Origin of the sequence: Desulfosporosinus sp. HMP52, assembly GCF_000765145.1 — a bacterium.
Lineage (GTDB): Bacteria > Bacillota > Desulfitobacteriia > Desulfitobacteriales > Desulfitobacteriaceae > Desulfosporosinus.
Window position 1 is genome coordinate 1 of the sequence record NZ_JMGA01000016.1, and the last position, 57,671, is coordinate 57,671.

Below are 57,671 nucleotides of genomic sequence, written 5' to 3' on the forward strand. Positions count from 1 at the left end.
CCTGTTGCTCCTGCTGTTCCTGTTGCTCCTGTTGCTCCTGTTGCTCCTGTTGCTCCTGTTGCTCCTGCTGTTCCTGTGGCTCCTGTGGCTCCTGTGGCTCCTGCTGTTCCTGTGGCTCCTGTGGCTCCTGTGGCTCCTGTGGCTCCTGTGATTCCACTCGGGCCTATCAGATCAAGTTCTGCAGCTACCAAGCGATGAGCCGTGACCAAATTTCCTTCTGCATCTTTTCCCCAGCCAGAGATCTCTACTGCATCAGAGCTGGTCACAAACTGAAATTCAAATTCATCAAATTGGGCAAAATAAACTCTTTCTGCTACCTCACCGGGATCCATAATGAACAACTCCAAGACATACAGTGTCTTCGCAATCCCCGTCACGTAAAAACCTTCAATAAAGACTGTAGCAGCAACTGTATCATCATTCGTAATCTTTACTGTGAACGTTGAAGTAGGTCTTACTTCATTGACCGGTGTATTCTCTATCAATCCAGTCGTTAATTCAGCCATTTTCTCGTCTCCTTCTTTAACATTGTTAGAATGGGTCAACCTCTTGGGCAACTACTCGATGAGCTGTAGTTAGATTACCAGCCGCATCTTTTCCCCAAACTGTAACTTCAACAGCTTCTGAACTTGCAACAAATTGAAATTCAAAGGCATCGAAATCTGCGAAATAATTTCTCAAGGCGACACCCCCTGGAGCAAGTACAAGCAACTCCAGTACATACAGCACCTTCGTTGTTCCACTTTGGAAAAATCCTTGAATTAGAACATCTTGAGAAGTTGTATCATCATTCGTGATATTCACAGAAACCATCGTGCTCGGCCTGACTCCCGCGACAGGAGTGTTTTCAAACAAACCCGTTGTTAAATTAGGCATATATTTCTAACCTCCAAATTTTGGTTTTATATATTGTATTTCACTTGTCCCTTTTTGGTTACCCAACAAGCTTTGATTCAATTTATCCCTAAAGGGACAGAAATAAGATTTCCATCTGAGTCTTTGCACCATACAGAAATTTCCACAGATTGAGAACTGGCAAAGAATTTAAACTCAAATGTATTAAATGGAATGAAATAATTCTTTAAAACTACTGCACCGGATGCTAAAGTAAAAAACTCTTCCACGTACTGGATTTTAGTACTATCAGTTTGAGAAAATCCCTCAATTTGAATTGCAACAGTTGAACTATCATCATTGGTGATATTTACTGAAAGAGTCGGACTTGCCCAAATGCCCTCAACCAAAGGATTTTTCAGCAAACCCGTAGATAAATATGGCATATTTTTCTCCACCTCCTAAATTATGGATTTACTTATTCTATTGTTCATGTCCTATTTTTGTTACCATAAAATCTTACTTTGTAATAGCATTTATAACGGTACTAATTCTTTAGTTCAACATATCCTAGCTATATAAGAGGATTAGCTCTCAATAAAGTCTGACCATATGTTTTCATATAAGAAAGGAAGGGAACAGATTGTCTTATCAAAAAAATTGCCCTCATGAATGGAAGCAATCAGCGCCTTTTATCCCTAATTGGGTGCGAGAAACCCCCAAACCAAAGGTGTGTCCTCAACCAATTCCACCGGTTACACCTAATCCTGTTTTTCCAAATACTGCAGCACTCCAGATGTGCAATCCTTTACAAATTGAAAAAATAGATTTTTGCTCAGTATTGATTACTATTTCAGTTCCTGCTGAATCTATTATTCACCTACCCACAAAAGCACTAGAGGTAAAAACGATTAAAAAAGATTTTAAACTAACCCAAAATCATTTCTTTAATAGCGTTTCTACACCACCCGGAATATCAAGCGATACTCCTAAGTTATTTATTGGCGGTCTGGTGCGCAAGGATATTCAATATTCGGAAGCCGTTCACCAAACACCAACCACTGTGGCAGGCATAATAAAAGATTTTGTAGTGGATATTCCAATTTCTTGTGTCATTGACCTTGGCAGACACTGGCAATTTTCACCAATTCATTATGATCAGCAGCGAGAATATGGGTTTACTGTATCTTCAACTAAGGATCCTCTCCAATCAAAGACAGAATTCAACCTTTTGAGTGAACAGTTTTACAACCGCATGCCGACCTGCCAACTTGTTTTCTGCCAAATTAACGAGACGGACAATGCCCTTGACTGTATCCCTTTGTATGGTGGCCCACCTGAAGAATATACTTTTACCACCTTGCAGGAAAAAATGGTTATTTTGATCCAGCTTCGACTGACCTTCCCAACCCCAATCGATTATAAAAATCCTCATTGTAACCCAGATAATGAGTCTGAAAGAGAAAATAATTATTGCTATGACAAGGATTCAAAACACAATAGAAAAAATATAAGTACAAATTCAAATGCACTTTTTAGTAAAATAAATACCCTATTAACAAAACTAACTTGCATAATAAAAGGGCCACATCTGGTGGCTCTTTTATTATGCAAGTTAGCTACTCGTTTTTTATAGTTTTCCCCACTCTTTTCCTTCATTCCTCCGAATTTTTCCATGTCTAGACAAGTAGAGATTTTTATTATAATCCCATTCAGGCGGGCCTCCGCCCTGATAATACCCCTCTGCTCTCGGATGATACAAATGTGCCGTTACGGCTTCGGTTCGGCAGTACTGACAACCATATGCCAGTATTCGATCAATGAAATCTCGATCATCATAAGCTATTCCCGTAAAATCTTCATCATACCCCCCTATCTCCAAAAACTGACTACGATGCAATGCCATCAGAAATGGCATTCTAGTATCTAAATCTATACAATTATTGAAGATTTCTTGCTCAAAACTACCTTTATTCTTCTCCACTGACTCTAATAACAACCCCGTTCGGTCGTCTTTTCCAAACGGAATACCCAGTAGCTTTGGATTATCCAAGATAGGCATGGTAATCTTTTCTATAGTCTGGTTTATATGAAGCATTTCGGCACAACACATTACCAAAATGTCTCCGGATGCTTGCTTTACACCAATATTAATTGCAAAACCAGGCACCCTCCAGATGGGTTCTCTCTGCAAATTTCTTTGCCCCGTGAAAATATATTTCAAATTCAACTTCTCTTTAAATTCGCTGCAGATCTCTTCTGTTTGATCTTGTATTCCATCATTGACAACGATTGTTTCGAACTCGAAGGGAATCGTCTGGCGAGCTAAAGAATAGAGTCCCCATCTTAATAGATGTGTCCTCTGATACGTTGTAATTATTATAGACACCTTAGGCCGTTTTACATTTTGCTTGGTGTTAGACTTCTCTATCATTAGACCTTTGAAAACGCTCTTTATTAAGCCTTCCCATTTCTGAGTAGAATCTGGTACAGATATGCTCTTTTTTAACAGAACATTCCTAGGATTAAAGGATCGTTTGAATAATTCTTGAACAGCCCCCTCAATGTCTTCGCCAAAGACTCCACACTGATCTCGCTCTTGAGGACTCATATCCTTGAAAATTCCTATCTTTCTCATAATCACTGGCACATCGCATAAGCAAGCTTCGATAGTTCCCTGATTCTGAATCTCTAATGGCGAACCATTGATAAGGAAATCAGCGCAGTTAAGAAGTTTAACCAACAGATTCCGAGGCACTTGATAAAAGAGCCTTACGTTATCTGCGATAAAGGGTTCAACATTTTTTGTAACTATAATCCATGTTATTTCTGGATGAGCTGTAATAGAGGCTCGAACTTTGCTCCAGCCGTGTACCTCGTTAAAGTCTCCAATGTAGATTCCTATTCGTTCCGAACCAAAGCAAAACTCCTGACGTACCTCCTCTTTGTTCATTTTCTTGAAAAGCTGTAGACCCAAGCCACCAGGAATAATCTCAAAATCAAACTCCGGATATGCCAGAGCAGTTTGGCCCGAATTCGCAACCAGTTTATGAGCCTGTCGTAAATTTTCCTCTTGCTGGGCATTAGGAATGCCCATGGACCTTAGATTTTCCTGCAAAACTGCTATCGTGTAACGAGATTGATCCACGATATTTATAAATGTCGCGTTTTGCAAAATTACTTCTACCTTCGGATAATTATGCTGAATGTATTTTCGAGCATTGGCCGCATAATCCCCTATATCTCCTACCATATCCCTTCCTATACTTACTGATGCAGGCAAGGATTCTTCCAAAGAACTCCAAAACAATCTCTCTCCTATTGACCCAGCTATAGAATCGCAGCAAATTGCAACTTTAATGTCATTTTGTCCACAACTCAAGGTTTCTGAACTATCTAGTTCCCCCCACTGAAAGTGATAAGCCAGACTATCGAAGGCTGTCTGATGCCTTATTCCTATGGTTTTTAACTTAAGAATTAAGACAGTATCCCCAGATATACAAGCCTCGCCCCTCTTAGCAATAACCGGATTGTTAAAATCGCTCCCTAAGAGAACCTGCCCTTCCGGATAGCCCCCGACACGTTCAAAATGCTCTTTACGAATCAAGAGTGGCATAAAGAGTCCGCCGTCTGACAATTTTGGCTCAGAGATTTCACGGGCATACTGTTGAAATTCCATCTCTCGATACGCAGAATAATCCCGACCAAAGTCTTTTTCCACGCCATATTGACCACTGCGCAGTTTTCCCGACTCTACTAAGCGGGAAGCAACACAGTTCTCTCCATCATAAGCTTTCCATAGATTATCAAACCATCCTGGTGTAAAGGCCATATCCGAATTAATGAATACGACAAAGTCCCCTTGAGCTTTGCTGGCGGCAAAATTGTAGGCCCGATAAACATTATTGACATACCATTCCTGCTGTTGTTCAGGAGTGTTTGTAAAAACATAATTTGGTATATAGTTATCCCTTAAATAATTAAGAACTGAAGGCGTCGCATCATTAGCAACAAAGAAAAACTCTTTATCTGTCATATCCGTATATCTATAAACCTGCTCATAGACAAACTTCAACCATTCCACACTTTTATAAACCAGACAAACAATGGAGAATCTAGGCTTAAATACTTCCTCCCGATATTCTTCGACATACGCCAAGGACTCTGCAAAGGTTAGTGGTATCGGTTCGTCATCATCAGACCAAAGCCCTTCGGGGAAAAAATCCGGAGGAACTTTCGATACAACCAGCTTTTCTTCGCTGATTAAACGATCCAGCATATCATAACCTCGCTGTCCGTGAGACCTGTATACTAGATATTTATGGGCTAAACGTTGCTTCGAAGAAAAGCCATAGTGTAATACTTGAAGGTCAAGTGTCCACATTACGTTTCGAATCGTGGACGGAAAAAGTGGCTGATGAAGTCCGGGCTTTGTATCATGAAAACAGATCCCCGGCACAACCCGCCACAGACGGCAAAACCAGCCCTTGTCATATAAACTGTCCAGCCGCTGCCAAGTATTGCTTCGCCAAAGATTGATTTCATGCATATTCACGGCATCATAATTGTTACTCTCACATTGAGCACACAATTCCTGAAGTTTTTCGCCAGCATTAGCAGTTAACACCTCGTCAGCATCTAACCATAGGATAAAATCCGGATTAAGCTTTAAAGCCTCCTGCAGCAGAAGCTGCTTATGACTCCGTTCATTGACAAAGTCATTTTTTGTTCCTCTAAGGACATAGGGTGTTTGTTTAAGCATATACTCATAGCTGCCATCTGTACTACCGTCATCATAGACGACCAGATCATCTACTGCAGGTAAAACATACTTAACAAACCGTTCTAGATTGTCTTTACAAAGCTCATTATAGATTTGACAAATACACGCAATCTTATATTTCTTCTTCATCTCAAGAATTCCCCTGCTTCTCTATTTTCTTGACCTATCATTAGCTTATGCTTCTGCAATAGAGCTACTGTTTCTTCAAAGGTCATCAGAGAATCCCCCGAACTATACTCTTTAGATAAGACCTGCAAGTTCAGATCTTCTTTTAGCAACTCCGGCAACATGGGCTTAATAGCATAATAATCCCCTCGATCATAAGTCCGCCATGCCTCTTCCTCGGAAATCATTATTTCATGAACCTTTTCCCCCGGACGAATTCCCGTATATTTTAAAGCGATCTTTTGTTCCCCCATTAAGGCTTTTGCTACATCCTCAATTAAAGCTGCCGGAATTTTGGGAATAAATATTTCTCCGGGTTTAGCATCTTTTAAAACAGCAAAAATAGTATCTACTGCACTCTCTAAAGGCAACAAAAATCTCGTCATTTCCTTTGTCGTGATAGTAACCGGCCCGCCATGCTTTATTTGTTCATGAAATAAGGGAATCACAGACCCCCTCGAAGCTAAAACATTGCCATAACGGACGCATATAAACCTTGTCTTAGGGAGGGTCACATTTGCAGCTATAAAGATCCTCTCTTGCAAAGCCTTAGAAATACCCATAGCGTTCACTGGTTTACAGGCTTTGTCAGTCGAAACACCAACCACCGTTTCAACCTTAAGATTATTTTCTCGAATTGCACGTATGATATTTTCTGCACCAACTATATTAGTCAGCACCGCTTCGAATGGAAAGTATTCACATGAAGGAACCTGCTTAAGGGCAGCAGCGTTGATGACGATATCTGCTTCCCGTAATACTGAACAAACGGAATGATAATCACGGATATCGCCTATTCTAAACTCGATTAAGCGAGCAAAATTGTCATAGATCACTTCATCAGTAACGTTTTGTTTATTTTGATATTCAATTCTCATAGCGTGCTGTTTTGCTTCATCCCGGGAAAAGATTATAATTTTCTTTGGTGAACCAAGCTCTTTTTTCAAGAGTCTGCGAGTTAATACTTTACCTAGCGAACCTGTACCACCAGTAATTACGATTACTTTATTATTTAGAATTTCCATTTTTATCCCCCTTGGCCTTGCCATAATGATAGGGGCCCTGTAAATAATCCAGATACATTTCGTGTACTAAGTCTTTCCACGAAGGTGGATTATAGCCCGTTAGAGAACGGAAACGCGTTGAATCTAAAGATCGATCAATCTGAACCTTATTGTCCGATTCGACCTCTACATTTTTGTTATACTGAGCTTTAATGAGTTTTAACAATTCGTATTTGGAAATGGGATTTGCCGAAACATGATAAAGTCCAGTCATTTCTATATCTGGAATCACATGATCACGGATAATCCGTGCAAATTCAATAGTCGGCAATCCTGAGTAAATAGCCTTACAGAACCCTGAAACCTTTTCCTTTTGACCTAAAAACCATTCTACAAGTCCATAGTATCCTTGTAGTTCATGCCCGATTATCGACGTACGAAGTGTGACACAATGGGAATAATCTACCTCACCAAGAAGTTTTGTTCTGCCATATAGATCAAGGGCATCCGCCACATCGCTCTCCAAATAGCCCCCTTTTTCTCCTGTAAAGACACAATCTGTACTAATATGAATGAATCGTGAACCGGCTGCACTACAGAGCTTAGCAATTGTATGGGGTAAAAGTGCATTAGTCCATATAGTCGTAAGTGGATCTTGGGCCTTGGGTACCTGCTTAATCACTCCGATACAGTTCACTACAATATCTGGAGACACATCCGAGAAAATTTTTGTCAGGCTATCTGCATTAAAAACATCAACATCTGCGTATACTTTTTTCATCCAATCTGCCGGAAGCCAATGGGACAGTACGTTTGTAGAACGAACTGTTGTATAAACATCAAATCTTGCGTCTTTAGACAGATAGCGAAACAAAGTATGACCTAACATCCCCGATCCTCCCAGGATCAATACCTTTGTCATTCCCCTATTCACACCTTTCGGGGTATTTACTAAAAGTTATTAGTTAATCCTGCTTACATTTGCTTTTAGGACAGTTTTAGCTCCCTAAAGACCTCTTTTGCTTTTTCCAGATCTGCAGGTGTTCCAATATCAAACCAAAGGTCTTCACTTTCATAACTCACAACCGGGGCATGATTTGAAAGTAGAGCTTTAACTAGATCAGGCATGTCAAAGCGTTCATTTTCAGGAATTAATGAAATAACTCGCTTATTAATAACGTAGATGCCCATACTCGCCCAATAGTTAATGGTAGGTTTTTCTGAATAAGCTGTCACCTGTCCATCTTTAATTTCTAGGACTCCGAAGGCCGAGTGGACGGCTTTCTTATGCACAGCAACGGTCATATCTGCTTGCATCGCAATATGGTGTCCATAAAGCGCGCCAAAATCCAACGTCGTTAATTCATCGCCGTTGACAACTAAAAAATCATCCTCTAAATCTGCCACAAGTTTTAGCGGGCCAGCAGTACCCAATGGTGCTGTTTCAATAGAATAACGAATGTCAAGACCAAAATGACTGCCATCTTGAAAATAAAGCTTAATAAAGTCTGCAAGATATCCTAGGCACATAATTATTTCCTCGACTCCAGAAGATTTTAATTGTTGGACTAGAATATCGGCTATTGGTTTATCTCCAATGGGGATAAGCGGCTTGGGCAAAATTCTGGTATAGGGATCTAGGCGTATCCCTCTGCCTCCAGCTAAAATAATAGTTTGCATAATATCCCCCTTTACCTTCTAAATCTGGTATTTTCCGATCTGAAAACGATTCATATGGCTGGCAATCCAGGCCACTGTTCTTTTGATCCCTTCTTCTAGCGTAACCTGCGGTTCCCATCCTATGGTCTCTTTAGCTAAACGATTATCAGCTAAAAGACGGCTAACCTCACTGCGGCTCGGGCGAATTCGCGCCTCATCAACTTTGATTTTCGCCGTACTTTGAACAGTTTTCAAAACAATTTTGGCCAATTCCCCAATCGAGATTTCACTCCCTGAACCAATATTAATAACTTTTCCAAACCCATCTTTACTCTGAGCTGCTTTAATAAAACCATCCGCAGTATCCGTTACAAAGGTAAAGTCTCGCAAGGTCTCCGTGTTACCAAGACGTATTTCCTCACAGGCTAAAGCCTGAGTAATTAGTGTTGGAATCACAGCCCGAGCAGACTGACGCGGTCCATAACAGTTAAAGGGTCTTACTGTCACGACGGGTAGATCAAAGGAAGCATAGAAACTCTCTGCTAGTTTATCTGCACCAATTTTGCTTGCTGAATATGGCGACTGACCTTGAAGGGGATGAGACTCATCAATTGGGACGTAGAGTGCCGATCCATAGACTTCACTTGTCGAAGTGTGTACAATCCGCTCTACCCCATGATCCCGGGCTGCTGTCAAAATATTAAACGTTCCTAAAATGTTGGTTTCTACAACTTCTCGAGGATTTTTATAAGAATACGGAATTCCTACCAAAGCCCCAAGATGAAAAACTGCATTACACCCTTTAACTGAGCGTTCGATTACATCTGCATCACGTAAATCCCCGGCAATGATTTCAATTTGTTCAAGTAACCCCGGTTCTAAATCTTCTAAGTTTCCGCGGCCATCCCTAGAATTATATCGAATAAAGACACGAACTTTAGCCCCTGCTTTTACCAAGGCCTCTGTCAAGTGACTACCGATGAATCCTCCTGCTCCAGTAATCAAGACCTGCTTATGCTCCCACATTACGTTCATCCCTTCTGTTACAATAACTGATATATCTTATGTCAGTTTTTGTCTATCTGACACCGTAGTTACCATTTCAGCGGACGATCCTTTCCCCAATAAGGCGGGAACAAATTACATTAACCCGTTAAAAGGACTATCCCGTTAACAGGGTGTTCAAGAGGGTATAATATTTCGATGCTAACTGAGACCACTCGAACTTCACTGCATTTTGATGCCCTTTAATGGAGAGTGATTTTTGTAAAGAGGGATTATCTAAGACACCTGTTATAGCCGCAGATAACTTTAAAACGTTTCCTGCTTCGAAAGTCGATGCACAAGAGTTTGGAACAACTTCTGCCAAACCCCCAGCGTTTGAGGAGATTACCGGTGTTCCAATCGCCATTCCTTCTAAGGCAACTAAGCCATAGGCTTCTCGCCGACTAGGAACAACAAGTGCAGTTGTACTTGCCATTTTCTGTCTGACCTCCTGACTTGAGATTCGACCGAGAAAATGAATATAGGCTCCCAGATTTAGCGCTTGGACAAGATGCTTTAAATAACCTTCATATAACTCTGTCCCTTTACCTACAATATTTACTTGAACTTGAAGACCACCTCTAAATCTAATTGACACAGCCTTAATTAGATCTTCAATTCCTTTATAATCCAATAACCTTCCGACATATAACAATTGGTTCCTTATCCCTTGTTGCCAGCGTTCTGAAGGAATATTAATACCGAGGGGCAAGACTTGAGTCTTAAAAAGATATTGTGGAAAATGATCAGCTAAATATTGTCTCTCACTCTGGCTAATAAGATGAATGCATTGACAACGCATTAGCAATTCTTCCTGTATTTTAAATTGTGCTTGTAATTCTGGATCAGGCAAGTCTCCCAATTCTTTACGCAAAAAGGAGTAAACTGAATACAAAATTGGAATATTTCCTTGAGATAGGGTATAGGACAAAGGTGTAAAATTAATGGCATGGCTATGAATCAAATCCCATCCCTGACAGATCTGTGGAAATTCCTTACATACAACATCCGCCTTGATCATCCCAAGATAGCCAAAATATCTGCTGTCCCGCGGCAGCCATAGAACCTTAATTTGTTGCCCCAGTCCTGTCCAGACTGGGATATTACAGTTACTGCTTGGTACTATAACGGTCTGTCGCACACCCATACGATCAAGCATATGCACCATACCTGTGACTGCTGTTCCTGCGCCGCCAAAGCTTTCTTCTTCAAATTCATTGCTTAAGGATAAGATTTTCAGAAAATCTCCCCCTTTACTAAGGTCATGGTTCTAAGTTTTACTTCTTTAATACTCTATGCACAAGCCTTCTATCTTGCTAGACCTAAATTCCTATTAATAGACTTTAATGAGACTTCGTCCATACCGATCACATTCATTTCCACTTAGCAAAAACTTTCTAAACAGCATTGCTTAGCTGAGGGCTTAACTAAAAATTAAAAGAAACGAAGTCTACCTATTACAATGGCAGACTTCGTTTTCTTTTTGATTTCCTGCAATACTTTTTTCTTTCATATTAATCAATGGCTCCAAAGAACATTTACAACGGCAGCAAATGCTCCCGCCAAGGCAATACCAAAGCCCGACCACCAGCGTCGGCTATTTTCCGTTCCCTTTTTATAATCGTCAAAATCTTGTTTTGTAATATAGTTACCCGCGAGAAGTACACGCATATCGTTAACAACTGTTGAGACTTCTTTAACAGCCTCCTTAATCTCTGCAATATCTTTCTTAATTGTCTGGACTTCTTCTTCCATTGTCTGCCCCCCATAACTTCTACGGACAACCCTTTTACATTATCCTATGATTCCATTTATGAAAATGGTACTTGCTTTTTATTCCCCCCTTAACTCTCTTGAACATATCATGATACTAAGTACATTATTTTTTGGTAACGGCTATGAGGAGGTTACTAATGCCAACGATAATCTACCCTCCTTCAATTCCTTGGAATTGGATGTTTCAGCGCCCACAACAGTTACTCGGACGGTTCTCGGCTTCTGGCCAAACAGTCCTTTATGAAGACCTGGGTAATTTCTCAACTTCAAAAAACAATCTGCTGTCTCCTTCATTTCTCATCTGCCAAGGTTCGTCAGCCATGTCTGTTCCCCACCCAAGACCACGCATCCTATGGCTGACTGTTCCATCCCACATTAATCTAATTAAAAACTATGACCCTGATCTGGTTATTTACGATGCTGTGGATGAACCTAAGGATGAGTTCGCTAGTTGGGCTCCCTATTATCCTTCAATACTCGAAAAAGCAGATCTGATTTTTTGTAGCAGCAACAGTATTTACGAATATTTTCTTAACCGACATCCTCATGTCTATTTGATCCCCAACGGTGTAGACTACGTTCATTTTTCCCCCGCCCCTACTCACCGCCCTATCGACCTTCCATCAGGAAAACCCATTGTCGGATATAGTGGAGCTATTGCTCCATGGGTGGATTGGGATTTGCTTAAATTAGTAATCCAAGAAAACCCTGAGATAAACTTTGTCTTTTTAGGAGCCCTCTTTCAGCTTAATAAATTTCCATTGAAATTAAAAAACGTCTACTACCTAGGATTAAAGTCATATCAGGAGCTTCCTGCATATCTCCATTATTTTGATGTTGGATTGATACCCTTTCGTCAAACAGAAATGACTAAAGGGTGCAACCCAATCAAACTTTATGAATATTACGCAGCAGGAATAAGAGTTCTAGGTACACCTCTTCCTGAACTTCTCACTATTCCTAAGATCAATCTTGAAGCCAGCCCTCACCTATTCTCACTGCGTCTCAAACATTTATTAAACGAAGCTGACTCCAATAAAGCAGAAAGAATGGCCTACGCGCAAGCTAATGATTGGAGCGAACGGGTCGGCCGAATGCTGCAGTATATTTTTGAAAAGGCTAATACAAATCAGAAATAGCGTGTAACACCCTAATCTACGAGCGAATAGTATACGTTGAAAGCTACTAAGTCTAACTCGTTTCTTAATCAAAAAAGGGGGGAATACACACATGCTATTTGAAACCCACGCTTGGGTAACACTCGACAATGCGGTCGCTATATATAACGTTTATAGCGATGTGCTAGTCGCTACCATCCCCGTGGGGATTGCACCAGCTTTCCCAAAACGCACTCCGGATGGTACAAAAGTATTGGTTCCTAATTTCGGTAGTAACACTGTCTCTGTTATTTGTACAGCCGGTAACCTTGTCTTGGCTACCATTCCAGTAGGTCTTGCTCCTACCTCTGTCGCAATTGACCCTACTAGTACTACAGCATATGTGACAAACTCTGGAAGTGGAACTGTTTCCGTAATTAGTATTCCAACTCATACGGTAGTAAGCACTATAACGGTTGGTACAGGTCCGGTCGATGTTGCAATTGCCCGTGATGGCAGCCGTGTCTACGTAAGCAACGGCGACAGTAATACAGTCTCAGTTATCAACCCAGTAACCAATACTGTCATTGCAACAATCCCAGTAGGTACTTCGCCTAATGGTCTAGCTCTAAGCCTAGACAATACCAGACTCTTTGTCGTTAACAGTGGCAGCAATAATGTTAGTGTAATTAACACCGCTACAAATGCTTTACTAAGCCTCATTCCCGTTGGATCAAACCCTCAAAAAATTGCTGCTAACCCAGTAAACCCTGTCTTCATGTACGTCAGCAACTTCGGATCGAATAGTGTTAGTGTAATCTCGACAACAGGACTTAACGTTATAACCACAATTCCTGTCGGAGTAAATCCCCTTGGGCTAGATGTTACAGGAGATGGCACTCAATTATGGGTCGCAAACGAAGGCGACAGCTCAATTAGCATTATTAACACTCTGACAAATACCATTGCAGCTGCATTGCCAACATCATTCCCACCCCGGGGTGTAACAGTAGGTAGAGTGGGTTCTGCTTTATCTCCTAGTGACCCCATTGACTTGACAGACCCTTATCAGCTTGAGGAAATTACTGAATCGGTGTGCATTATCGTCGAAAAAGTTTATGCCAGCTGTCTACAGCGGGAATGCTTCCCCGCCTTCATCATCACTTTACCCGCAGGGGGAGTTCCACCTTTCACCTTTGTTAGCATGACTTTCTCAACAGGCGTAATTGTTCCGGGAAGTGTCGTCATTACACCTATTCCTGCACGGCCAAACTTCTCCAGAGTACAATTCACAATTCAGATTCCTTACACCTTGACATTAAGGGATTCAACTGGCGCTTTATTCACTGTAACCGGCACCCTCCCGGATATAAACAAAGACATTGTAATGTACTTCCCACCGACGCGTCCGGAATTTGACTTTAACTTGCGTGTTGAAACAAGAACAGAAGTATTAACCAGCCCACTATTTACAACAACAACAATTCAAATTGCCATCGGAAGTTTTGTCATTACAAAAGTTACAGGTCTCGTTCAGCTACTCGTTCCAGCCTTCGGATTCTGCCCTGAACCTCCAATGTGCGAGGAATTCCCTGATATTCCAGAAAATCCGTGCATTAATTTCTTTGATGCCACCCTTACCCCATTCCCAAGTGATTTCTTCCCGCCACAGCAAGATACTTGCCAATAATCATTTCTTATGTGTTATTCACCCTCTTCTTATAAATCTTTGCACTAAGGATAAAGAAAGGGTCGTCCATAAACGACCCTTTCTTCTACGGCCCCATGGCACGAAAGCACTTATTGTGAGTGCTCAAAGTTGGAACCTATTACGATATTTGTCAATCCCGCTCTGGTCTAAAAATATAAAGAAAGGAAGTGATTGTATTGGCTTTTCTTACACGAAACACTGTTAGTCCGCTGCTCCTAACCTATGAAAGTGAATCTTCGTACTTACATATCGACTCACAAGGCTGTGCTTTATTTAATGCAAATAGTCATGAACCAGCTTACCGGATTCAAGAACCTCTTCTCTTAGCCCATGGTATTATGACAGATTCTAAAACAATTCATATAGTTGTACTCAAATCCAGTGGAGATCTTTGCTACACTCTTATTTCCGGGGCAGGCACTCCACAGACAACCCTAATAGCTAAACTGGACGTACGCGGCACAAGATATCGTAAGCTTTTTCTGTTCCCTCAAGGGAAAGTAATACATATTTTTTACGCCTCTACACACCAATCCATTCCCGAACTTTGGCGTATTGAACACCGGTTCTGGAACGGTAATTCCTGGCGCAGTAATCATATGGGTGAGGTTGTTCATCCTCGAGAACCTCTCTATAGTGTCAGCTTAGATAGTCAAGGCAATCTTCATCTTTGCAGTATTACTTTCCAAGGCAGGCATTCTCTTCTTTTCACAAACCGATTTAATGGAACATTTCATTTATGGGGATCTCCAACTGAAACCATGAGAATACCCGGCGAGGTCATGGATATGGCTGCACTAATGACAACGGACAATGTTCATCATCTCTTTTGGGTAGTTAAAACCCCAACGGGGCAATTCGAACTCCGTACAACCCAGCAATTGGATGCCCAAGAATTGTCAAGTGGCTGGAGCCCGTCTCTTGCTCCAATAAAAACATTTAACTCTCCATGTAAAAATATTGGGGCTTTAGAAATTGGCGGCGTATTATGGCTCCTAGCAATTACTGGCGAAGAGATGCTAATGCAAAACGACGGCAAAGGGTGGCGATTGATTGCCACACACACGCCATATAATCAAATCATTCAGTGGGTTCATAAAGGTCGAAAGTATTTCCATCAGACATACTGGTTAGAAGATCGAATGTTACGACGCACTCCAGCATATCATCGAGAATTAGGATTTGCCGTCGATAGGCAAACTTCATCGCCTTCGCCCTACTGTTCTATACCTAAACAACCAATCCCTCCAAACCCTTCTCTTGCTACACCCGCTCCTCCTGTTCCAGCCTTCTATCCGAACAAAATCAGCCCTCATAATGATCCTCTTCCTAATATCCAGGCAGGGATTAATTTGCGAGAATTTAATACACCAAACCCTCCAGATATAGTTTCTGTACCTGACGCAATAAAACTGCCTTTAATTTCTAAAACAGCAACAGAAATTACCGAAGTTCCAAAAATACCTGAAATCACTAGTCCTATCGCAGACCAAGAAGTTCAAAAAATAGAAGTTATCAAAACTACAGAAACATCTGAAATGTTTGAAATACCTCAGATGCCTGAACAAGCTGAGAATCTTGATGTTTTTGAAGAAACTCCAATCTCAGTAAAATGTGACGAGGAGGTCCTTCCTTCGATGCCTAGTGAAAATCCAGACCAACTAGATTCTCTGATCAAAACCGTCGCCCATCTTGAACAAGAAAATGCTCTTTTAAGTACTGCTGTCCAAAGCATGCTAACCAAATTTAATGAAATAATGGAAGCAATAACTGAAACTACTGTTAAGCCAAAACAAGAAGACCCACCTCCCTTTGACGAACTAGAGCCCGTCAAAGAAGCTATGTCGAATTTAGAAAAAGAAACCCAAAGTCTATCACAAGTTCTCCGGGTCATGCTTGTCAAGCAAGAAGAAAGTGACTCTTCTCTTGAAAAACTCGAAACACAAATTTCTCAACTTCAATCGGAAAAAGATGATACTAAAAATAAAGGAGGGTTTTGGAACAAATGGATCACATAGATTTAAACACTAACATTGCGGATATTCTGTGTAAATATCCACAAACTGCGAAAGCATTTCGTAAATTTGGAATTCTCACATCTGGTTGAGGGGCAAAAAGCTTACTCACTATGAGTATTGAGCAGGCTGCTCAACGATATCGTCTTAATTCCGCAACTTTAATTAAAACCTTAGAAGTTACCATCGAGCAATCCAAACATCAATGGAGATAAACTAATGAATATTCTCTTTTTGAATGATTCCTCTTTGTTAAATATAGGGCTAGTCTCGGGCTTTTCTCCAATGGATGATATACGTTTAGTTCCGGTTCATCAACCGGGCTGGGAGGATCGTTTAAATAATTTATTAAGGACCTGGAAACCCAAATTTGCTCTAGCCGAAGGTGTATCAATCTCCACAGTGGCCCAAAAACTCTTTCCGCTTTTACGCCGTTATTCAATCCCTTTAGTCTATTGGGCCATTGATGATCCTCCAGACTGGCGCCGTATGTCTCGTCCTTTGGGACGGGGAGCTAGTCTGGTTCTTACCCCTGCCAAAGAATGTCTATCCCTTTATCAGCGCGAGAGAATACGGGCCCTCTATTTTCACTTTGCCTGTAATCCTAGTTTTCATCAGCCGACTGAGCCTTCATATAAGTATTCTTGCGATTTACTTCTTGTTGCCAATTACTATACTTCATATCCACAACGCAAAATCGGCATAGAGACAGTCCTATCCCCCTTGAAATCGGAACCTTATGATCTTAAAGTCTTTGGAAACGAGCATTGGCTGACAAATACAGATCATTATACGTTGGCACCAAAAGTGTATCAAGGCTATTTGCCATATGATCAATTACCTTGCGCATATTCTTCCGCTAAAATTGTCTTAGGCCTAAATTCTGTAATTGACTCTCCAACAATGATGAGCATGCGCACTTTCGAAGCCTTAGGTTGTCGAGCCTTTTATCTGACTCATTGGACACCGGCGGTAGAGAATCTTTTTAAAAACCACGTTCACCTTGTCTGGAGCCGCCATCCAGACGAGACATTAGAGCTCGTTCGATTTTACTTAAACCGAGCAGACCTGCGAGAAAAAATCGCTCGCCAAGGACAAGAAGAAGTGTACCACAAACATACTTATCAGCACCGCGTGCAATCTGTTTATAAGCACCTACAAAAACTCTGAGTTTCTCTGACTTGGGAGGATTGTTTATGAAAATACTTTTCCAAGCCCGTCCGGACTTTATGAAAAACCCTGCCGGAGATACTGTACAAATTGTTTCAACTGGGCAAGCTTTAAAAGCCCTTGGAATTGAAGCACATTTCTCATCTGATCCGAACATTGATCTTTCCCCCTATGACCTTGTACATATTTTCAATATCACTCGTATAAAAGAAAGTTACATGTTTTTTCTCAATGCTCAAAAGCAAGGAAAAAAGATCATTATCTCTCCAATTTATTGGCCTCCCAATGCCTATCTTAAGCGTGAAGGGGCAAGTTCAAACGCTCTTGCAGCTTGGAAACATACCCAGCCTATGAGAGCCCGACTCTTGCGGGAATGTGATCTCTTACTTCCCAACAGCCAAATTGAAATGGATGTTCTACATCAAGACTTCCTCAAAATTGCTGATTACCATGTAGCACCTAATGGGTTTCCCGACTCATTCATCGGCGCAACTCCTAAGCTCTTCCGGGAACAGTTTCCAAATATACCTGAGGAATTTGTTCTCTCTGCAGCACGCATATCCCCGCGCAAAAACCAACTATGGCTAGCAAAAACTTGTCATGAGCTTGGTCTAGCTCTCGTCCTTTTAGGCCCGGTTAATGATCCAAATTATTATAAAAGCGTCTTGGATTTTTCCAATGTTACTCATATCGGTACTCTCCAAGGGCAACTGCTAGCTTCGGCTTATGCGGCGGCTAAAGTCCATGCTTTACCTAGCTGGTTTGAAACCCCAGGACTATCCAGCTTAGAAGCTAGTGCCTGCGGCACTGTTGTCATCTCTACAGATCAAGGAAGTCCAAAAGAATATTTTCAGGATATGGCCCTTTATGTAAACCCACTTGATAACACCAGTCTACATACCGCCCTTGAACAATCTTACAATGCTTCACCTCTGCCTTTGATGCAGCATATCCATAAATATTACCCTTGGTCGAGAGTCGCAGAGATAACTTTAGATGCCTATAATAAAGTCCTTGGCTAATACCCCTAGTATTAAGCTGGATTAGGAGAAATGAAATTTATAATAATTAAACGAGGAAGAGGGCGTCCCCTCTTCCCTTACTATACTCTTAACTATCTTTGATTTGAGTCAATATCTTTTCGGCTAAAATTCTTAAATCATTTTTCATACGCTCCGCTTTAACACTAACATTTAAAAAATCTAAAACCCCAACTACGGATCCACAACTTTTGCACTGTACGAAGAGAACAGATCGAGTGGTTCCTTCTAGATTATTGGCATGAACAACTTCAAACTGAGTACTACTACATTTGATACAACTTGACTGGGCCATATTTTCTCCCCCTTTACACGGATATAAAAAAACATTCTCCTAACCCAGTTGTTACTTTATCTTTCCCCTTTCACTGAATTAAAGAATTTTTGCTTATTTGGTACCATAATATTCACTAGCTTATCGAATGGCTTTAAACCTCCTTCAATTTTCTTAAAAGTGAAATAAACTTCCTTACCTCGCCCTATTTGGCTACTACCATTTAGTAACAGTACTAGGTTTCAAAATTATTAATCAAACATGTAATAAGCTTCCTTCAATTTTATATACTAATTTATAGCTTTATAATTACATCCACACCCATCATATACCGGGGGTGATCCAAGATTAATAATATAATCCAAAATGTTAAAGCAAGTAAACTATTATCAACTATCTTTGGAATAGATGAGAATTTTATTGCAAAGCCGTTCATTATAGATTCAAGTGGAAAATTGATTTTATCTCCTTTACTGCTGATTAATATAGAAACAACTGATTTAGATCTAAGGAATTTTAATCAAGTGAGGGATAATGTAACACTCTCCGCTTCCAGTTTAGATATAAGGAATTTTGATGGGGCGCGAGATTCGTTCCAAATTAATAGAAAGTTCCCTGTAGAGGATTCTGATTCGGGAACTATTATTGCACTTGGAACTCGTACTTTCCTTACAAAAGACATTAGCAATTATAGAAATAACTATTACTTAGTAATAAACACAGGAGGAGTTGCTGTTACTGCAACACTCCAAATTTCACCAGTTGATATTGATACCTATTATGTGAATAGCGGAAGTCAATTTAATATCCTTGCTGGCGATAAAATAATATTTTCACCAAACCATCTAATGAAATATGCACGGGTCAGTGTATCAGCCTTGTTATTGGGAAGCGTAATTATAAACTACTTTGGTCAATCATAATTTGACAAAAACATAAAGGAATTAAGGACTATGCCAAATTATTTAGTGTTTAATTGCGATGCAAGTAAATTAAAAACCATGATTTATGGTGTAGATGGAAATCAATTTCGACCCATAGCAGTTGATTCTAGTGGGATGTTTTTGTTTTCCCCATTGAGTATTGTTACTGTTACAGCCACAAATCTTGATATTAGAAGCTTGAGCTCTGACCAAGACTCAGTATTTGTGGTCGCCTCAAATTTAGATATAAGAAATCTTAGTGGAACTCAAGATTCTGTACAAGTAAGTAGCCAAGGATTTGTAGAGGACACAATAACTACAACGGTAGCTTCTGGAACTACGTATTTATTAACTAAAAATATTAGCCAATATAGCCAAAATAGCTTTTTTATTAGAAATAACGGCTCTTCAACTATTAATGTCACCCTTCAAGTCGCGCCTGTTGATATTGAAACTTATTATGTAGATAATTCAAGTACTCAAAGTGTATCAGCATCTAGTAATAATATTACTTCAACAACTGTTGCTATGAAATTTGCTCGATTGAAGGTTGTGGCCTCCACTAATACAAATGTTGTTGCCTTTTATAATGGTAGAGCATAAAAAGAGCCCTTGCCTGGGCTCTTTCTTATTTATTAATACCTAAGTTTGAATTCTACAACTCTCCCTGGAAGAAAACATTCAGCGTAACGGCACTTGCTGCATTAACAGCACTGTAATATACTCTAGCGTATTTTAAAAATATTGACGATACTAACGTCGTCAATGAGTTTTGATTAATAGTAACCGGACCCGCTTCATCTAACCAGTTTATTCCATCCGGGCTTATTTGCATCGTTACAAGCGCTTGAGCGTTTGCTTCCAGCGAAGCATTCACCACTCCAAAAGTCCAAGTTTCAACCCCTAAGACATTATAAGTTTCATCCCCACTTCCTGCTGTATCGGTGATATTAGCAAGTGTCGCAGAAACATCGGTGGTTGCCCCGATAATCGCTAAACCAGGGGATGTGATCAGAATACCATTAGTTGGCGGGGTAATTGCTAAACCACCTGTCGGAGGCGTTATTGATAGACCTTCGGCTGCTGCCGTTACTGTTAAGCCATTTGTCGGGGACGTAATCGCCAAACCTGTGGAGGTAATGGCTAATCCATCCGTTGGAGGTGTAATCGCCAAACCACCTGTCGGAGGCGTAATCGCCAAACCACCTGTCGGAGGCGTTATTGATAGACCTTCTGCCGCTGCCGTTACTGTTAAGCCATTTGTCGGGGACGTAATCGCCAGTCCAGTGGAAGTGATAGCCAAGCCGTCCAACGGGGAAGTAATGGCCAATCCTGTGGAGGTGATCGTCAAATTACCAGAGGAATCCGTGTTTAGGGCTGTGTTATTCCCACCGTATATTTTTACCTTTGCCTGATCTGGATTGTCTTGAAAAATTTTAAAGTTTGCCATGTTCTTGTTTTCCCATCCTTTCTTTAGCAATCTCGAAATAATCTTTACATATTTATCCAGATTGCATATTACATGTTATTCTCATTCTCGACGGAAAGTTTCAGTTTTTGTACGCATATATTATTTAAACGAGAAAGAGATGAGAGGCAAAACGAGCTATGGCAGAAAAAATAAGTTTGTGCATGATTGTCAAAAATGAAGAACAAAACCTACCGCGGTGTCTAAATAGTGTATCAGGAATTGTTGATGAGATTATTATCATTGATACAGGATCAACTGATTCCACGTGTCAAATTGCTCAACAATATGGTGCTACCCTGAATCATTTCCTTTGGAATAATAGCTTCAGTGCTGCACGTAACGCCTCTTTGGAAATCGCCCAGGGAGATTGGATCTTATTTCTAGATGCTGATGAGGAGTTAGCACCAGATAGCCAGCAGATTTTAAAACGCTTGGTAAAAGATGAAGCTGTTGAAGGATACTTTGTTAAAATTATTAATTACCTTGGTAAAGAAGGTTGGATAGAAGCCGTACCCGACCTTGTATTTCGACTTTTTCGTAATAAAAAGGAGTATCGTTTCCGTGGTTCGATACATGAACAAATCGCAGATGTCATTTTAGAGAATAACTCAAGGGCCCGTTATCAGCTGGCTGAAGATCTTACAATTATTCATTATGGGTATCTAGACACTGTGATTCAGGATAAGGATAAGAAGAATCGAAATCTTGCCTTAATTGAACAGGAACTGAAATTATACCCCAACAATAGATTGCTTCAATACCATTATGGTGTGGAACTGTTTCGAGCTGAACGATATTCTGAGGCTGCTGCTGTTTTAATCCAGTCAGCAACTGATATTGATCCAAATACAATCTTTTTGCCAAAGCTTATACGCTATATTGTAATAGCTCAGCAATCTTCAGGACAGCTTCAAGCAGCACTCGATACGGCAATATTGGGCCTTAAACTCTTCCCCAATTATGCTGACCTTTACTTTTATCGGGGCCTAATTTTATTTGAGATGAAACAATTTGCTCAAGCACAAAAGGTCTTTACCCAGGCTCTCTCTATGCCTGAACAACCTCCCCAATATGCCTCCTTTGGGGGAGTTAGAGGATTTAGAGCCTATTATTATCTTGCCCAAATTGCGGAGTCCTTTTTGGATTATGAAGAAGCCCTAAAATACTATCTATATAGCCTTCGCGACAATCCCCACTTTACCCACGCCTTAGAACATCTGGTTCTCATTTTAAGACCCACCATAGAACCACTTTACACAAAGGAATGTTTAGAAAAAGTCTGCGATTTCTGTACTCCGGCTGCTAATCGACTCATGGCCGATATCTATTTTAGACATGGAGCCTACGGTTTAGCATTGCACTATTTTGACCAAGTAGAGGAGGGGTTTCCAACCTCGTCTGATATTAAACTTAGAAAAGCCATCTGTCTCATACAAGAACGACGTTTCTTCGAAGCACTGAGATTACTTGATGACTTCTCAGAAGATAGTCCTGAATATCCAATCGCCGCTGTCAATAAGTTGTTTTGTGTTTGGATACAGGAAAAACCTCAGAAAGTTCGTACCCTTTGGCGAGACCTACATGCTCTTGGTTTAGAGATAGATACAGAAAATGTCATTTCCCTCTTCCCGGCATTTTTAGAAAGAACCAAACCATCCTCTCAATTTCTTCTTGGCTCAGATGGCCTGCTGCTTTTGCTGGACATTGTCCAGCGTTTAGTTGCAATGGGCGAGATTGACCGAGCGTTTTATTTTTTAAATTCTCTTCATCCAGAATGCCTAATCGAAAACTCCGATAAGATTGCCAAGATCTTTTTAAATTATGGAGAGGATATTAAGGCTATTCCTTTTTTTATAACAGCGATTGAAAGAGACTCTCTACCGGATGCCCATTTCCAGCTGGCTGAGATATACGCTCACCTGGGGAAAGTTTCTGAAGCAGAACAGCATTATAAACAGGCGCTTCAACAAAATCCAGAAGATCCCCGCTGCTACGTTCGCCTTATTGGTCTTTATTCTGCTTGGCGGCAGGCAATTCTAAAGGAAGCATTGGAAAGATTCCCCGAAAACGAACTATTGAAAAAGTTAGTAGAGGAGGTTCCATCCAGCTATGAAGCAGCGGATTAGCCTCACTATGATTGTCAAAAATGAAGCCGCCCATTTAGTCAACTGTCTGGAAAGTGTTAAAAATGTGGTCGATGAAATCATTATTGTCGATACGGGATCTGACGATGACACCGTAACCATCGCCCGGAATTATACCCCAAATATCTACTTCTTCCCCTGGATCAACGACTTCAGTGCTGCTCGAAACTTCGCGATAAACCAGGCCTCGGGAGATTGGATTTTAGCGTTGGATGCTGACGAAGAGCTAGAGTTTAAAGAGCTAGACAGTCTTTATACCTTAGTTAATTATGAAAACGATAAGGAAGCTTTCTTGCTTCCTCTTCTTAACCCCCTATCACCTTCCACCTTAGAATACAATACTTTCTCAGTGCTTAGATTGTTTAAGAACCATAAAGATTATCGTTATATTGGCACGATTCATGAACAAGTTACTTTGCCAAATCAGAAAAAGGTCGGTCTTGCTAAGGACCCTATTATAAAGCATACACTTCCTCCTCCTAAAAAACAGCATGAAAAAAGAAGCCGCAACCTTAAATTATTAAAAAGGGGGCTTCGAAACGATCCTCATAACCCTTTCCTAAACTATTACATGGGAGTTGAGTGGCTTATGCTGGGTAAGCCGTACAGGGCTCTGCCTTTCATAGAGAAGGCCTATTATAACCTCAATGATGATCAGCTTTTATTTCGAACCCCAGCTCTAAAATATCTTCTTTTGTCTTTAAAAGAGTTAGGCCGGCTTGATGAAGCCCTAGTCCTTTGTCTGGAGGTAAGCCTGAAGTATCCTGACTATACAGACATTTTTTACCTGAGCGGACTACTTCTTGAAGAAAAGAAGGAATATCCTATTGCGTTAAAGTGGTTTAATCATGCCATCTTATGTGGCACGCCTCCGGTGATGTTTAGCCATTTAACGGGCTCAGGTAGTTTTTTAGCCTATTATCACCTAGGTTTTTGTTATGAACAATTAGGGAAATCCCTCGAAGCTAGAGCCGCTTTTGAAAATGCCCTGAAACTTAACCCCAAGTACCACTACCCACTGTATTCTCTTTTTGCTAACTTGCTTAAAGAAAAGGGCTCCACTCTCTGCTATGAGCATCTTAAGAACCACGAACTCCTAGAAGATCCTACGCTCTGTCTAACCTCCGCCGATTTATTCTTCCAATCAGATCATGCAGAACAAGCTTATTACTGTTTAGAAACTCATCAAGAGATCTTTTTTAATGATGAACGCTTTTTCTTTTACTATGGGAAATATTGTATTTATACAGGCCGATTAGAGACTGGATTAAAAGCCTTATCTCAACTTGCTCAGCAAAGTACTCATTATGACTCTGCCCAATTGCTTTCACTGACAGCACTGCTCCTTTTGGGTGATTTTGTGCAGGCAAGATCCCTAGCTCTTATCCTTTGGAAAGGTTATCCTACCCGAGCAAATGCCTACCTTTTTCTTTGGTTGCTTCGATTTATTCAAAAGCATACACTTCCAACAATCCCTCTGACTGTTCGAGATAGGGAGCTTTTAGAAATTACTATTGAACTCTTCGTTGCTTTCAAACATTTTAAGGCTTATGACTTTAACCATAGCCCCTATGCCGACAGTTATAACCAGGGCCTTAAAACCCTTATGAAAAGTACTGAAAAAGGAATTCAGTGGCTTCTTAGTGATTATACTCAAAGCTTGATGGATCTAAAAAATCGCTTTACCACTAAATATGGAACTAAGCAGTTGAGGATTGACTATGATGACTAAAGATACCGTTAGCTTATGTATGATTGTCAAAGATGAAGAAGACTCAGTACTAGCCGCTATAGAGAGTGTACGAGACTTGATTGATGAGCTCATTGTTGTTGATACAGGAAGTAAAGATAAGACTCCACTAGTAGCCCTTGAGGCCGGGGCAAAGATATTCACCTTTAATTGGACAATGAATTTTTCTGCAGCCAGAAATTTTGCCCTCCAACAAGCCTCTTCAAATTGGGTACTTGTTCTTGATGCCGATGAAGTTCTTGAACCGATAAACTCCGAGACATTCATGACTCTCTTATCCGATAATCAGGTTGAAGGCTATTATTTTCGTATAAAAAGCGTTCTTGATTCAATGGCAAATGAGTCCTTTGATCAAGTAGTTCGTCTGTTTCGAAACAAGCAAGATTATCAATTTGAAGGGGCGATCCACGAGCAAATTGCCCCTTCAATTCTTAAAGCTAACAATGGTTGTGGTTTAGCTTCAGTACCGTTCACAATTCTTCATTACGGTTACCAAAAAGATCGCTTAGAGATCAAGGAGAAATTTAATCGAAACAGCCAAATTATACTCCAAGAACTCAAAAGCACTCCAGACAATCCCTTCCTGCTTTATTGCCTGGGACTGGAATACTACCAACAAAATTCTATCCTTAAAGGACTGAATTATCTCACTGAATCTTTAACACTACTGACAGGTAATGAAGGTTATTTTGAAGATGTTCTTCTGAACATTGCTCTTGGCTACCTCCGCCTAGAAAAAACACTCGAACTCAATGATTTTACGAATAAGGTTCTAAGTATGTTTCCTAATCAAGCGGATTTCCTTTATCTACGTGGGCTTGCTTACCTTCAAAATGAGAACTTTCTTCACGCGTCGGCGGACTTTGAACAATCATTATGCTTGGAGACCAATACCCTTGCGACCCTTTACCAAGTTAGTTGCCTACTAGGAGATGCTTATCAATCTTCTGGTAAATTCCCTCTTGCCCAAGATGCTTACAATCGGGCTCTCGGGTTTAAACCGTGTTCATCTTATCCCCTGCAACAATTGATCGGCCTGATTCGGAAAGGCTACCCTGTCACTTCCTTACTGAATCGTTCTTTAGTTTTTAAGAACTGGCCTAACTTCAAATCCTGGCACATCGGGCTCAATAGTCTTATAAATATTGGCATAGAGCCTCACCTTTTGATGCTCTTCTTAACTCTACACCGCACGATAAATACAGTCTCCTATTCTCCAGATGAGTTATCACCATTTATCAAATATATCTTGAAGATCACCCCGGGCCAAAAGAGTTATTCCTCTCTTGATACGATACAGAACGTCTCTTCTTTAGCCTTAAGACTAGTCCTTAATGAGATCCTGATTAATTGTATGGCTCTCATGAAAAACATGGAACATGATAATTTCAAGTTAATAACTAAAATGAATAAAACTATAGAACAAGCAATTTCTATTCTTTGTTTCCGAAGCATCTAATTTGATAATAAAACTAAATTTCACCGGAAAGAGGCTGCGAAATAGATGAACCAACGTGTTCTCCTGGCCAGTCCTGTCAAACAACAGGTAAAAATTCTCTCAGAATTTTTGAATTCACTTCTTGGTTTAGAAAAGACAAACATTGCGCTTGACTTCATCTTTATTGATGATCACAATGACCATGATCTACTCACCCGCTTCGCCCTCGAAGCGTTTAATGTTCGCATACTTCCTGGCAACTCAAATGCTTCATACCTTTGTGATGAGTCCACTCACTACTGGAGAGAGGATCTAATTTGGAAAGTCGCTGGCTATAAGGACCATTTTATCAAGATAGCACTCGAGGAAAAGTATGATTACCTCTTTATCGTCGATTCCGATCTCTATCTAAACCCCAAGACACTGACTCATTTGATTTCTCTAAAAAAAGATATAGTTTCCGAGGTCTTTTGGACGAAATGGAAACCTGAGCTTATTCCACTGCCTCAAGTTTGGATGGAGGATCAATATACTCTTTATGAATCTAGAAGAGAACAGCTCACTGAAGTCGAAATATCCAAAAGAACTCAAACATTTCTTCATATGCTCTCTCAGCCGGGCACTTATAAGGTAGGGGGTTTGGGAGCCTGTACCCTTATAAGTCAACAAGCCCTTGAACGGGGAGTATCTTTCAGTGAAATATATAATCTAGGTTTAACCGGAGAAGACCGCCACTTCTGTGTTAGAGCTGTGGCCCTCGGTCTAGAGCTTTATGCGGATACTCATTGCCCGCCTTTTCATATCTATCGAGGATCCGAACTTGAAAAGTTACAGGAGTTTAAAGAACAACTATCTTTAAGCAAGTCGCAGGTGCCAGCAGAGCAATTAATTCTATCTCCATATAATCGATCTTTGACAGGCTCTATCCAGCGTGCCAATTCGAGGAGAAGTACTTTGACTCTTGCGATGTTAGTCTGCAACGAATCCACTCGACATTTAGAAAGGGTCTTAAAACAGGCTGCAACTTACATTGATTACGCTGTTATCTTGGATGATGCAAGTATAGACGATACAGTAGAGCTATGCCAAAAAACCTTGAAAGGGATCCCCTTAAAACTCCAATCCAACAAGGAACCCCAGTTCCACAACGAAATAATCCTTAGAAAGCAGCTCTGGGAAATGGCATTAAAGACTCCTTCGGATTGGATTATGATATTGGACGCCGATGAGATGTTAGAAGATGATGGGCCTCAGGAACTAAGCGAGCTACTAAATCAATCTTCGAATATTGATTACCTTAGTTTTCGTCTCTTCGATCTATGGACGGAAACCCACTATCGGGATGATCCATTATGGCAGGCCCATAAATGGTATCGACCATTTATCCTGCGGAATATTTCAAGCTTTCAAGCCAAATGGCAAGAAACCCCCCAACATTGCGGAAGGTTTCCAAAGAATATAGCAGACTTACGAGGAGGCACTAGCCTACTAAGAGTTAAACACCTGGGCTGGATCAGACCCCAAGACCGGTTAGAAAAATATTATCGATATAAAAGGCTAGATCCTAACGGTAACTATGGGAGTTTGGAACAATATCTCTCGATTTTAGATCCTAATCCAAATCTAGTTAAATGGGAAACTAGGTAAATCTTCGGGGGACATAAGTCCCCCATTATTTCTCTATCGACTTCTTGTTTTTACCATAAGAATGAAAGAAATCATGGGCAAAATTTGCCCCCTTACCTATAACAAGTCCTGTAATTACCATTCCCACCCTAGGGTTTGAAATCTCCACATCTAAAAGTTCGAAAGCATTAATTTTGCTTTGAAAAGCTAAAATGACCCCACAGGCTAAACTCAATAGTTCTAAAGTAAGGGGTCTAAATTTATCTGGAAAAAAGGGTACAGTATAAACAATATCTTTAAAAATCTCTACGACCTTCTCTACAAGAACCGCTAAGAAAAAAACTAAAGCCAGCCCGTCCATACCAATCTCTCCTCTGAAAATCAGCTTCTCCTATTTCCATTATATTCCTCTAGGAAATTAGTGTTCTTCTATCTGTTACAGTTTGGATAGTGATGGTACTAGACGTTTAACACTGGGCTTGAAACCAAACAATTAGATCCGCTGGCAAGGCAGATGTATAAATAAGACGAACATAGCGAAGAAACCGATTAGGAGTTATAACTGCAAGTGTTCCGGGGAGTATCTGTGATTCTATATCATCTGCCGTCCAGATTGCTCCATCTGGGCTTATTTGCAACTGAACTGTCACTTCCGTGTTCCCCATATTTTGGACTGCATACGAAAACACACTGAGCTCGGACACATCTTTGGGGATAGTGGCCATATGAATTTCAGTAGAAGTTATCTGCTCCACAGATTGTATATACACTCTTCCCGATACTTTAACTTGTACTGAACCTTCTATCGTAGACTCTATAGGATTGCCATTGCTACCGTATATTCTTATCCCATCAGATGAAGGGGTTAATTCTCGCAAATCTGCTTTAATAGGTTTTATTACATCAACAGGCAAAGGAAGTGGACTCACAAGTCTAGACGACATTGGGGCTTGAATCTTCCCAATCGATTCAATATGCCGAATATATATCTGCCCCTTTTCATCGAGGCGCAACGCTTCCTTCGGATAGAGCCTCCTGCCTTGGATTTCATGTATAGTAATAACACCTTCGCCTAGCACCCCTACTTCAACCCTAAGCACATTTACACCTGGGGGAGTGCTGAAAACTCGAGAATATTTCTCATTCCCTAGACCGGAACAAAAGGTAAACATATATTGGCTCACAGCACCAAGATATATTCGGATATAACACGAAACCTCTGCCGGCTCCGTTTGTATGACTACGCCAACTTCCCAACGTTGCCCTTCGCCTGCAGGAACCATAACATTATTTTCAAGAATAATTCCTGCTCTTGGCCCTTGAGGGTGTGATATTTTAACAGCTCGCTGCCCCTCTGACGAGCCGACCCATTCCCATTTTGTTGTTCTATCTCCACCTATTCGAGCCCATCCGTCAGGAAAATTAGGGTTGCCTTCATGCTCAAACAGGAAATGACTATTATAAACTTGGTTTTCATCAGTCATTTCCGTCCCACCTTTTAAGAGTTTTTATTTTTTATCCTAGTAAACGATAGTATAATTTATGTAAACATATCAATTCTGAGCCTGAACCCAAATTCTTAACATCGTTAAATTCTCAGCCTTGTAGGAAATTCTAATAAATCGCAAAAAGTTCTTAGGAGAAACAAGCACAAGCTTTCCAGGTAATACTTCCTGTAAACAATCTTCAGTCAGCCAATGAATTCCGTCGGGACTTAGCTCTATCTGTATAAATGCTGGCTCGCTTCCGAAATTGAGTACCGAGAAGGAACAACGATGAAGTGCTGAAATATCTCTAGTTATGGTTGTGGACATTTTTTCGGTTGCAGTAACATTTTCGAGACTTTCATAAAACTCATGACTGCTAATTTCTACTTGGACACGCCCAGATACTGAAGTAGCTATAGGAACTTGGTTATTTCCATAAACCTGTACTTTGTCTCGACTCGGTGTTAAATTACGTACATCTGCACTAACAGTTGCGTGGACATTGACTGGAACTTGAATGGGTATTGGAGAGGCCAGTCGAATGGGTTTCTTTATTTCTTCAATTGTTTTAATAGACTCAATTTTGTGGGTCCATGCTTTATTGTTATTGACCACACGCCTTTTCATAGTGCTCGGTGAAAGAGAATAGGCAATGACCTTGTATATATCAAGAGACCCCTGTCCCATAATTCCTATTTCTAGACGAAAAAAGTCTACATTATAATCAGCACTAATCACCTGTGAAATCTGTTCCTTTTTTAAGCCTATTATGAAGTAATACTTTATAGGCTTTGATACATTCCCTTGTGATGAGATGGGATAAATCCATATATATACCTGGGTATCCGGCCTTCCCCCCTTAAGAATTATTTTAAAGAGCCATTCTTTATCCTTTCCAATGCTTAGCGATGCTTCCTGAGTTTGAATGATTCCCGATCGAATGGCGGTCGAATTATTAATCTCCAGAGTGGAGTTAACCTTTGATTCCGAGATGAATCTCCAAGTAGATTCATTATTGCCACCGATTTGAAGCCAAGAATCGGGGAAATCATCTTGAGCTTTACTCCTTCTTAGAAAGTTTCCATTTGATACTCTATTGAATGTCCCTGTCATATTTCTTCTCATCGTTAACCTCCCACAATTGGACGTTAAATAAAGTACTTTTCAATATCCTATCAGCCAACGGGCAAAATTATCACTAATACTTCAAAACAGACAAAGACTCTATTAATTATTGCTAGGCCCTCAGGGCAGAAGAATTACCTGTTTGCAAGGATTTCACAATAAACGGTGTTCTGGAATTATCACCAAAACTAAGAGGGATTTGGCTCTTCAGCTAATCCCTCTTAACATCCAAATTTATATATCTTGTTTATACGGCATACCTAGTTGTTTTTGGGTCTGAGCAAGGACTTGTTTTAAAACTGCTAAATCCGAACTTTTAAGATAGGGATCTTTTCCCTCCTGAATTTTTCGTATAGCGTCTTCAACTGAGACAACTCGAAATTGACGGCGCTTATTCTCAAAGTAACTATGAGAATAGGTAGGCGTATAAGAAACTTCTTTCAGAAGGGTTTCTCCCTTTGTATGATCTTTTTGAAAGGTAATGTTTAATATCACTCCGCTATTTCGTTCAACCCCGCGCTGATCCCCGATAAAGTTACCCATCGAATAAACAACAAGTTTATCTTGATTATTAATATTCATAACTTCCATTGGCTGAATCACATGAGGATGACTGCCCAGGATGACATCTGCTCCCTTCTCGAGAAATAATCGAGCTAGCTCTCGCTGCTCTTCAGTGGGCTGTAAACTGTATTCAACTCCCCAGTGCAAGACAAGAACTAGGACATCCACCTTAGGGCTTAATTGAGCAATATCCTTTAAGATTATTTCTTTATTTAGGAAGTTGAAGAAATAGGGTTGTTCCTTTGGTACAGGAATCCCATTGGTTCCATAAGAGTAAGCCAAATATCCCACTCGAACCCCATCTAAATCTTTAATGAAATAGGTGTCCCTTTCCTCTTGGCTTTGATAGGTTCCAACGATATCTAAACCAGCATTTCGTAAGACCCTCATGGTTCGTATGGCTCCTGAATACCCTCTATCTAAAATATGGTTATTTGAGGTAACAATAAGGTCATATCCTGCACTTTTCAGAGTGGTTGCGACCTCATCCGGGCTATTAAACCTAGGATAACCCGTATACCCAGCTTCACCTCCAGCCATAGCTGCTTCAAAATTCGCGGAGGTATAATCTCCGTATTCTAATAAGGGTTTGACCGAAGAAAAAAAATGATCAAAATTGTAAGATCCATTGGCTTGTTGTCCAGACCAAATTTGTGTATTATGCATTAAAATATCCCCTGTTGCCACTAACGTAACTGATTTCCGTACAGAGGTCTTTGGTTTAACTGAATGGGAAAATTTTGGTATCTCATCGGCACTTTGTTTTGGAGTTTGATTTGAAACAGGCCCAACCACTGATTGAGCACCGCAGCCCAATAAAACTAAACATAAGAAAACTATTATTGAAAGTCTTATAGCCTTGGTAATCTTCAGTTTGTATCACCTCTTTATAATTATTTCTCTATCTATCGTATTTCTCCTCTATAAATATCCAAAAATCTATCCAAGTTCTGCTAGTTAAATCAAATTTGATGTTGAATCAACAAATTTACTACTTTTTATAGAAACTCCTAAAAACTGGGCATTGATTCCTCCCTCAATTCGTGCTAAATTTGTGTTGTACCAGTTATATAAAAGAAATTTAAGACATTAGCGCAAAAACTTTAAACCTCCCGACGGGGAGGTTTCTTTCTTTTCCTTAAAAATAAAATAAAGCTTAGCATAAAGCTAAACCCTTCTTCTTAAGCACAAAAACAACAACAAATCAGGATTCTAACAAATTGTGCCTTCAGATAGTTGCTGTAACTATCCGAAGGCACTGTAATATTTTAATCTTTAAATAATGTTCAAGCATTAACTGGCAAAAGCTTTATACTACCCCATGCCGCTAAGCGATCATCTTTAATTAGAAGGATACCTGTAACCCCATTTATACTCGAAGCAAATTCTAGAGCTTTTTCGAGATCATCCGTTGTTTGTATATAATTTCCAGTAGCAGTAGCTACTGCATCTGCTAAAGGGACAGAAGGGGACAGGACTACGACAGCATCGGCTTTGCCAAAGCTTAAAGAATGGCCTACCTTGCCAGAAGACGTACATATTCCTAACGGTGTCTGACTAGGTCTCACCTCAATAGCTATCTTATTAGAAAGAGGAGAATCCCCGGCAAAAACTCCTACTTTGCGAATCCGGCTAGTTCGCATGAAAATATCTCCACCGTTTTCCACGATTACGTCCCTGGACCGTTTAGCAATTGCTTTGCCTACCCCTTCTGCTACAGCACCGGCAACTGCAGCCATCGGACCAACCCCTGCAAGGCGTCCAGCCTCTGCCATAGTTTGAACTATAGGGGGGGCATCAGGCAAAATTGTATAAGGCGTTAGTGCCCTTACAAAATCTATATCTTTTTGAATGTATTCTTCAAGGGGTTTTCGACAAGCTCGAATGGTTTCTTCGACCCATTTAACTAAGTCAGGGGAAAAGCGTTCTTTTCTTATACCAATATCAAGATCAGTCTCATTAATACCGAGTTGAAAATGAACTAGATCCTCCTGGCGGTGCTGCTGCCGATAACTTCGTTCCGTATAATTCAATTACAGACGGACCTCCATAGCCCACATTGGGCATACTTTTACACAAAGTTGGCAAAAAACACATTGATCTCCATCAAAGCGAACTTCCATAGACGGACGTTCCATATATAAGGCTCCCGTCGGGCAAATTCCTGTGCATGCTCCACACATCACACATTTTTCTTCATTTCTTATGATTTCTTGATTAAGGTTCTGAACAGACACACCTAGTTCACGCAAATAGTTTAGTCCATTCTCACTTTGATCTCCGGTAACCTCTAAGATCATTGTTCCTTCTTTTTTAGGATTTACGTCTGCTTTCACTATATTAACTACTAAATCAAAATCCTTTACTAAGCGATATACAATTGGCTTAACAGAGATATCTGTTCCAAAGCGGAGTACTATTCTCTTCGGCGACATATAATCAATCCTCCTTTATACTGTGCGCAATAAAGCCATCAGCAGGTGATGGGAGAGTTTTAACCGGTTCAGTCAACTGGAAGTCTCCCTTCTGAATCCACCCTTTTAAGGTTGCAGCAATTTCGCGAGCTCTAGGCATGCTAGACAAAGGTGCCGTAGGTACTTCTTTGCCATTGACAATAATTTTTCCACTCTTAAGATCTGCATAGCTAACATATCCCAGATTTCCCGGTGTAAACGATGGATATGCTTCTCCGTAGTCAACAATAGGAGCAAATAGCTCCTCATCTTTCTTAGCAGCGTAGCGAGCAATTTCCTCATTTAGGATTGGAATTGGAATACCGACTCCTACACTAAGTGTTGCCCCATAGCCCAGATAACTTGTACCAACAAGCCATCGCGGGCTCATCTGCTTTAGATCTCCTGTAAGAGCAAGGGTTCCACCTGCACTCCCGAGTTCCTTTCCATCGACGTCAATCATTGAGGGAAAGTGTTGCGTACCATTCCAAGCAACATAACCAATTCCACCGCCAAGAAAAATCTTCGTACCAACTCCGATTGTCTTAAAATGCGGGTCTTTCAATAAAGGGCTAAGTTGTCCTGATGTTGAATAGTTGGCATTCCCCATTTGCGGTTTGATCATTCCCATATAGGTGTAAATCGTGCGATTGGTTAAATTGACAGCGCAATTATAGTTTTGATAACAATTTCGAGGATTAAACAAAATAGCCTCATTGATGTCATCCAGTGTAATGGTTGTTTCAAGGTTTCTGCGTGGATAACAGTCAGTACCATATGCTAAAGCCTTTAATTTGACAGGTTTGCGAGCAACGAGGTCAGCGATAACATGCCCGCCGCCATATCGAAATTCGCCCGGATAGTTGCTATTCAACGGATCATCTTCGTGCATCTCTGTTGCTCCAATATAAGCGTCAACAGCTGCGATACCAGTATAAGCGGATACTCCGTTCAGCCAAACTTTTTGCATTTTCATTCGTGGTTTTGTGTGTCCAAAACTTAAAAAGGCACCAGAGGAACACATAGGAGCGAAAGTGCCAGTAGTTACAACATCAACCTCTTGCGCTGCTTTGGAAAGACCCTTTTCCTCTACAAGAGAAATAAGCTCCTCGGCAGTCACAACCACTGCTTTGCCTTCCCTGATTTTTGAATTGATCTCTGCATACGTTTTTTCAACACTCATGACTCTCCACCTCCAGATTTGTTACGTGTTACCACTGACTTTAGCTTAAGACTATTTACCAAAATCAGGTTCGAAGTTCAAGTTCGCACCTATCACTTGGATAAGCTCAACTAAATATCAAGTGTTTTTGCCTTATGAGCAAGATATCGCTTGCTAATAGGTTTAACTGATTATTATATAGAAAAGACCTCTTCTGTGATAGAAGAGGTCAAAATCTCGTTTATTCGACACTCCTCTTATCTGCCAGGAAATTAATCCTGCAAGAATTAGCACCATGCTTTGTCCACGCCAGGTTCATCTTAGCGTGTATTAAGCTGGTTGCCGGGTTTCATAGGGCTAGTCCCTCCACCACTCCGGATAAGAGCATATTAATTCAACTCATTACGCTGAGTCTAACATTTCACTAATACCCTGTCAATATAATTTTTTAGAAGTCTTATAGTCTTTTTCAAGTGTTCTTATAAGCACTACAGAATTAATTTATTCGCAGAAATGTAAAAAATTTCATAAATAAAACATAATATAATCGACATATTCCTACATATACTAGTGGTAAGTTATTTTCATTTTTCTTCATGTAGTTAGTCCTCTTCTTTGGATCTCCTTTATTAGTTCTAAGGAGATCTCTTTTTTGTTGATTGTAGGAATCATCGCTCCTAAAAATCAGCGGTGATTCCTACAATAACTGTCAAGATATCCCTCGAGAGCATAAAGTAAATAAGATGTTCTTAGGGGAGGTTTTTAGCGTGATTTATCCCGAACAACTTGCACCGGATTTTGAAGCAGAGGCATATGTAAGAGGAAAAAAAGTGAACATTCATCTAAATGATTTTATTGGTCAATGGATTCTCCTCATCTTCTATGCTAGCGATTTTACCTTTGTTTGACCGACTGAATTAGCAGCCGTGGCTGCTCAGCAGGAGACACTTCAAAAACTTGGTATTCAAGTGTTAGCAATTAGCACTGACAGCGTATACTCTCATAAAATTTTCGCAGAAACATCCCCCTCGGCGCGCACCGTTTGGTACCCTTTATTATCAGATCGATCCCATTTCATCTCAAATCAGTACGGAGTCCTCAGAAAAGAATTAGGAATGCCCTACAGAGCAACCTTTATCATATCTCCTAGCGGAAGAGTCAAGTATGTCAGTCTTTATCCACCTGAGGTAGGACGCAACGTTGCTGAGGTCATTCGCATTATTCAGGGGCTGATTTATGAGGAGATGACCGGCCAGGGAGTTCCGGCCTACTGGAAACCTGGAATGACCGGAATTTTAATTGATTTCAAAAACGTTGGGAAAATCTAATCTAAGCTTGGACATAATTATTTATTCATAGGGCATTCTAAACGTATTCCAACGTTTAAGGGAGGCATTATATGGAGCAGGATCAGTCCCATCAAAACAAGCGGAGATTCCCAAAACGTGAAGATTTGCCATATAGCCATCAACCGGATCAAGATGGAAGAACTGACTACGGAAAAGATCAGGAAACAACTTATAAGGGTTAAAACCAGATTGAATTTTTTCTTATGTATAAAAAAGCGCGGAGGTAGGATATGTCAAATAGAGCAACAGATAAAGCACAAACTGGGAAACCTGACAGGGGTAAAAACTCCCCCTTTAAGAAAAAAACCCCACAAAGCCGGGCATAAGCCCGGCTTCTGGTTTATAAAGATGTAATATAAGAAAGCTATCTGATATAATGGAATAGACTAACTGATTTTGGTTTTAAAATACTTGAATAAAGGTGGTACTATGAAAAAAATTGAGGCTATTATACGACCTGAAAAACTGAATGACGTAAAGGTTATTCTATCAGACCTTGGTGTAAATGGGATGACCGTCTCTAATGTTTCGGGGTTCGGAAATCAGAAGGGGTATACTCAAATATATCGCGGTCAAGAAATTGTTACTCGACTCTTACCAAAGATAAAGTTAGAAGCTGTAGTTTCATCGAATAAAGTAGATGAAGTTATTGCAGCTATTATCAAAACATCAAAAACAGGCGAATTTGGCGATGGCAAAATTTTTGTGTATGACGTAGCTGATGCTGTCCGCATTCGAACTGGCGAACATGGTGATGCCGCTCTCTAAAATCCTAAGTTAAAAAGTTCCTACATATAAACATTCTCACTTAATTCAAAATCAGGATAGGCCTTTTCTCTATGTTGAGTTAAATCTAAGCCATTGACTTGCTCCTCATCGCTTGCTCTGAGAGGGGTAATTACGGCTATACCCTTTAAGATAACGAACGTCATTATACCTACAAATAGATAAGTAGCTATAACTGCAGATAATTGTATTAATACGGGTTCAAAACCGCCTCCATTAATCCAACCATTTTTACCTTGGGGATTAAGGCTTAAGTCGGCAAATATTCCCGTAGCAATGGTGCCCCAAGTCCCTCCAATTCCATGTATTCCAAAAACATCTAGGGCATCATCATATCCTAACTTAGCTTTTAAAATACTGACTGCTAAATAGCAGATTCCACCTGCAACAAACCCTATAAGCAGTGCACTAACCGTTGAAACATATCCTGCTGCTGGGGTGATGGCCACAAGCGCAGAGATAATCCCACTGACCGCGCCAAAAACTGTAATTTGACGACGATGAAGCCATTCGAGCATAGCCCAGCCAATCATTCCAGCAGCCCCTGCAATTTGAGTTGTACCTAAGGCAAGTACTGCAACACCATTTGCACCCATTGCTCCTCCCGAATTAAATCCAAACCAACCGAACCACAATAGCCCCCCACCAAAGAGGACATTAGGCATGTGATGAGGAATGTTCCATTCATACCCAACCTTTAAGCGCTTACCTAAAACATAAGCCGCTACCAAACCGGACACACCGGAAGCTACTTCCACAACAGTGCCTCCTGCAAAATCCAGTACTCCTAAATTACGCATCCACCCGTCAATACCCCACACCCAATGGGCTAAAGGTATATATACAAATGTGCTCCAGAAAATTATAAAAAGTACAAATGCTGTAAAACGCATTCGTTCTGCAGTTGCTCCACTTATCACTGCCGGGGTGATAATTGCAAACATCAGTTGGAACAAAAAGAACAATAAATGTGGAATAGTTGGAGCATAGTCAGGGTTCGGTGTAAGACCAACTCCCTTAAGTCCCAACCAGTCAAGGCCACCAATAATATGACCGTAATCTGATCCAAAAGCTAAGGAGTATCCGAACAATACCCATATTACTGTGACTATCCCCATAGCTGCATAGCTTTGCATCATGATTGAGAGCACATTTCTTTTTCTGACCATTCCTCCATAGAACAGGGCCAGACCAGGTGTCATCAGGAAAACTAAAAGAGTACAAACTACTAGGAATGATATATCCCCAGTATCTAAAGCTGTCATTATGAAACCCCCTTGTCTCAAATTATGTACAAATAATAACTGGCGGCTAAAAAATTCGTTGCAACTTGTGATCACAATAGCATCAAACAACAACATAATTCATAGCTTATTGGAATTAAACTATAACCGCCCAAAAGCTATGTACTCGAGAACATAAAGAGGCTCTAAAAAAGCGTTTATATAAAACGCCCTTTTAGAGCCTCTTTGCTCTCTTAATCCTGTACTTGCAAGTAACTTTATTATAGCTTCCAAAGAGAAAAGTGTCTATATGTTTTTATCCCTTTATTATAATATTCACATATACAAAACCATTTATCTATTATAGTTTGGTGTGAAATTCGATAATGTCGCCTATCAGCCTGATTAGTAAAAAGGCCTCGACAGTATATATTATATATACTACCCGGCCCTTTCATGCACTGTATTAAACAAAGAGTCTTGCTTATCTCAAACTATCTATTTGCCTTTAAAATAATTAGATATAATCTGGGATACCTTCTTTAGTGTCGAAACTTCCTCACTATCTGAGACAATCTCTTCTTTCATTTGTTGGTATAGCCTTACAATACTCTCACCGTACCCTTCCCCGGGTACGGCCCAGTGACCGTTGAGATCCTCCCAGTTTTGACAACTTCCTCTCGTTACTAAGCCAAAGCGAGGATCTACCATCTGAATACCACTCGGTAACGGCCCAGTTGAAGCATATGCATAAAGATGCTCTAAGTGGGCCAACACCCCTACTTCTTGTGAAGAAAATATTGCGCCTGAAACTCCATTTCCAACTGCACCAATACCACCAAAGTTATTTTGCTCAGGCTTTACAATCCCACCAAATTTAAGGTAAGCGGTTTCTTTTATCATTTGGGCTACTGCATAACCCCATCTTATACCGAGTATCTCACCATTCTTCTTGTAGAAGGGAATTATATCCGGAGCCTCTGTATTATATTTTAACAAAAATTGTTGACACTGCTCAACAGTTATGGATTCTTCACCCATAATTGGAGTCTTGAAGCTATTTTGGTCTGCCTTATAGTCAAATACGATAACATTATCTGTTGTTCTTTGGACAATTCCCTCAATAGTCTGACCGCTATCTACAGCTCTTTTTACTTCACTGATAGCACTGTCTGGAGTACTTAACGCCATTGTCTGCTTACCATCTAAAATTACACGGTACATAACATCAGGAATTGGTTGTGAAGTTATTGGCTCTTTATAGATAATACCAAAATAATCACAAATTCCTTTGGCATGAGCTACAGCAAGTGCCTGACGAAAACTGGTTTCTCTCAACTTCGCTACATCGTCAACCTTATCAATAAATCCATTTTCCGTCAAAATAGCCGGCATGCTCGTTTCTCTAAGGACCATTACATTTTGGGTTTTAACCCCGCGATTTCTCCATTCTCCTACCTGGACAAGATACGGTAACACCTTATAGGCTGCAATTTCAGCTCTTCCGCCAGTGCCAATAACGAGAACCTCTACACCTGTACCTCCGCCAGCATTTATATGAATCGAAACAAATAAATCCACTTTCTCTGATTCTGCACTCGCAACTCTAGCAGCCAAATCCCGGCTTTGATCATTTTCGTAATATCCGGCAGCATAATCTCCGTCACGTGTTAGTATGACACTAATATCATTGTACTCGAGTAAAGGCTTTAGTTTATGACAAATGTCCAGCGTTAAATCTTTTTCTTTCATCCCATTTCCAACTGCACCCGGATCGTATCCGCCATGACCTGGATCGATACATACTTTCACTTCAAAACCCTCCCTTTTTAGTCTATTTAGGAGCCGAGTATGAAGTTACTCTTTGGTTACCTCTGACATTTGTTACTTATTTTATTTAAACATATCTAACTGCCTGAAAAAAAGAGACCTCACTAGCTTTGAGACTCTTCTAATGGTTTTATATTTGTATCTGTATTCTTAAAAATGGATATCATTGATAATGATTCCGTTCAATTCTGTTCTGACTCTAACATTTATTTAAAACTAACGTTTATTTTTTAGTAGTTAAAAAATTTGAATGAGCTATGTATTCGACGAAAGGAAGTTGTAAATTCCATGAGCATTGGATATGCGTCTTTAACAACCGGAGTGCCCAATACCAAAATCAAAAGTTGTATACTTAAAAATGCAAGTTACAATAGATTATTAGAGTTAATTGACTACAATTTAAAGTCTCTTGAAACAATCATTGACTATAATATTGAAAATAGCATTGCATTATTCAGAATTAGTTCAGATCTAATACCCTTTGGTTCTAACCCTGTAAATAATTTACTTTGGTGGGAGATTTTCTACGATCGGATTCACCAAATTGGAGAGAAAATAAAAAATAGCGGAATGAGAGTTTCTATGCATCCAGGCTATACTATTTTGAACTCACCTAACGAAGAAGTTGTGAAGAGAACCATCGAAGATTTAAATTATCACAACAGAGTACTAGATAGCTTAGGTGTAAATTCAATGCATAAAATCGTCTTGCATATCGGAGGAGTTTATAACGATAAGAAGCTGGCCACAAAAAGGTTCATCGATAATTATTGGCGATTGAGTGATTCAGTCAGACAACGTATCGTATTGGAGAATGACGATAAGTCTTATAATATCCATGATGTATTGGAAATAGGAGACAGACTTAATGCCCCAGTGATTTTCGATAATCTTCATCATCAGATTAATTGTTTCAACGATCAATTTGATGATTACTATTGGATTAACACATGTCGAAAAACATGGCAGGAAAAAGATGGACGCCAAAAAATGCATTATTCCCAGCAGCACCCGCTAAAGAAACCCGGATCCCATTCTATCACCATCGGCATCGGAGAATTTATGCGTTTTTATCAGGATCTAGAAAGAAAAGACCTTGATATAATGCTCGAAGTCAAAGATAAAAACCTTTCTGCTCTAAAATGCATCCATTGTTTGTTTCCTGTAAATAAAGCCTCTATCTTAGAACGCGAATGGATGAAATACAAGTACATGGTACTGGAAAAATCCCCCGACATTTTTAATAAAATTGAACACTCATTGAGAAGCCCCAGGGAATATCCAATTATTTCTTTCTATACAGATATTGAAGCTGCTTTGCAAAGTGAGTATGTAATTGAAAACTCCTTTAATGCAGCAACTCATATTTGGGAGTTCTTAAAATCTACTTCAACTGAAAAAGATAGTAATTCTTTTTCTAAAGTTCTTAAGTCTTTCAAACTAGGTAAAACCTCGTTAACAACAATCAAGAATTTTTTATGGAGATTCGCTGTTAAATACGAAGAGGAGTCGATATTAGGCTCATATTACTTTATCCAATAACCTAAACGATTTAGCTCTAAAAGAAAAATTCCGCACTATCTGCGAGATTGTTTTTCTACAAGGTTACTGGCTAATCTCCATTTGTGGAAATCGAACTGAAAAGGTAGTCCCATCAGAGCCAGTCTTTACATCTATAAGTGCATTATGTTTATCTGCAATGCCATAGCACATTGGCAGACCTAATCCTGTTCCGTTTTCCTTTGTAGTGAAAAACGGGGTGCCTAGTTTAAGTAAATTCTCTGTATCAATGCCTTTTCCTTCATCCCTAACACTAAGAACTATATATTGCCCGTCTATAAAGGTATTAATTGTTAGACATCCATCTTCACGCATCGCATCGAGACCATTACGAGCTAAGTTTAAAACAAGCTGAGTTATTTCATTGGGATCAATATCAAGTTCAGCAATATCTCCGGGTTCAAAAACACACTTCTTTCCTTGACTGTAAGCGTCCGCTTGCAACAATGGATAGAGATTTTCTATAAGTTTATTTAAACATTGTCGTGTAAATTCTGATGGCTTATTCTTGGCAAGAGACAAAAAATCGCTGATTATTAAATTAGCCCTATCAAGCTCTTCTATCATTAGGTCAAAATAGCTCTTATATGTATGCAAATCCTTTTTATTCTGAAGCATTTGAAGGAAACCCCTTATTGTCGTCAATGGGTTCCGAACCTCGTGTCCAAGTCCTGCAGCTAGTTGTCCAATTACATTAAACCTTTCCAGCTTAGCAACTTCCTGTTCAAGCACTACTAATTTCTGCTCGATTTCTGCCCGTTTATTAAACTCGATTTTTAGTTCTTCGGTTCTTCTCTCTAATACTTCTTTTAAGTTAAGACGATCTTCCTTTAGCTGAATTAACTCCCTTCTCACATTGACAAAGTTTTCCCAATCTTCTACACTATGAAATTTGGCTGATATCAATCGTAAAACCCCATTCTTTTTCAGTCCAACCTAAAACACTAGTCTTTGCCAACAACCAAGAGATTCTTAGTCCGCTCTGTTATTACCTACTGTCTCTCTCAATCTTTTCTACCATAATCATATTTTCATAACGAATATTTATGTATAAATTACTTTCTACAAAAATAAGGTAAATCCTTCTATTTACTTCACAAGTGGAAGTCAATGTTTTAACAAAATATCTTTGCCCTTCTTCATTCTCAAACCGAAAATTAAAAAAAGATGCTCATTAAAAGAACATACTCGTACATGCTGAATAAACTAAATCAAGAACTTTAGTAATCTTTAATTGGTGGTGAAGTTAATGATTATTGTTATTATAATTTTACTGTTATTAGGTTATTTGTTTTTTAATAAAACTCCCGAAGCCGCTTAAAAGTTTTTGCCTAGGTGATTTACCTAGGCTTTTTTTACAATATATTGAGAGTCTCCTGCCAATGGTTGCTTATCCATCCATTAACTCATGAATTACTTATCTTCTATTCTCATGATTATTCCTTGATACCTATCTAAGATAGAATGCAACTCATGGCACGCAGCAACGACTTCTGGATTCGTATAGGACTTATCCTCTTGAATCCTGATGGTTCTTGAACGCAGTTCTTCGATTCGGTTTACTATTTCATCTAAATTAGACACAAGCATCCCTCCAATCGTCTTGGTTGTTTAGTATGCCCATGTATATAATAAAAATGGCGAAACAAAAGGAGAGCCTTACGCTCTCCTTTTATAACATCTTTGCCATTTCTTTCTTTGGAATAAGTAAAACTTGTTAATTAATAGGTCAAGCCTTTGACTTACCATTACCACTCGGGGATCTGTGAGGTCTTTATCTAAAGCAATCTGTTGCATTTCTAATCTCAATGCTTCTATTTGTTCTAAGACTTTAAGTTTCATACTATGCACCTCCTTAGCAATTGCGCACTTGGAACATTTTAGTACGATGTATCAGTAAAATCAATAGGCCTAAAGGGCAAGGTTTTGTCGAAAAGAAGGTTATAACACTTATCTCCCAAGAACAACCAATAGACATGCTGCATAGTATAAACCAGGAACCTTCTCATTCTTTCTTCTTATGCGATTCTAAATGAGGAGGTGAAGTATATGATTTTTATTGCACTGATAATAATTATTATTTTACTGCTATTAATTATTGGTCAATTACAGAGGCTTCGGAGACCGATCTTCCCCCCGCACCCACCGGCTTGTCGTAGATTACTTTTTTAATAGTTTAGCCTAGGTGATTTTTTTCACCTAGGCCATCTATTTATCTATGGCACCAATTGGGCACCAAATGAGTCAATATTTTCTTTAGCTTCATTCTAAGTTATTTGTTATACTTATTTAATGACTTAATTTATGTAGATAAGCTTCCGTATCTTGTCTACCATTTGCATTCTATTTGTTTAAGCGGGCGTTTCCTTTATTCATCGAAGCAATTCAAATCTAGACCTTGAATCGGAGTGATATACATGGATCATCTAGTTGTATTAGGAACAGGCCATGCTGCAGCAACAAATTGCTATAACACATGTTTTACTCTTTCAAATGAGAAAAACGACTATATATTAGTTGATACTGGTGGTGGTAATGGCATATTAGTCGCTCTGGCAAAGGCAGGAATTTCCATTGACCAGATTCATCACGTGTTTGTAAGCCATAAGCATTCAGACCACCTACTTGGGATGGTATGGATTATAAGAATGATCGCTTCGTCTATGCTTTTAGGTCAATATAGCGAGACTCTAAAAATTTACTGCCATAAGGAGCTTATGAACAATATCATAACACTCGTAGAGATAACCCTTGATAAGAAATTAACGGACTTAATCGGAAGCCGAATTCTTCTCATTCCTGTAACTGATGGGCAAACGGAAAATCTCCCGGGTAATTATTTTACTTTTTTTGACATCCACTCCACCAAGGCAAAGCAGTTTGGATTTTCCACCAAACTGAGTAACGGAAAACTTCTTACCTTTTTAGGCGATGAACCCTATAACCCATTATGTGAGAACTATGCATTAAATAGTGATTGGCTTTTAAGCGAGTCCTTTTGTCTCTATCGTGACCGTGAAAGATTCAAACCCTATCAGAAACATCACAGTACGGTTAAAGATGCTTGTGAACTTGCAACTCACCTTAATATTAAGAACCTTATACTATGGCACACCGAAGACACTAATTTAACTCAGCGAAAAGCTCTTTATACTGCCGAAGGAAAGAAATATTACGACGGGAATTTGTACGTTCCCGATGATCTAGATGTTATTACACTGTAAAATTAAATTATTTCTCACCTCAATTTCGGGACATGTATTTTTAACAAAAAAGGAGCGTCGCAGAAATTATTCTGAGTCGCTCCTTTTTTCTCATAGATTAAAGACCCAAAAGACTCTCGTCAATCTTCTCTTCAACTTCCTCTTCCCCAACTTGACCACTGAGCTTCCCATGATATCCTCCATCGTGGAAAAAGAGAATCTGCGGAACTCCCTTGAGGGAAAAGGATTGATAGAGTGCTTTTTCTTCCTCGACATCGACATAGTAAAAAAATACATAATTCAACCTTTATTAGATTACAATAAATTACAACAGTATGCTTTAGGAAAGGAATTAATTTACTGGAATTTATGACTCGCATAGTATAGGATTGTATTAAATGCAACATGAAACTGCCAAAATGTGTTGTTATTGCTTATCGGTTTAATTCGCGAATAATTGACCACTGAAACACTAATTGCTACTGATGATTTTCCGTTGTGGACTTGTAATTGCAGGCTCAACCTGTTAGAATATAAAAGCTGAATAATTAGTTGCTCCATTACAGGAAAAATGATATTCTATCAGCACAGAATATGCCAATGTGGCTCAGGGGTAGAGCAGCTCACTCGTAATGAGCAGGTCGTCGGTTCGATTCCGACCATTGGCTCCATAGGAAACTTAGACACCGCTAGCGATTGCGGTGTTTTTGTTTTTTTGGTATAAATTATTATGCTTAGTCCTTATTATATCGATAGAACAATTCACGTACATATTTCTAATATACCGAAATTGACTTAAATACCAGCAAAAGGTCTCTGATTAGAAAGACCTGCTGTTTATGCAGGTTCTACGCTCTTTGAAGTTGAGTCTTCGAGAGCTTTTTTTGTTTTTTTATATCTACATAACTTCATCGATTTTTTCCAATTCCTTCCGAGAAGGTTTAAATTCCTATTGCTTCAATGCAATAACCCAACCAACAGGGAAGGGCCCCTAATAGTCCCCTTAAACGCTAAAGCAAATAACTCTACTAAGTACTACTAAGTACCCTGTAGGTTTATATTCTTATAATCTACAAATGATAAGACCGATTAAATTAACTTTGTTGGAGTGAATTTGTTGGATTTGTTTTTTATCCTTTTGGCCCTTTTAGCGTGGCTTTTAAGCTTTATACTTTTCAAATTCGCATTTAAGATTGACAAGGAAACTCATAAAGATAAAAGTGTGCTTGATTATACTACCACCTTTTCTTTAAGTGACTGGTCAATAATCGGATTTATATTTGACATCATATTCAGTCTAACTATCGGAGTAATTTTGAAATACTCCCCTTGGTGGTTAGCAAAAACCTTAGTCTTGATTATTAGTGTATTCTTTTTTATTTTAGGAGTATTAGCTGTCTTTAAGATTTTCACTTAAGTTCGTCAATATTATTTTAACTAATATTCAGGGAAATTTGAGTTTATTTCTCACTTTTTGGAAATAATACCCTTCCAAGGAGGATAAACCATGATAAGTCGCCGTGACTTTTTAAAACTAGTTGTCAAAGGAGCCGTACTGGGCAACTTTTCCCAACTTATTACCCCTCCTCTTGCCAAAGCAGTAGCAGCAGGTGAGATACATAAGCTTCCCGTAGTCATGATTGAGACCGGCACCTGTACAGGAGACAGTATTTCCCTAGATAATATTTGGACGCCAACCTTTTCAGATATTCTCACCAACATACTTGATTGGCGTTATGATTGGATTATGAACCAAGTACAAGGTCAGGAGGCCTACGGCATTCTTCAAGAAACCTATGAAAAAATGCCCCAAGAATATATTCTTATCGTTCAAGGATCAATGATTCAACGTGATAACGGGCATTATAATCATGTTGGTTATGAAAACGGAAAGTTAATTACTGGCATTGAGCTTGTTCGCAGGATTGGGCTTAAAGCTAAATACGTTGTGGCCATTGGCAGCTGTGCTACCTATGGAGGCCCAGTTGCCGGTTATCCCAATCCTACTCAGTCAACCGGAGTTCAGGATATCCTACCCGAACGAAGGGTTATTAATGTTTCCGGGTGTCCGGCACATCCAGACTGGATCATGGGGACCTTACTCCATTTGGCCTTATACGGTGAACCAGAACTTGAAAAGTTTGGCCGTCCGAAGCTGTTTTATGGTGAAACCGTCCATAACCGCTGCCCTCGCAGGAGCTTTTATGACCAGGGAATTTTTGCGACGGCTATTGGGCAAAAGGAATGTCTTTTTCGTGTTGGCTGTAAAGGACCGGTTACTTATTCTGATTGCCCCATTCGACGTTGGAACGACCGCTTCAACTGGCCAATTGGATGTAATACACCATGTATTGGCTGTACCGAACCTGGTTATCCTGATCTAATGTCCCCATTCACATCTCATTTACCTGACATACCCTTTCCTGGAGGGACAAAGGTCAATACAGACTCTATCGGGCTTGGGGTTCTAGGATTAACCTCTGTAGCTATTACAGGGCATGTCGTAACCTCTCTTTACAAAGGGCGCATTCAGAAAAATTTACTTAAAACCTCTAGCAAAACTAATCATCGCCCTGCTCTGAAAAAGGCCCAAGGCTTTCACAAGTATTGGCTTAAAAAAACTAACAAAGTATAATTGGAGTGACTATTCTGGAGAAAAGAGTTATTTTTCCCATGAGCCGCATTCACAATCCAATGCTCGTTGAAGCGTGGCTCGACGGCGACGAAATCAAAGATGCCTACATTTCCGATACCCTATATCGAGGATTTGAGCAAATCCTTGTTGGTCGTTCAGCTTTTGACATGCCCTATTATACCCAACGCATTTGTGGAATTTGCTCTTCGGCTCATGCCCTGACAGCGGCACTAGCTGTTGAACAAGCCTTAGGAATGCATATTCCACCTAATGGACTCTTACTTCGAAATCTCATACTGGCTAGTGATTTTATCCAAAACCATCTCCGTCATATCTATCTATACTCATTTCCCGATTATTTCCGGGGACCCGATGTTGCTCCATTTATTCCCCATTCAGAGTTTGACCTACGACTATCCGCTAAGGAAGAAAGTAGTATGATAGAGCATTATTTTAAATCCTTTGAAATATCTCGAATTGCTCATTCGGCGTTTGCAGTTTTCGGAGGAAAGGCTCCCCATGGACATGGTATTGTTCTTGGTGGAGTTAGTATGGAAGTTGATGCTGATAAAGTAAACCGCTATCGAGGGTACATGATGGAAGTCCTTGGCTTTATTGACGACTTTCTGTTGCCCGATATTAATCTCATCAAAGAACGTTATCCCGACTATATTCAACTCGGTAAGGGTATCGGAAACTATATGTCCGTCGGTGGTTTCCCAAGTCCAGAAGGAAGCACCTTTTTTTCGCAAGGAGTCCTTCTCCAAGGTAAACGTGAGAGTTATGATGAACGTCATGTTACTGAAGATGTGACAAACGCTTGGTACAAACCCCATGGCCCCCTGCATCCAATGGAAGAGGATACAATACCGGATCGAAGTCAGGCGAAAGGTTATACCTGGGTCAAATCCCCTCGTTACCGCGGCCAACCCGTAGAAGTCGGCCCCTTAGCTCGGGCTATCATCAATAAGGAAGAAACCCTAGGCACCGGAACAATAGGGCGGATATGGGCACGGGCACTTGAATTAAAAAAACTGGCCAAATCTACGTTAGACTGGCTTAATCGCCTTGAACCCGGCGCAGAAACTCTTGACCTAAAAATGGAGCAAGACTCCGGGGTAGGGATCGGACTGCATGAAGCAATGAGGGGTTCGTTAGGACATTGGGTTTCTATTGAAAACTCTCGGGTTAAACATTATCAAATTGTTACACCTTCTGCCTTTAACTTTGGAGCACGTGATAATACGGGAACCCGTAGTGTAGGAGAGTCATCGATCCTAGGTTTAAAAATCAAATCCAAGGATCTAAAAGAGGTCGGCCGAGTAATTCGTTCCTTTGACCCCTGCTTTTCCTGTAGTGTCCACATAATCGACGGTGAAAATATTCGCACCTTAAAAATCCAAGTTTAAACTTGGTTCCGAGTCTTAGTACTAAAGTATTGTGTAAAATATCCCACTAAGATTTTCGGGTTTGATTATCTCACGATCTCACGCGAATATACACAAAGAAAGAGATGTATGTTATAAGGGTAAAGGTAATAACATGAAGCACTCTGTCAAACTAAGAAAGCCCCTCCTAAAACAAATCAAGGCTGATAATTTGAAGGGGAGTATTATCCAGTCACAGCCACTTTGGGTGAGAATCTTTCATTGGGGATTTGCAATAAGTCTAGTTGTGATAATTTCAACTGGCCTGCAGCTCCACAAACCTGCTCACTTTTTAGCCTTAAACTTCAGTAAAGTCTTAGTAGCACATATAGTTTTTAGCTGGTTTGCTTTAGGTTTTTTAGCCCTTCGTTTTACAGACGCCCTGATACGTAAAGATGATTCTCTAATTCCCAAAATTCGAGACCTAAAACATTTCCCCAAACTTATGGCCTATTACTTCTACCTTCGTTCTTCTCCTCCACCGGCTAGAAAATATAATAGCGGGCAATTATTAATCTACTTCAGCTGGTTTCTTGTTTTCTTATTAGCAAGTTTTCTCGGTTTAGCTTCCTATTGGCAAGGGGAACATCTTATCTGGGTTTGGCGTTTAGTAGGTGGTTTTCAGATGATCCGCTGGATTAAATTTATGATCAGTATCTACTTCTTAGCGACAATTCCTGTTCACATATACCTAAGTCTTACTGAAGATATCAGTCGTCTTCAAGCTATGGTCACTGGTTATGAAAGAAGGCCTCCTAAGAAAAACTAAAGTAAAAATTTTCCTCGAATAAAATGATACTTTTTGCTTTAACTTTGGGTATAATGGGGGGTAGAGTTTTATACATGAAAGGGACGATTCGCTTTGGCATTACATATTCATTTTGTCGGAATTAAAGGAACTGGAATGAGCGCTTTAGCTCAAATTAGCAATCAAATTGAAGGTGCAACTATAACAGGATCAGACGTAGAGGAAAGCTTTTATACAGATAGTGTTCTTAAACGTGCCAATATTCCGGTTTTAGGATTTTCTTCCGCCAATGTTGAGAACGTAGATTTAGTTGTCGCTTCCGCAGCTTATACTAATCAGCATCCGGAGATTGCTCGAGCCCTTGAGCTCAATATCCCAGTCTTAAGTTATCCCCAATATCTTGGGCGTTTACTCGCCAAAAAAAGAAGTATCTGCGTAACTGGTACCCACGGCAAAACCACGACAACAGCTATGATGGGACTTGTTTTGCTCCAAGCCGGACTAGACCCCACGATTGTTGTCGGTAGTGATGTCCCCAGTATCGGTGGAAATGCCCATAGCGGAAAAGGAGAATTCTTCTTAGCGGAATCTTGTGAATATCGACGTCATTTTCTCAATTATTCCCCGGAACATTTAATCATTACTAACATAGAATTTGATCACCCTGACTACTTCAAAGATCTTGACGATGTTATCTCTGCCTTTAGTGAATTAGCTCTAAAAGTACCTGCCCACGGACACATTTACGTTTGGGATGAGGATCCAAACCGAAAGTCTCTCAAGTCAGACGCACCAATAACAACCTTTGGGCTTTCAGAATCTGCCGATATTAGGGCCACAGAGATTATCTTTAAAGATGAGAAGAGTTCAATGAAAATCCTGTTTAAAGGACAATATGTTGGAGATCTTGATCTTCATGTCGCAGGAAAGCACAACATTGTTAATGCCTTAGCTACAATTGCCTTATGTCACCAGCTTGGCATTCCTATGAATGACATCCTATCAAGCCTAGGCCAATTCAATGGAACTAAACGTCGCTTTGAACACATTGGTTGCAACACAAATGGCGCATTAATTGTTGATGACTACGCTCATCATCCAACTGAAATCCGTACGACCCTAGAAGGCGCTCGACTTTCATTCCCTGATCGCCGTATTCGTGCTATTTTTCAGCCCCATACTTTTAGCCGAACAGAAAAACTCTTACTTGAATTCTCACAAGCTTTTCAGAGTGCAGACGAAGTTGTGATTGCCGACATTTTCGCATCCGCTCGAGAACTTGAACATCACACTGTATCTGCTCCAAATCTTGCCGAGATGATTTTGCAGCAAGGTATTCAAGCACGTTACATAGGAACTCTTGATGATATTAAACTCTATCTCAATCAGACTCTTGCCCCGGAGGATCTTGTCCTTACTTTAGGAGCGGGAGATATTTACAAAGTTGGTTTGGAAATAGTTAGTTAAGTATCTTAACTCGAAATAAGATAAAGCCTTTCACACACTAGTTCGATATGCCCCCCTAAAGGCAGCAGGTTTTCTAATAACCTGGTTACCTTAAGAAGCATATTAAATAAGTTTGTGAAAGGCCTTTTATTTTGTTTTAATGACTAACACTTTAAATTATGTATTCCTTTAACTATCTCTTCCCAGCTATGGCAACGGATAATCCCACCAGGAGTATCCTCTTGATTATAGCTGGCATCTAAAAGGAATACTGGCACTCCGCATTCTGCGATTAGTTTAGCATTTACATGATAATCCTCGATGAAAGCCTCGATTCCCCATTCCTTAACAAAACCTACTTTGCTGCCAAACCCCGAAAACAGGATATTTTTGTAGTAGATTTTATTATTAGCAAACCAACGTTCTGTTAGCCCCTTTTGCTCCTGTGTACGGGCAGTGACATAAATAATCTCATGTCCTTCTTGCAAAAGAGTTTCTATCCCCAATTTTGCACCGGGTATGGGCTTAGGCATCATGAGCAAGCGTTCGATGTTGGTCTCAAAAAAATTGTTCATATCCTCGGTAGTTACTTCAAAAGAAATATGCATATTATAATCGTCAAGGCACGGTATATTTTTGCCATAGTGACAGTTCAATTCCTGCAACCAGAAGGGGTAGCTGTCGGATACTACCCCATCAATATCTATTCCAATTCTCACTTTAATCTAACCTCTCAAGTTTAGGGAGTACGAAGCTTGGTGGCATTTGACGTTTGTGTTCGCTTTGGCGATGGAGTGACTCTATACGCTCTCGTACTTCAGGGGGAACCTCTTCACCAAGCAGATACCGATCTATCTGATCATAGGTAATTCCTAGTTCAGATTCATCTGTTTGACCCGGCCAAAGCCCCGCAGTTGGTACACGGGTAGCGATTCTCATGGGCAGGCCCAGCATCCTCGCCCATGCTCGAACCTCTGTTTTGGTAAGAGAACTAATCGGTAAGAGATCTACACCACCGTCACCGTATTTGGTAAAATACCCGGTATAGCTCTCAGGGGCATTATCTGTTCCTACAACTAAATAATTCATTGCGTTAGCCACTGCATACAAGGTGGACATACGCAACCGAGCCTTTAGATTTCCTTGGCTCATTTTTTCTGCGACTATGTTGCACCCTATACTTTCCAGGCCTTTCTTTACTTGTCCCATAACCTGTGTGTGGGCGCCACTTAGATTCACCTCTAAGGTTCTTATTTCAAAACCCTCGGCAATCCATAAAGCATCTTCAACATCTTCGGGATCTGAATGGCTTGGCATAATGACTCCTATGCATTTTCCGGGAAAAGCCTGACTACATAGACCAGTGACTACCGCTGAATCGACTCCTCCTGAGATGCCCACCACTACTCCCTCTGCCTTTGCTTCGGCAACTTTTGTGCGCAGCCATTCCACCGTTTGATCAATTCGTTGTGATAATTCTTCATCTGTCCACATTTTTTACTCCACTCCTTGCTTGCTTTTGATATCATTGTTAATCGTTAAGAGTAACTGTTGTTTTAATTCAAAGAGATTCGCTGATAAATCCACGATATAATTGTGTGGGTTCGTCAATCTCTTGACCTCATCCCAGAAGGTTTCTAATTCTTTATGGGCATAAAGTTGGATGTCCTTAAGCTTAGGTAAATCATAGACTCGTTTTCCATCTCTGAATATAGGAACTAATAGTTCCCTAGTTCTGAAATTGGTTAAAGTTTTTCTTTTCCACGTCTGTATTGGATCAAAAATTGTCAGCGCTTTTCCTTCTTCGAAAACTTCGTCTTCGAGGGCAATAAGATCAGCCATAGTTTTTCCAGCCCTATCGTAGAAACGCACCACTTTTTTAATTCCAGGGTTTGTTATCTTGGCGATATTTTCCGAGACCTTTAAACGAGGATGAAAGACACCCTGTTCCCCTTCTGCAGCTAACTTGTAAACCCCACCTAATGAAGGATTATCCTTAGATGTAATAAGATTTGTTCCGACACCCCAGGAATTAATTGCAGCCCCCTGTGCCCTTATTGCAAAGATAGTTTCTTCGTCTAAATCATTTGAAGCAACAATAATAGCCTTCTTCAGCCCGGCTTCATCAAGCATACGCCGGGCTTCTTTGGACAAATAGGTTAAATCACCACTGTCAAGACGAATGCCAAGAAAATGATGCCCCTCTGCTTCTAGTTCAAGCCCTACTTTGATCGCATTAGGGACACCGGATTTAAGAACATTATATGTATCCACAAGCAATAAACACATGTCAGGAAAAGTATGGGCATATGCTCGAAAGGCATCCAACTCTGACGGAAAGCATTGAATCCAACTATGGGCCTGTGTCCCTGCAACAGGGATGCCATAACGCTTGCCGGCTAAGACATTGGACGTGGACTGACATCCACCAATATAGGCGGCCCTGGCTCCTAGGATACCTGCATCCGGGCCTTGAGCCCTGCGCAAGCCAAATTCCATGACAGAGCCCCCACCGGCTGCGCTAACTACACGAGATGCTTTGGTGGCAATAAGTGTCTCAAAGTTAACAAGATTAAGTATGGTTGTCTCTAGAAGCTGAGTCTCAAAAATCCGTCCTTTAACTCGTATTAACGGTTCATAAGGAAAAACTGCAGTTCCCTCTGGAATGGCATCAATATCTCCCGTAAAACGGAAATTTTTCAGTTCCTTAATGAACTCTTCACTAAATATGTTCAGACTCCTCAAATAATCTAAATCATCTTCCTCAAAGCCTAGGTTTTCAATATAATCAACTACTTGTTCAAGCCCTGCCGCCAGAGCATACCCTCCGTTAAAAGGCAGGGAACGAAAGTAGACATCAAATACTGCCTCCTTATTCTGATAACCATTCACTAAATAACCCTGCATCATTGTAAGTTGATAAAGATCTGTTAGCATTGTTCGATTTTCCATTAATTATGCCTCGCTTTGTACTCTCACATAGTTCGATTATTTAAGCAATATATCTATTAGGATGCAAAAGTCTTAATAAAATCATGCGTGAGAATTTCGACCTCTATGCAAGATTTTCCTGCTTTAGACTAAAAATTAAGAAAACATGGTGAAAATCTTATATGTTGCGCCTATTTAAAAGTTAACCCTGAGCTCTCTATTAGACCTAAATGTCGGATTTTATCGAAACTCAAAAATACTTATCCACAGACTAAGTTGATTTGTCCACCGGATATCCCTAACTTATCCACCTATAATTACGGCGTATTTAGACTTTATCCACAGCTTTATCCACACTATACACAGTTATTTTTCTCATCCTGTTGAAAACCCGAGGTTTTTATCCTTGGATAATGCTTAGTACAAACTTCTCTAAAACCCTATACCCGTATCTTTATTCCAGATAAGGACAGAATTCCAAATTTAACTTTATTATCACCGAACATGCTCAACTAAATCATATTGCTCTTTTATTTTCGACATAATCTCTGATGTCCATGCAAAGTAACATAGGTTTAGTCAACTTATAGACTAAACCTATCCTAAATGTTTTCTTAAATTCTGTTTTAGACAATTCAGCTTTGAACATTCCATTGGCCTTCAGGGCTCGTAAGTGAACCCTTGGCCACTTACTCTACCAAAGCAACTCATCTAAAGCTTGTCTACTAAGCCTAATTCCCTCAAAAACCGTTTCTGGTGAGGGTCCTCCCGTAATTTTTCGTGCTCTGACACAATGCTCGATTCCAATGGAGCTAAATAAATCCTCTTCAAAGATTGGTGAGATTGCCTGATAATCACTTAAACTCAAGTCTTCAAGCCCAAGGCCTTCTTTGCTGCAATGCAAAACTATGCGTCCAACAAATTCATGGGCTTCTCGGAAGGGCACTCCCTTTTTAGCCATATAATCTGCGAGATCGGTAGCATTTGTAAAACCGCCTTTAGCCCCAAAGGCCATAATATCTCTATGTACTTGCATAGTTCTAAGCATAGGTTCTACTACCAATAAGCACTTTTGAATTGTATCCACAGCATCAAAGACAGCTTCCTTATCCTCTTGCATATCCTTGTTATACGCGAGGGGAAGCCCTTTCATAACTGTTAAAAGTGCTATCAAATCACCATAAACACGCCCGGTTTTTCCTCGCACTAATTCAGCAACATCTGGGTTTTTCTTTTGAGGCATAATACTGGACCCTGTTGAGTATCCATCATCCATCGAGATAAATTGGAATTCTCCGCTGGACCAAATGACAAGCTCCTCACATAATCTGCTCAAATGCATCATAAGAATGGAGGCATTAGCCAGAAATTCTAAAGCAAAATCTCGGTCGCTAACTCCATCAAGACTGTTTAATGTAACTCCATCCAATCCAAGTTCTGCAGCTACTTGCTCTCGATCAAGAGGAAAAGTCGTTCCTGCCATAGCTCCCGAACCAAGTGGAGATATGTTTAGCCGCTTTCGAGTATCCTTAAGTCGGCCAAGGTCTCGCAAAAACATTTGAACATAGGCCATTAAATGGTGGGCCAGAGTAATTGGCTGTGCCTTCTGTAAATGAGTATATCCTGGCATCCATGTTTCCAGATGCTCTTCGGATAGCTTGAGCAGAGTTTGAGTTAACTGAGCTAGTAAAGACTTTGTTTGGTCAATCTCACTTTTCAAAAAAAGTCTTAGATCCAAAGCCACCTGGTCATTCCGACTCCGTCCCGTGTGCAGCTTTTTTCCTACAGGTCCGATTCGCTCGGTTAATAGCTTTTCCACATTCATATGTATATCTTCTGCGCCAATTTCGAATTCCACTTTTCCGGCTTGAACATCTTCAAGAATCCCGTTTAATCCCTCGATTAATTGTGTTGCTTCCGCCTCGGAAATGACTCCTACCTTTCCAAGCATCCGAGCATGAGCTATGCTCCCTTGAATATCTTGTTTGTACAGTCGTTGATCAAAACGAATGGAAGAGTGGAAATCCTCCACTAATCCCTCAGTGCCTTTTTCAAAACGTCCGCCCCAAAGCTTCACGTTACATCTCCCTTTCATTACGATTGTCTATGGTTAATCTGACTACGAAAAGAAAGCGCCGGGTGCCGGCGCTTTTCTTCTCCTTATTTACGCAACCCTGATTCTTTTTCCATCAAGGCTCTTACCTTCAGAGGCAATCCGAAGAGATTAATGAAGCCTCCAGCATCTTTTTGATCATAGACACCGTCTTCTCCAAAGGTAGCAAAAGCCTCATTATAGAGGGAATAAGGTGACTTCACGCCTGCTAAGCTGCAATTACCTTTGTATAATTTAACTCGAACAGTACCTGTCGCATTTTTCTGGGTGACATTAACGAATGCATCTAAGGCTTCTCGCAAGGGAGAATACCAAACTCCGTCATAAACAATTTCTGCATATTTCAGAGCGATTTGTTCTTTATAGTGAAGGGTTAAACGATCAAGAGTAAGCCGTTCTAAGGCCTGGTGAGCCATGTAGAGAATGGTTCCGCCGGGTGTCTCGTAAACACCGCGGGATTTCATACCTACGAGTCGGTTTTCAACCATATCTACAATTCCGACTCCGTTTTTCCCGCCAAGTTCATTCAACGTTTCCAATAAAGCCACCGGAGCAATTTTCTCACCATTCAAGGATGTGGGTACTCCTTGCTCAAACCCTAATTCTAAGTAGGTTGGCTCATCTGGGGCATCTTCTGGGGATACTCCGAGGAGATATAAGTCACGTTGGGGTTCATTCCAGGGATTTTCCAAGTCTCCTCCCTCATGACTTAAATGCCAAATATTTCGGTCCATGCTATAAGGACGGTCTTTAGTGACTGGAACAGGGATTCCTCGAGCTTGAGCATAGTCAATGCAATCTTCACGGGACTTTAGATTCCATAACCGCCAAGGCGCAATAATCTCTAAGTCCGGATTAAGTGCTTTGACACTCAGTTCAAATCGAACCTGATCATTACCTTTTCCCGTTGCACCATGAGCAATTGCTACCGCGCCTTCCTTTTCCGCAATTTCCACTAACCGACGGGCAATTAACGGCCGGGCAAAGGATGTTCCTAAGAGATAACTTCCTTCATAGACAGCTCCCGCCTTAAGGGTCGGGAAAACAAACTCTGTCAAAAATTCCTGTCTCAGATCTTCAATGTATAGTTTGCTCGCACCACTTTTTATCGCCTTTTCCTGTAGGGGTGCCAGCTCTTCTCCTTGTCCAAGATCTGCGACCATAGCGATTACTTCATAACCATAGGTTTCTTTAAGCCAAGGAATAATAATGGAGGTGTCTAACCCACCAGAATACGCTAAAACAACTTTTTTCATTTCCAATCTCCCTCTTTATCCAGTTTTCAAGACTTGACCAACGTCGTCGCCTAGGTATCAGACGGATATGCAACCGTCTAAGTAATATTGTACCAAGGCAACATCGCCAATGGAGGCCTTTTGCTTAGCCTCCAGATTAGCACTTATACAGTTTACTAAGACAGCAGTACTGGATATTTATTGTGTATAGTATACTACTATACTTTTCAGATTACACGCAAGTCTAAAAAATACTCTACCTAAGATAATTCATCAAGCCATCACTAATGCCATAACGGCTTTCTGAGCGTGAAGACGATTTTCAGCTTCATCAAAGACAACCGATTGCGGTCCTTCAATGACATCCTCCGTAATCTCTTCTCCACGATGAGCAGGCAGACAATGTAAAACAATGGCTGACTGGTTCGCCAATTTCAGGGAGTCAGAATTGATCTGATAACCTTGGAAAG

General features: G+C 40.2%; 50 protein-coding genes, 1 tRNA gene, 2 pseudogenes and 1 riboswitch (1 of these 54 running past the window's edge). Of the genes and pseudogenes, 22 read left to right on the plus strand and 31 right to left on the minus strand.

What is annotated here, in order from left to right:
* From DP73_RS21985 to DP73_RS05570, 3 genes and pseudogenes are all read right to left on the minus strand, one after another.
* A pseudogene (locus DP73_RS21985) lies at positions 1-506 on the minus strand (spore surface glycoprotein BclB); the annotation flags it as partial.
* 25 nt (positions 507-531) lie between these two features.
* A complete protein-coding gene (locus DP73_RS05565) occupies positions 532-876 on the minus strand; it encodes a hypothetical protein (protein WP_034598104.1) in 345 nt (114 codons plus the stop codon).
* Positions 877-953: 77 nt separating this feature from the next.
* Positions 954-1,280 (minus strand): hypothetical protein, encoded by a 327-nt coding sequence (locus DP73_RS05570; RefSeq protein ID WP_034598106.1) that lies wholly within the window; start codon positions 1,278-1,280, stop codon positions 954-956.
* 197 nt (positions 1,281-1,477) lie between these two features.
* Between DP73_RS05570 and DP73_RS05575 the strand changes: the two genes are divergently transcribed.
* Positions 1,478-2,470: a hypothetical protein gene (locus DP73_RS05575; RefSeq protein ID WP_034598108.1), complete on the plus strand. Its 993-nt coding sequence runs from the start codon at positions 1,478-1,480 to the stop codon at positions 2,468-2,470.
* Here DP73_RS05575 and DP73_RS05580 read toward each other — a convergent pair.
* The 7 genes from DP73_RS05580 to DP73_RS05610 form a co-directional block, all read right to left on the minus strand.
* On the minus strand, positions 2,465-5,746 hold the full coding sequence (locus DP73_RS05580; RefSeq protein ID WP_034598109.1) for a glycosyltransferase: 3,282 nt from the start codon (positions 5,744-5,746) through the stop codon (positions 2,465-2,467). The genes DP73_RS05575 and DP73_RS05580 overlap by 6 nt on opposite strands.
* Complete coding sequence (locus tag DP73_RS05585) at positions 5,743-6,807, minus strand: polysaccharide biosynthesis protein (RefSeq protein ID WP_034598111.1); 1,065 nt, start codon at positions 6,805-6,807, stop codon at positions 5,743-5,745. Before DP73_RS05585 ends, DP73_RS05580 begins: the two co-directional genes overlap by 4 nt.
* Positions 6,791-7,708: an SDR family oxidoreductase gene (locus tag DP73_RS05590; RefSeq protein ID WP_081962967.1), complete on the minus strand. Its 918-nt coding sequence runs from the start codon at positions 7,706-7,708 to the stop codon at positions 6,791-6,793. Before DP73_RS05590 ends, DP73_RS05585 begins: the two co-directional genes overlap by 17 nt.
* Before the next feature lie 65 nt (positions 7,709-7,773).
* Entirely contained in the window at positions 7,774-8,466 is a 693-nt protein-coding gene (locus tag DP73_RS05595) for a sugar phosphate nucleotidyltransferase (protein WP_034598113.1), read from the minus strand.
* Positions 8,467-8,484: 18 nt separating this feature from the next.
* Positions 8,485-9,471 carry an SDR family NAD(P)-dependent oxidoreductase gene (locus DP73_RS05600; RefSeq protein ID WP_034598115.1) on the minus strand — a complete coding sequence of 329 codons (987 nt, stop codon included), beginning with the start codon at positions 9,469-9,471 and terminating at the stop codon, positions 8,485-8,487.
* 136 nt (positions 9,472-9,607) lie between these two features.
* Positions 9,608-10,729 carry a glycosyltransferase family 4 protein gene (locus DP73_RS05605; protein ID WP_081962968.1) on the minus strand — a complete coding sequence of 374 codons (1,122 nt, stop codon included), beginning with the start codon at positions 10,727-10,729 and terminating at the stop codon, positions 9,608-9,610.
* A gap of 278 nt (positions 10,730-11,007) precedes the next feature.
* Complete coding sequence (locus tag DP73_RS05610) at positions 11,008-11,244, minus strand: hypothetical protein (RefSeq protein ID WP_034598117.1); 237 nt, start codon at positions 11,242-11,244, stop codon at positions 11,008-11,010.
* Positions 11,245-11,402: 158 nt separating this feature from the next.
* Here DP73_RS05610 and DP73_RS05615 point away from each other — a divergent pair, with 158 nt between their 5' ends.
* The 5 genes from DP73_RS05615 to DP73_RS05635 all read left to right on the plus strand — a co-directional run bounded on the left by DP73_RS05615 (position 11,403) and on the right by DP73_RS05635 (position 18,280).
* Entirely contained in the window at positions 11,403-12,404 is a 1,002-nt protein-coding gene (locus DP73_RS05615; protein WP_034598118.1) for a glycosyltransferase family 1 protein, read from the plus strand.
* Positions 12,405-12,495: 91 nt separating this feature from the next.
* Entirely contained in the window at positions 12,496-14,052 is a 1,557-nt protein-coding gene (locus DP73_RS05620; protein ID WP_034598120.1) for a YncE family protein, read from the plus strand.
* A gap of 188 nt (positions 14,053-14,240) precedes the next feature.
* Positions 14,241-16,091, plus strand: a complete 1,851-nt coding sequence (locus tag DP73_RS05625) for a hypothetical protein (protein WP_242865709.1) — start codon at positions 14,241-14,243, stop codon at positions 16,089-16,091.
* Positions 16,092-16,307: 216 nt separating this feature from the next.
* Positions 16,308-17,258 (plus strand): glycosyltransferase, encoded by a 951-nt coding sequence (locus DP73_RS05630; RefSeq protein ID WP_034598124.1) that lies wholly within the window; start codon positions 16,308-16,310, stop codon positions 17,256-17,258.
* Between the two features lie 26 nt (positions 17,259-17,284).
* Positions 17,285-18,280: a glycosyltransferase gene (locus tag DP73_RS05635; RefSeq protein ID WP_034598127.1), complete on the plus strand. Its 996-nt coding sequence runs from the start codon at positions 17,285-17,287 to the stop codon at positions 18,278-18,280.
* Positions 18,281-18,368: 88 nt separating this feature from the next.
* Here DP73_RS05635 and DP73_RS05640 read toward each other — a convergent pair whose 3' ends face one another.
* Positions 18,369-18,593: a hypothetical protein gene (locus DP73_RS05640; protein WP_034598131.1), complete on the minus strand. Its 225-nt coding sequence runs from the start codon at positions 18,591-18,593 to the stop codon at positions 18,369-18,371.
* Positions 18,594-19,027: 434 nt separating this feature from the next.
* On the opposite strand from DP73_RS05640, the gene DP73_RS05645 reads away from it, so the two are divergent.
* Both DP73_RS05645 and DP73_RS05650 read left to right on the plus strand, forming a co-directional pair.
* On the plus strand, positions 19,028-19,495 hold the full coding sequence (locus DP73_RS05645) for a DUF6385 domain-containing protein (protein WP_034598132.1): 468 nt from the start codon (positions 19,028-19,030) through the stop codon (positions 19,493-19,495).
* 30 nt (positions 19,496-19,525) lie between these two features.
* Positions 19,526-20,098 carry a DUF6385 domain-containing protein gene (locus tag DP73_RS05650; RefSeq protein ID WP_034598133.1) on the plus strand — a complete coding sequence of 191 codons (573 nt, stop codon included), beginning with the start codon at positions 19,526-19,528 and terminating at the stop codon, positions 20,096-20,098.
* Between the two features lie 52 nt (positions 20,099-20,150).
* On the opposite strand, the gene DP73_RS05655 is transcribed toward DP73_RS05650, so the two are convergent.
* Positions 20,151-20,945 carry a DUF6385 domain-containing protein gene (locus tag DP73_RS05655; RefSeq protein ID WP_034598134.1) on the minus strand — a complete coding sequence of 265 codons (795 nt, stop codon included), beginning with the start codon at positions 20,943-20,945 and terminating at the stop codon, positions 20,151-20,153.
* Positions 20,946-21,103: 158 nt separating this feature from the next.
* On the opposite strand from DP73_RS05655, the gene DP73_RS05660 reads away from it, so the two are divergent.
* From DP73_RS05660 to DP73_RS05675, 4 genes are read left to right on the plus strand one after another with little or no spacing between them, the layout of a single operon-like run.
* Positions 21,104-23,092, plus strand: a complete 1,989-nt coding sequence (locus tag DP73_RS05660; protein WP_034598135.1) for a TPR domain-containing glycosyltransferase — start codon at positions 21,104-21,106, stop codon at positions 23,090-23,092.
* The gene (locus DP73_RS05665) at positions 23,076-24,842 is read left to right on the plus strand and encodes a glycosyltransferase (RefSeq protein WP_034598136.1); all 1,767 of its coding nucleotides are present in this window, start codon (positions 23,076-23,078) and stop codon (positions 24,840-24,842) included. The genes DP73_RS05660 and DP73_RS05665 overlap by 17 nt, the downstream gene beginning before the upstream one ends.
* Positions 24,832-26,319, plus strand: a complete 1,488-nt coding sequence (locus DP73_RS05670; RefSeq protein ID WP_034598137.1) for a glycosyltransferase — start codon at positions 24,832-24,834, stop codon at positions 26,317-26,319. The genes DP73_RS05665 and DP73_RS05670 overlap by 11 nt, the downstream gene beginning before the upstream one ends.
* Before the next feature lie 45 nt (positions 26,320-26,364).
* On the plus strand, positions 26,365-27,945 hold the full coding sequence (locus DP73_RS05675) for a glycosyltransferase family 2 protein (protein ID WP_034598138.1): 1,581 nt from the start codon (positions 26,365-26,367) through the stop codon (positions 27,943-27,945).
* Between the two features lie 25 nt (positions 27,946-27,970).
* Here the strand turns inward: DP73_RS05675 and DP73_RS05680 are convergent, their stop codons facing one another.
* The 7 genes from DP73_RS05680 to DP73_RS05710 all read right to left on the minus strand — a co-directional run bounded on the left by DP73_RS05680 (position 27,971) and on the right by DP73_RS05710 (position 34,736).
* On the minus strand, positions 27,971-28,285 hold the full coding sequence (locus tag DP73_RS05680) for a hypothetical protein (protein WP_034598139.1): 315 nt from the start codon (positions 28,283-28,285) through the stop codon (positions 27,971-27,973).
* Between the two features lie 106 nt (positions 28,286-28,391).
* Positions 28,392-29,408 (minus strand): DUF6385 domain-containing protein, encoded by a 1,017-nt coding sequence (locus DP73_RS05685; RefSeq protein ID WP_034598140.1) that lies wholly within the window; start codon positions 29,406-29,408, stop codon positions 28,392-28,394.
* Between the two features lie 69 nt (positions 29,409-29,477).
* Complete coding sequence (locus DP73_RS05690) at positions 29,478-30,536, minus strand: DUF6385 domain-containing protein (RefSeq protein ID WP_034598141.1); 1,059 nt, start codon at positions 30,534-30,536, stop codon at positions 29,478-29,480.
* Between the two features lie 234 nt (positions 30,537-30,770).
* Positions 30,771-31,916 (minus strand): CapA family protein, encoded by a 1,146-nt coding sequence (locus tag DP73_RS05695; protein ID WP_282432656.1) that lies wholly within the window; start codon positions 31,914-31,916, stop codon positions 30,771-30,773.
* 470 nt (positions 31,917-32,386) lie between these two features.
* On the minus strand, positions 32,387-33,133 hold the full coding sequence (locus DP73_RS05700; RefSeq protein ID WP_034598144.1) for a UPF0280 family protein: 747 nt from the start codon (positions 33,131-33,133) through the stop codon (positions 32,387-32,389).
* Positions 33,134-33,535, minus strand: a complete 402-nt coding sequence (locus DP73_RS05705) for an NIL domain-containing protein (protein WP_034598145.1) — start codon at positions 33,533-33,535, stop codon at positions 33,134-33,136. It abuts the gene before it with no gap.
* Positions 33,536-33,539: 4 nt separating this feature from the next.
* Entirely contained in the window at positions 33,540-34,736 is a 1,197-nt protein-coding gene (locus DP73_RS05710) for a homocysteine biosynthesis protein (protein WP_034598146.1), read from the minus strand.
* Positions 34,737-34,969: 233 nt separating this feature from the next.
* A riboswitch (SAM riboswitch) is annotated at positions 34,970-35,100 on the minus strand.
* 382 nt (positions 35,101-35,482) lie between these two features.
* Here DP73_RS05710 and DP73_RS05720 point away from each other — a divergent pair.
* The 3 genes from DP73_RS05720 to DP73_RS05725 all read left to right on the plus strand — a co-directional run bounded on the left by DP73_RS05720 (position 35,483) and on the right by DP73_RS05725 (position 36,832).
* The gene (locus DP73_RS05720) at positions 35,483-36,043 is read left to right on the plus strand and encodes a peroxiredoxin (RefSeq protein ID WP_081962970.1); all 561 of its coding nucleotides are present in this window, start codon (positions 35,483-35,485) and stop codon (positions 36,041-36,043) included.
* 71 nt (positions 36,044-36,114) lie between these two features.
* Positions 36,115-36,246, plus strand: coding sequence for a hypothetical protein (locus DP73_RS24165; protein WP_282432657.1), 132 nt, complete (start codon positions 36,115-36,117; stop codon positions 36,244-36,246).
* A gap of 247 nt (positions 36,247-36,493) precedes the next feature.
* The gene (locus DP73_RS05725) at positions 36,494-36,832 is read left to right on the plus strand and encodes a P-II family nitrogen regulator (RefSeq protein WP_034598150.1); all 339 of its coding nucleotides are present in this window, start codon (positions 36,494-36,496) and stop codon (positions 36,830-36,832) included.
* A 20-nt stretch (positions 36,833-36,852) separates the two neighbouring features.
* On the opposite strand, the gene DP73_RS05730 is transcribed toward DP73_RS05725, so the two are convergent.
* Positions 36,853-38,115 (minus strand): ammonium transporter, encoded by a 1,263-nt coding sequence (locus DP73_RS05730; protein WP_034598151.1) that lies wholly within the window; start codon positions 38,113-38,115, stop codon positions 36,853-36,855.
* 456 nt (positions 38,116-38,571) lie between these two features.
* On the minus strand, positions 38,572-39,885 hold the full coding sequence (locus DP73_RS05735) for an N-acetylmuramoyl-L-alanine amidase (RefSeq protein ID WP_034598152.1): 1,314 nt from the start codon (positions 39,883-39,885) through the stop codon (positions 38,572-38,574).
* A gap of 306 nt (positions 39,886-40,191) precedes the next feature.
* Here DP73_RS05735 and uvsE point away from each other — a divergent pair, with 306 nt between their 5' ends.
* Entirely contained in the window at positions 40,192-41,445 is a 1,254-nt protein-coding gene (gene uvsE, locus DP73_RS05740) for a UV DNA damage repair endonuclease UvsE (RefSeq protein WP_034598153.1), read from the plus strand.
* Positions 41,446-41,508: 63 nt separating this feature from the next.
* On the opposite strand, the gene DP73_RS05745 is transcribed toward uvsE, so the two are convergent.
* From DP73_RS05745 to DP73_RS05750, 3 genes are all read right to left on the minus strand, one after another.
* Positions 41,509-42,369 (minus strand): ATP-binding protein, encoded by an 861-nt coding sequence (locus DP73_RS05745; RefSeq protein ID WP_052090422.1) that lies wholly within the window; start codon positions 42,367-42,369, stop codon positions 41,509-41,511.
* 507 nt (positions 42,370-42,876) lie between these two features.
* On the minus strand, positions 42,877-43,053 hold the full coding sequence (locus DP73_RS22405; RefSeq protein ID WP_242865711.1) for an aspartyl-phosphate phosphatase Spo0E family protein: 177 nt from the start codon (positions 43,051-43,053) through the stop codon (positions 42,877-42,879).
* A gap of 69 nt (positions 43,054-43,122) precedes the next feature.
* Positions 43,123-43,305, minus strand: a complete 183-nt coding sequence (locus DP73_RS05750) for an aspartyl-phosphate phosphatase Spo0E family protein (RefSeq protein WP_034598154.1) — start codon at positions 43,303-43,305, stop codon at positions 43,123-43,125.
* 575 nt (positions 43,306-43,880) lie between these two features.
* On the opposite strand from DP73_RS05750, the gene DP73_RS05755 reads away from it, so the two are divergent.
* Positions 43,881-44,687, plus strand: a complete 807-nt coding sequence (locus DP73_RS05755) for an MBL fold metallo-hydrolase (protein WP_034598155.1) — start codon at positions 43,881-43,883, stop codon at positions 44,685-44,687.
* A gap of 97 nt (positions 44,688-44,784) precedes the next feature.
* Here DP73_RS05755 and DP73_RS05760 read toward each other — a convergent pair.
* A pseudogene (locus DP73_RS05760) lies at positions 44,785-44,955 on the minus strand (thioredoxin family protein); the annotation flags it as partial.
* Positions 44,956-45,262: 307 nt separating this feature from the next.
* Here DP73_RS05760 and DP73_RS05765 point away from each other — a divergent pair.
* The 5 genes from DP73_RS05765 to murC all read left to right on the plus strand — a co-directional run bounded on the left by DP73_RS05765 (position 45,263) and on the right by murC (position 50,943).
* Positions 45,263-45,337, plus strand: a tRNA-Thr gene (locus DP73_RS05765).
* Between the two features lie 836 nt (positions 45,338-46,173).
* A complete protein-coding gene (locus DP73_RS05775; protein ID WP_034598157.1) occupies positions 46,174-47,301 on the plus strand; it encodes a hydrogenase small subunit in 1,128 nt (375 codons plus the stop codon).
* 5 nt (positions 47,302-47,306) lie between these two features.
* Positions 47,307-48,710: a nickel-dependent hydrogenase large subunit gene (locus tag DP73_RS05780; protein WP_205623358.1), complete on the plus strand. Its 1,404-nt coding sequence runs from the start codon at positions 47,307-47,309 to the stop codon at positions 48,708-48,710.
* 133 nt (positions 48,711-48,843) lie between these two features.
* Entirely contained in the window at positions 48,844-49,497 is a 654-nt protein-coding gene (locus tag DP73_RS05785; RefSeq protein WP_034598159.1) for a cytochrome b/b6 domain-containing protein, read from the plus strand.
* A 93-nt stretch (positions 49,498-49,590) separates the two neighbouring features.
* Complete coding sequence (murC, locus tag DP73_RS05790; RefSeq protein WP_034598161.1) at positions 49,591-50,943, plus strand: UDP-N-acetylmuramate--L-alanine ligase; 1,353 nt, start codon at positions 49,591-49,593, stop codon at positions 50,941-50,943.
* Positions 50,944-51,086: 143 nt separating this feature from the next.
* Here the strand turns inward: murC and DP73_RS05795 are convergent, their stop codons facing one another.
* The 6 genes from DP73_RS05795 to argF all read right to left on the minus strand — a co-directional run.
* Positions 51,087-51,641 carry a hypothetical protein gene (locus tag DP73_RS05795; protein ID WP_034598162.1) on the minus strand — a complete coding sequence of 185 codons (555 nt, stop codon included), beginning with the start codon at positions 51,639-51,641 and terminating at the stop codon, positions 51,087-51,089.
* Between the two features lies 1 nt (position 51,642).
* Positions 51,643-52,416: an NAD(+) synthase gene (gene nadE, locus DP73_RS05800; RefSeq protein ID WP_034598163.1), complete on the minus strand. Its 774-nt coding sequence runs from the start codon at positions 52,414-52,416 to the stop codon at positions 51,643-51,645.
* A gap of 3 nt (positions 52,417-52,419) precedes the next feature.
* A complete protein-coding gene (locus DP73_RS05805; RefSeq protein ID WP_034598164.1) occupies positions 52,420-53,874 on the minus strand; it encodes a nicotinate phosphoribosyltransferase in 1,455 nt (484 codons plus the stop codon).
* Between the two features lie 673 nt (positions 53,875-54,547).
* Positions 54,548-55,930 carry an argininosuccinate lyase gene (gene argH, locus DP73_RS05810; RefSeq protein WP_034598165.1) on the minus strand — a complete coding sequence of 461 codons (1,383 nt, stop codon included), beginning with the start codon at positions 55,928-55,930 and terminating at the stop codon, positions 54,548-54,550.
* 83 nt (positions 55,931-56,013) lie between these two features.
* Positions 56,014-57,222 (minus strand): argininosuccinate synthase, encoded by a 1,209-nt coding sequence (locus tag DP73_RS05815; RefSeq protein ID WP_014901280.1) that lies wholly within the window; start codon positions 57,220-57,222, stop codon positions 56,014-56,016.
* 252 nt (positions 57,223-57,474) lie between these two features.
* On the minus strand, positions 57,475-57,671 hold the end of the coding sequence (argF, locus tag DP73_RS05820; protein ID WP_034598166.1) for an ornithine carbamoyltransferase. The gene runs 751 nt beyond the window's last position; 197 of the gene's 948 nt are visible here — the last part of the coding sequence; the start codon falls outside the window, past its right edge; its stop codon occupies positions 57,475-57,477.

Coding starts and splice junctions, on each gene's coding strand:
- DP73_RS05565 (WP_034598104.1), bottom strand. CDS start 876: ATGCCTAATTTAACAACGGGTTTGTTTGAAAACACTCCTGTCGCGGGA.
- DP73_RS05570 (WP_034598106.1), bottom strand. CDS start 1,280: ATGCCATATTTATCTACGGGTTTGCTGAAAAATCCTTTGGTTGAGGGC.
- DP73_RS05580 (WP_034598109.1), bottom strand. CDS start 5,746: ATGAAGAAGAAATATAAGATTGCGTGTATTTGTCAAATCTATAATGAG.
- DP73_RS05585 (WP_034598111.1), bottom strand. CDS start 6,807: ATGGAAATTCTAAATAATAAAGTAATCGTAATTACTGGTGGTACAGGT.
- DP73_RS05590 (WP_081962967.1), bottom strand. CDS start 7,708: ATGACAAAGGTATTGATCCTGGGAGGATCGGGGATGTTAGGTCATACT.
- DP73_RS05595 (WP_034598113.1), bottom strand. CDS start 8,466: ATGCAAACTATTATTTTAGCTGGAGGCAGAGGGATACGCCTAGATCCC.
- DP73_RS05600 (WP_034598115.1), bottom strand. CDS start 9,471: ATGTGGGAGCATAAGCAGGTCTTGATTACTGGAGCAGGAGGATTCATC.
- DP73_RS05610 (WP_034598117.1), bottom strand. CDS start 11,244: ATGGAAGAAGAAGTCCAGACAATTAAGAAAGATATTGCAGAGATTAAG.
- DP73_RS05615 (WP_034598118.1), top strand. CDS start 11,403: ATGCCAACGATAATCTACCCTCCTTCAATTCCTTGGAATTGGATGTTT.
- DP73_RS05620 (WP_034598120.1), top strand. CDS start 12,496: ATGCTATTTGAAACCCACGCTTGGGTAACACTCGACAATGCGGTCGCT.
- DP73_RS05630 (WP_034598124.1), top strand. CDS start 16,308: ATGAATATTCTCTTTTTGAATGATTCCTCTTTGTTAAATATAGGGCTA.
- DP73_RS05635 (WP_034598127.1), top strand. CDS start 17,285: ATGAAAATACTTTTCCAAGCCCGTCCGGACTTTATGAAAAACCCTGCC.
- DP73_RS05640 (WP_034598131.1), bottom strand. CDS start 18,593: ATGGCCCAGTCAAGTTGTATCAAATGTAGTAGTACTCAGTTTGAAGTT.
- DP73_RS05650 (WP_034598133.1), top strand. CDS start 19,526: ATGCCAAATTATTTAGTGTTTAATTGCGATGCAAGTAAATTAAAAACC.
- DP73_RS05655 (WP_034598134.1), bottom strand. CDS start 20,945: ATGGCAAACTTTAAAATTTTTCAAGACAATCCAGATCAGGCAAAGGTA.
- DP73_RS05660 (WP_034598135.1), top strand. CDS start 21,104: ATGGCAGAAAAAATAAGTTTGTGCATGATTGTCAAAAATGAAGAACAA.
- DP73_RS05665 (WP_034598136.1), top strand. CDS start 23,076: ATGAAGCAGCGGATTAGCCTCACTATGATTGTCAAAAATGAAGCCGCC.
- DP73_RS05670 (WP_034598137.1), top strand. CDS start 24,832: ATGATGACTAAAGATACCGTTAGCTTATGTATGATTGTCAAAGATGAA.
- DP73_RS05675 (WP_034598138.1), top strand. CDS start 26,365: ATGAACCAACGTGTTCTCCTGGCCAGTCCTGTCAAACAACAGGTAAAA.
- DP73_RS05680 (WP_034598139.1), bottom strand. CDS start 28,285: ATGGACGGGCTGGCTTTAGTTTTTTTCTTAGCGGTTCTTGTAGAGAAG.
- DP73_RS05685 (WP_034598140.1), bottom strand. CDS start 29,408: ATGACTGATGAAAACCAAGTTTATAATAGTCATTTCCTGTTTGAGCAT.
- DP73_RS05690 (WP_034598141.1), bottom strand. CDS start 30,536: ATGAGAAGAAATATGACAGGGACATTCAATAGAGTATCAAATGGAAAC.
- DP73_RS05705 (WP_034598145.1), bottom strand. CDS start 33,535: ATGTCGCCGAAGAGAATAGTACTCCGCTTTGGAACAGATATCTCTGTT.
- DP73_RS05710 (WP_034598146.1), bottom strand. CDS start 34,736: ATGAGTGTTGAAAAAACGTATGCAGAGATCAATTCAAAAATCAGGGAA.
- DP73_RS24165 (WP_282432657.1), top strand. CDS start 36,115: ATGGAGCAGGATCAGTCCCATCAAAACAAGCGGAGATTCCCAAAACGT.
- DP73_RS05725 (WP_034598150.1), top strand. CDS start 36,494: ATGAAAAAAATTGAGGCTATTATACGACCTGAAAAACTGAATGACGTA.
- DP73_RS05730 (WP_034598151.1), bottom strand. CDS start 38,115: ATGACAGCTTTAGATACTGGGGATATATCATTCCTAGTAGTTTGTACT.
- uvsE (WP_034598153.1), top strand. CDS start 40,192: ATGAGCATTGGATATGCGTCTTTAACAACCGGAGTGCCCAATACCAAA.
- DP73_RS22405 (WP_242865711.1), bottom strand. CDS start 43,053: ATGCTTGTGTCTAATTTAGATGAAATAGTAAACCGAATCGAAGAACTG.
- DP73_RS05750 (WP_034598154.1), bottom strand. CDS start 43,305: ATGAAACTTAAAGTCTTAGAACAAATAGAAGCATTGAGATTAGAAATG.
- DP73_RS05755 (WP_034598155.1), top strand. CDS start 43,881: ATGGATCATCTAGTTGTATTAGGAACAGGCCATGCTGCAGCAACAAAT.
- DP73_RS05775 (WP_034598157.1), top strand. CDS start 46,174: ATGATAAGTCGCCGTGACTTTTTAAAACTAGTTGTCAAAGGAGCCGTA.
- DP73_RS05785 (WP_034598159.1), top strand. CDS start 48,844: ATGAAGCACTCTGTCAAACTAAGAAAGCCCCTCCTAAAACAAATCAAG.
- nadE (WP_034598163.1), bottom strand. CDS start 52,416: ATGTGGACAGATGAAGAATTATCACAACGAATTGATCAAACGGTGGAA.
- DP73_RS05805 (WP_034598164.1), bottom strand. CDS start 53,874: ATGGAAAATCGAACAATGCTAACAGATCTTTATCAACTTACAATGATG.
- DP73_RS05815 (WP_014901280.1), bottom strand. CDS start 57,222: ATGAAAAAAGTTGTTTTAGCGTATTCTGGTGGGTTAGACACCTCCATT.